The sequence below is a fragment of the Streptomyces sp. NPDC046909 genome, assembly GCF_040644695.1.
GTDB lineage: Bacteria > Actinomycetota > Actinomycetes > Streptomycetales > Streptomycetaceae > Streptomyces.
Map to the genome: position 1 here is coordinate 821,652 of NZ_JBEYXC010000004.1, position 57,671 is coordinate 879,322.

At 70.9% G+C, this 57,671-nt stretch carries 42 protein-coding genes (2 of these 42 cut by a window edge); 34 read left to right on the forward strand and 8 right to left on the reverse strand.

Going from position 1 to position 57,671, the window contains the following annotated elements; all coding sequences use genetic code 11:
• A protein-coding gene (locus tag ABZ928_RS16765) for an aldehyde dehydrogenase family protein (protein WP_361518821.1) crosses the window boundary here: on the forward strand, positions 1 to 852 show its 3' portion. 594 nt of this gene lie to the left of the window's left edge; the window shows 852 of its 1,446 coding nt (coding positions 595-1,446); its start codon lies off the left edge, out of view; it ends in the stop codon at positions 850 to 852.
• Positions 853 to 1,010: 158 nt separating this feature from the next.
• Here the strand turns inward: ABZ928_RS16765 and ABZ928_RS16770 are convergent, their stop codons facing one another.
• Positions 1,011 to 3,845 carry a glycoside hydrolase family 3 C-terminal domain-containing protein gene (locus ABZ928_RS16770; RefSeq protein WP_361518823.1) on the reverse strand — a complete coding sequence of 945 codons (2,835 nt, stop codon included), beginning with the start codon at positions 3,843 to 3,845 and terminating at the stop codon, positions 1,011 to 1,013.
• 325 nt (positions 3,846 to 4,170) lie between these two features.
• On the opposite strand from ABZ928_RS16770, the gene ABZ928_RS16775 reads away from it, so the two are divergent.
• The 8 genes from ABZ928_RS16775 (at position 4,171) to ABZ928_RS16810 (ending at position 15,732) form a co-directional block, all read left to right on the forward strand.
• Complete coding sequence (locus tag ABZ928_RS16775) at positions 4,171 to 5,871, forward strand: extracellular solute-binding protein (protein WP_361518824.1); 1,701 nt, start codon at positions 4,171 to 4,173, stop codon at positions 5,869 to 5,871.
• Positions 5,872 to 5,898: 27 nt separating this feature from the next.
• Positions 5,899 to 6,930 (forward strand): ABC transporter permease subunit, encoded by a 1,032-nt coding sequence (locus tag ABZ928_RS16780; RefSeq protein ID WP_361518826.1) that lies wholly within the window; start codon positions 5,899 to 5,901, stop codon positions 6,928 to 6,930.
• Entirely contained in the window at positions 6,927 to 7,871 is a 945-nt protein-coding gene (locus ABZ928_RS16785; RefSeq protein ID WP_361518827.1) for a carbohydrate ABC transporter permease, read from the forward strand. Before ABZ928_RS16780 ends, ABZ928_RS16785 begins: the two co-directional genes overlap by 4 nt.
• 127 nt (positions 7,872 to 7,998) lie before the next feature.
• On the forward strand, positions 7,999 to 10,200 hold the full coding sequence (locus tag ABZ928_RS16790; protein ID WP_361518829.1) for a 1,4-beta-glucanase: 2,202 nt from the start codon (positions 7,999 to 8,001) through the stop codon (positions 10,198 to 10,200).
• On the forward strand, positions 10,197 to 12,167 hold the full coding sequence (locus ABZ928_RS16795; protein WP_361518830.1) for a beta-galactosidase: 1,971 nt from the start codon (positions 10,197 to 10,199) through the stop codon (positions 12,165 to 12,167). Before ABZ928_RS16790 ends, ABZ928_RS16795 begins: the two co-directional genes overlap by 4 nt.
• Positions 12,164 to 14,341 carry a glycoside hydrolase N-terminal domain-containing protein gene (locus ABZ928_RS16800; protein WP_361518832.1) on the forward strand — a complete coding sequence of 726 codons (2,178 nt, stop codon included), beginning with the start codon at positions 12,164 to 12,166 and terminating at the stop codon, positions 14,339 to 14,341. Before ABZ928_RS16795 ends, ABZ928_RS16800 begins: the two co-directional genes overlap by 4 nt.
• A gap of 51 nt (positions 14,342 to 14,392) precedes the next feature.
• Positions 14,393 to 15,118 (forward strand): hypothetical protein, encoded by a 726-nt coding sequence (locus tag ABZ928_RS16805; RefSeq protein WP_361518834.1) that lies wholly within the window; start codon positions 14,393 to 14,395, stop codon positions 15,116 to 15,118.
• Between the two features lie 35 nt (positions 15,119 to 15,153).
• Entirely contained in the window at positions 15,154 to 15,732 is a 579-nt protein-coding gene (locus ABZ928_RS16810; RefSeq protein WP_361518836.1) for a chorismate mutase, read from the forward strand.
• Between the two features lie 99 nt (positions 15,733 to 15,831).
• Here the strand turns inward: ABZ928_RS16810 and ABZ928_RS16815 are convergent, their stop codons facing one another.
• On the reverse strand, positions 15,832 to 17,871 hold the full coding sequence (locus ABZ928_RS16815; RefSeq protein ID WP_361518837.1) for a TIM-barrel domain-containing protein: 2,040 nt from the start codon (positions 17,869 to 17,871) through the stop codon (positions 15,832 to 15,834).
• A gap of 82 nt (positions 17,872 to 17,953) precedes the next feature.
• On the reverse strand, positions 17,954 to 18,961 hold the full coding sequence (locus ABZ928_RS16820) for a LacI family DNA-binding transcriptional regulator (RefSeq protein WP_361518839.1): 1,008 nt from the start codon (positions 18,959 to 18,961) through the stop codon (positions 17,954 to 17,956).
• 411 nt (positions 18,962 to 19,372) lie between these two features.
• On the opposite strand from ABZ928_RS16820, the gene ABZ928_RS16825 reads away from it, so the two are divergent.
• The 12 genes from ABZ928_RS16825 to ABZ928_RS16880 all read left to right on the forward strand — a co-directional run bounded on the left by ABZ928_RS16825 (position 19,373) and on the right by ABZ928_RS16880 (position 32,405).
• On the forward strand, positions 19,373 to 21,301 hold the full coding sequence (locus tag ABZ928_RS16825; protein ID WP_361518841.1) for an acyl-CoA dehydrogenase family protein: 1,929 nt from the start codon (positions 19,373 to 19,375) through the stop codon (positions 21,299 to 21,301).
• A 243-nt stretch (positions 21,302 to 21,544) separates the two neighbouring features.
• Positions 21,545 to 22,834 carry a 1-deoxy-D-xylulose-5-phosphate reductoisomerase gene (gene dxr, locus ABZ928_RS16830; protein WP_361518941.1) on the forward strand — a complete coding sequence of 430 codons (1,290 nt, stop codon included), beginning with the start codon at positions 21,545 to 21,547 and terminating at the stop codon, positions 22,832 to 22,834.
• An 8-nt stretch (positions 22,835 to 22,842) separates the two neighbouring features.
• On the forward strand, positions 22,843 to 24,135 hold the full coding sequence (locus tag ABZ928_RS16835; protein ID WP_361518943.1) for a site-2 protease family protein: 1,293 nt from the start codon (positions 22,843 to 22,845) through the stop codon (positions 24,133 to 24,135).
• Between the two features lie 170 nt (positions 24,136 to 24,305).
• Positions 24,306 to 25,463: a flavodoxin-dependent (E)-4-hydroxy-3-methylbut-2-enyl-diphosphate synthase gene (ispG, locus tag ABZ928_RS16840; RefSeq protein ID WP_361518843.1), complete on the forward strand. Its 1,158-nt coding sequence runs from the start codon at positions 24,306 to 24,308 to the stop codon at positions 25,461 to 25,463.
• A gap of 214 nt (positions 25,464 to 25,677) precedes the next feature.
• On the forward strand, positions 25,678 to 26,526 hold the full coding sequence (locus ABZ928_RS16845; protein ID WP_361518845.1) for a GNAT family N-acetyltransferase: 849 nt from the start codon (positions 25,678 to 25,680) through the stop codon (positions 26,524 to 26,526).
• Positions 26,527 to 26,593: 67 nt separating this feature from the next.
• Positions 26,594 to 27,157 (forward strand): GNAT family N-acetyltransferase, encoded by a 564-nt coding sequence (locus ABZ928_RS16850; protein ID WP_361518846.1) that lies wholly within the window; start codon positions 26,594 to 26,596, stop codon positions 27,155 to 27,157.
• A gap of 73 nt (positions 27,158 to 27,230) precedes the next feature.
• Positions 27,231 to 28,934, forward strand: a complete 1,704-nt coding sequence (locus ABZ928_RS16855; RefSeq protein ID WP_361518848.1) for a proline--tRNA ligase — start codon at positions 27,231 to 27,233, stop codon at positions 28,932 to 28,934.
• 110 nt (positions 28,935 to 29,044) lie between these two features.
• Complete coding sequence (locus ABZ928_RS16860; RefSeq protein WP_361518849.1) at positions 29,045 to 29,389, forward strand: hypothetical protein; 345 nt, start codon at positions 29,045 to 29,047, stop codon at positions 29,387 to 29,389.
• Complete coding sequence (locus tag ABZ928_RS16865; RefSeq protein ID WP_361518851.1) at positions 29,386 to 30,411, forward strand: FAD:protein FMN transferase; 1,026 nt, start codon at positions 29,386 to 29,388, stop codon at positions 30,409 to 30,411. Before ABZ928_RS16860 ends, ABZ928_RS16865 begins: the two co-directional genes overlap by 4 nt.
• Positions 30,408 to 30,992 (forward strand): ferric reductase-like transmembrane domain-containing protein, encoded by a 585-nt coding sequence (locus ABZ928_RS16870; protein ID WP_361518853.1) that lies wholly within the window; start codon positions 30,408 to 30,410, stop codon positions 30,990 to 30,992. Before ABZ928_RS16865 ends, ABZ928_RS16870 begins: the two co-directional genes overlap by 4 nt.
• A complete protein-coding gene (locus ABZ928_RS16875) occupies positions 30,989 to 32,203 on the forward strand; it encodes an NADH-ubiquinone oxidoreductase-F iron-sulfur binding region domain-containing protein (RefSeq protein WP_361518854.1) in 1,215 nt (404 codons plus the stop codon). Before ABZ928_RS16870 ends, ABZ928_RS16875 begins: the two co-directional genes overlap by 4 nt.
• A gap of 1 nt (position 32,204) precedes the next feature.
• Positions 32,205 to 32,405 carry a ferredoxin gene (locus ABZ928_RS16880; protein WP_361518856.1) on the forward strand — a complete coding sequence of 67 codons (201 nt, stop codon included), beginning with the start codon at positions 32,205 to 32,207 and terminating at the stop codon, positions 32,403 to 32,405.
• Positions 32,406 to 32,424: 19 nt separating this feature from the next.
• Here ABZ928_RS16880 and ABZ928_RS16885 read toward each other — a convergent pair whose 3' ends face one another.
• From ABZ928_RS16885 to ABZ928_RS16895, 3 genes are read right to left on the reverse strand one after another with little or no spacing between them, the layout of a single operon-like run.
• Entirely contained in the window at positions 32,425 to 33,318 is an 894-nt protein-coding gene (locus tag ABZ928_RS16885) for an aminoglycoside phosphotransferase family protein (protein WP_361518858.1), read from the reverse strand.
• 27 nt (positions 33,319 to 33,345) lie between these two features.
• Positions 33,346 to 33,864 (reverse strand): ferritin-like domain-containing protein, encoded by a 519-nt coding sequence (locus ABZ928_RS16890; protein ID WP_361518860.1) that lies wholly within the window; start codon positions 33,862 to 33,864, stop codon positions 33,346 to 33,348.
• Positions 33,861 to 34,427: a hypothetical protein gene (locus ABZ928_RS16895; protein ID WP_361518862.1), complete on the reverse strand. Its 567-nt coding sequence runs from the start codon at positions 34,425 to 34,427 to the stop codon at positions 33,861 to 33,863. Before ABZ928_RS16895 ends, ABZ928_RS16890 begins: the two co-directional genes overlap by 4 nt.
• A 214-nt stretch (positions 34,428 to 34,641) precedes the next feature.
• On the opposite strand from ABZ928_RS16895, the gene rimP reads away from it, so the two are divergent.
• The 9 genes from rimP (at position 34,642) to ABZ928_RS16940 (ending at position 46,738) form a co-directional block, all read left to right on the forward strand.
• Complete coding sequence (gene rimP / locus ABZ928_RS16900) at positions 34,642 to 35,139, forward strand: ribosome maturation factor RimP (protein ID WP_361518863.1); 498 nt, start codon at positions 34,642 to 34,644, stop codon at positions 35,137 to 35,139.
• A 2-nt stretch (positions 35,140 to 35,141) separates the two neighbouring features.
• Complete coding sequence (gene nusA / locus ABZ928_RS16905; RefSeq protein ID WP_361518865.1) at positions 35,142 to 36,128, forward strand: transcription termination factor NusA; 987 nt, start codon at positions 35,142 to 35,144, stop codon at positions 36,126 to 36,128.
• A gap of 137 nt (positions 36,129 to 36,265) precedes the next feature.
• Positions 36,266 to 36,547, forward strand: coding sequence for a YlxR family protein (locus ABZ928_RS16910; protein ID WP_079083535.1), 282 nt, complete (start codon positions 36,266 to 36,268; stop codon positions 36,545 to 36,547).
• Between the two features lie 163 nt (positions 36,548 to 36,710).
• The gene (gene infB / locus ABZ928_RS16915) at positions 36,711 to 39,848 is read left to right on the forward strand and encodes a translation initiation factor IF-2 (protein WP_361518867.1); all 3,138 of its coding nucleotides are present in this window, start codon (positions 36,711 to 36,713) and stop codon (positions 39,846 to 39,848) included.
• A 132-nt stretch (positions 39,849 to 39,980) separates the two neighbouring features.
• Entirely contained in the window at positions 39,981 to 40,274 is a 294-nt protein-coding gene (locus ABZ928_RS16920; RefSeq protein ID WP_109495650.1) for a DUF503 domain-containing protein, read from the forward strand.
• 63 nt (positions 40,275 to 40,337) lie between these two features.
• Positions 40,338 to 40,790, forward strand: a complete 453-nt coding sequence (gene rbfA / locus ABZ928_RS16925; RefSeq protein WP_361518869.1) for a 30S ribosome-binding factor RbfA — start codon at positions 40,338 to 40,340, stop codon at positions 40,788 to 40,790.
• Positions 40,787 to 41,689, forward strand: a complete 903-nt coding sequence (gene truB, locus ABZ928_RS16930) for a tRNA pseudouridine(55) synthase TruB (RefSeq protein ID WP_361518871.1) — start codon at positions 40,787 to 40,789, stop codon at positions 41,687 to 41,689. The genes rbfA and truB overlap by 4 nt, the downstream gene beginning before the upstream one ends.
• A gap of 256 nt (positions 41,690 to 41,945) precedes the next feature.
• Positions 41,946 to 45,647, forward strand: coding sequence for a trypsin-like peptidase domain-containing protein (locus ABZ928_RS16935; protein ID WP_361518873.1), 3,702 nt, complete (start codon positions 41,946 to 41,948; stop codon positions 45,645 to 45,647).
• A gap of 143 nt (positions 45,648 to 45,790) precedes the next feature.
• Positions 45,791 to 46,738: a bifunctional riboflavin kinase/FAD synthetase gene (locus tag ABZ928_RS16940; RefSeq protein WP_361518875.1), complete on the forward strand. Its 948-nt coding sequence runs from the start codon at positions 45,791 to 45,793 to the stop codon at positions 46,736 to 46,738.
• A gap of 99 nt (positions 46,739 to 46,837) precedes the next feature.
• Here ABZ928_RS16940 and ABZ928_RS16945 read toward each other — a convergent pair whose 3' ends face one another.
• The gene (locus ABZ928_RS16945; protein WP_361518877.1) at positions 46,838 to 51,052 is read right to left on the reverse strand and encodes an SCO5717 family growth-regulating ATPase; all 4,215 of its coding nucleotides are present in this window, start codon (positions 51,050 to 51,052) and stop codon (positions 46,838 to 46,840) included.
• A gap of 474 nt (positions 51,053 to 51,526) precedes the next feature.
• Between ABZ928_RS16945 and ABZ928_RS16950 the strand changes: the two genes are divergently transcribed.
• Positions 51,527 to 53,026: a PQQ-binding-like beta-propeller repeat protein gene (locus ABZ928_RS16950; protein WP_361518879.1), complete on the forward strand. Its 1,500-nt coding sequence runs from the start codon at positions 51,527 to 51,529 to the stop codon at positions 53,024 to 53,026.
• A gap of 74 nt (positions 53,027 to 53,100) precedes the next feature.
• Here the strand turns inward: ABZ928_RS16950 and ABZ928_RS16955 are convergent, their stop codons facing one another.
• On the reverse strand, positions 53,101 to 53,388 hold the full coding sequence (locus ABZ928_RS16955; protein WP_361518880.1) for a DUF397 domain-containing protein: 288 nt from the start codon (positions 53,386 to 53,388) through the stop codon (positions 53,101 to 53,103).
• 276 nt (positions 53,389 to 53,664) lie between these two features.
• Here ABZ928_RS16955 and rpsO point away from each other — a divergent pair, with 276 nt between their 5' ends.
• The 3 genes from rpsO to ABZ928_RS16970 all read left to right on the forward strand — a co-directional run.
• On the forward strand, positions 53,665 to 53,952 hold the full coding sequence (rpsO, locus tag ABZ928_RS16960) for a 30S ribosomal protein S15 (RefSeq protein WP_059197935.1): 288 nt from the start codon (positions 53,665 to 53,667) through the stop codon (positions 53,950 to 53,952).
• Positions 53,953 to 54,261: 309 nt separating this feature from the next.
• The gene (locus tag ABZ928_RS16965; protein ID WP_361518883.1) at positions 54,262 to 56,478 is read left to right on the forward strand and encodes a polyribonucleotide nucleotidyltransferase; all 2,217 of its coding nucleotides are present in this window, start codon (positions 54,262 to 54,264) and stop codon (positions 56,476 to 56,478) included.
• Positions 56,475 to 57,671: the 5' portion of a pitrilysin family protein gene (locus tag ABZ928_RS16970; protein WP_361518885.1), read on the forward strand. Its footprint extends 183 nt past the window's final position; only the first 1,197 of its 1,380 coding nucleotides appear in the window; its start codon is at positions 56,475 to 56,477; its stop codon lies off the right edge, out of view. The genes ABZ928_RS16965 and ABZ928_RS16970 overlap by 4 nt, the downstream gene beginning before the upstream one ends.

A 57,671-nucleotide genomic window follows, 5' to 3' on the forward strand; every position in this document is an offset into this window, starting at 1 on the left:
CCCGCCGGGTCCTGGAGCATCCTCCCGGTGCCGAACGACCGGATGCCCGCCCTCGTCCAGGACGAGCGCCTGCCGGTCATCTCCTTCACCGGCTCCGAGAAGGTCGGTTACGCGATCATGGACTCGGTGCCGCGCAAGCACTGCACCCTGGAGCTCGGGGGCAATGGGGCTGCCGTCGTCCTCGGTGACTTCGCCTCCGACGCGGACCTCGACTGGGCCGCCACCCGTATCGCCACGTTCTCCAACTACCAGGGCGGCCAGTCCTGCATCTCCGTGCAGCGGGTCATCGCCGACGCCTCCGTCTACGACCGGCTGCTGCCGCGCGTCGTCGCCGCCGTCGAGGCCCAGGTCACCGGTGACCCGAGCGACGACAAGACCGACGTGGGCCCGCTGGTCAGCGAGGACGCCGCCAAGCGCGTCGAGGCGTGGGTGAAGGAGGCCGTCGAGGCCGGCGCCACCCTCCTGACCGGCGGCGACCGCGACGGAGCCTCCTACGCGCCGACCGTCCTCACCGACGTACCGGCCGACACGACGATCTCCTGCGAGGAGGTCTTCGGGCCCGTCCTCACCGTGCAGAAGGTGGACGGGGAGGCGGAGGCCTTCGCCGCCGTCAACTCCTCCAAGTACGGTCTCCAGGCGGGCGTGTTCACCCACGACCTCCAGGCCGCCTTCCGTGCCCACCGCGCCCTTGAGGTCGGCGGCGTCGTCATCGGCGACGTGCCCTCCTACCGCGCCGACCAGATGCCGTACGGCGGTGCCAAGCAGTCCGGAGTGGGCCGCGAGGGCGTGAAGTTCGCGATGGACGACTACACCTACGAGCGCGTCCTCGTCCTCACCGGGCTCGCTCTCTGAGGGGCTCGGGAAGGACTCACTGAGGGACCCCTCTAGCTAATGGGAACCATTTTCAGGTAGAGTCGCCGCAGTGACGCTGGCCAGCGGACCCCGAAAGGGCCCGGCACCGATGCCTTCCGGTGCCGGGCCCCTTCACTGTGCCGGTCTCCTCCGGACCCTCAACCGGAGAAGCCGACGCGCGCGAGCCGCAACGGGCCGCGCAGTCTGAGGCGGACGTCGTGCACGCCGGACGCGGTGAACGCGGCGCGCAGACTCACATAGTCGTACGGGCTCGGCGTGGGCGCCCGCGGTGACAGCACCGCCAGTGCCGGGCCGCCGTCGAGCGAGATCTCCACCGTGCCCTCGCCCGCCACGGTCACCGTCACCTCCGTGACACCCGCCCCGAAGTCGCAGGCGCGGTAGACCAGTTCGCCCGACCGGCCCGCCACCGGTGTCACCGCGTCGCCCGACACCTTCGTACGGTCGACGATCTCGACACCGCCCTGCTCGTCGAAGTCGGCCCCGTTCAGGCCCTGTTCGGCGACAAGGCGCGGTCCGCCCGGATCGCCGTCCAGGACGACCGTCGTGCGCAGCCGGATGTCCTCGCTGGAGGAGCCCGCCATCAGGTCGTACGGCCCCGGCTCCAGACGCCACCGGCTGTGCGCCACGTCCCAGAACTCCAGGGCGGACAGCGGGACTTGGAACGCCAGCTCCGCCTTCTCGCCCGGAGCGAGGGTGATCCGGCGGTGCGCCACCAGCTCGCGGCGCGGGCGGGGGACTGAGGGGTCGACGGCCCGGGTGTAGAGCTGGGCGACCTCGTCGGCCGTTACGTCACCGGTGTTCATGACCGTGAAGGAGACGTGCAACGCCCCTGACTCCGTACGGGACTTGAGGTCGGCGTAGGAGAAGGACGCGTACGACAGGCCGTGGCCGAAGGGGAACAGCGGGGTGCCCTCGTAGTACAGGTACGTCTGGCGGCCGCCGAGGATGTCGTAGTCCAGGAGGTCGGGGAGGTCGGCGTCGTCGGCGTACCAGGTCTGGGGGAGGCGGCCCGCGGGGGAGACGTCGCCGGCCAGGACGCGGGCCAGGGCGGTGCCGGACGCCTGGCCGCCGTGGGACATCCACAGGGCCGCGCGCAGGGGCGCCGGTTCGAAGGCGTACGGGTACGCCGAGACCAGGGCCAGGACCGTGTTGGGGTTGGCGGCGCGGGCGGCGCGCAGCAGGCGGTCCTGGTGGGCTGGGAGGGCGAGGGTCGTACGGTCCTCGGTCTCGCGGCCGGCGATGTGCGGGTCGTTGCCCGCGATCACCAGGACGACATCGGCCCCGGCCGCGGCGCTCGCGACCGCGTCCTTACCGTGTTCCGTGATGATCAGCTCGAAGATTTCCGCGTTCTCGTCGGCAACCTTCACTCCGTCGGCGGCGACGGAGACGTGGCGACCCGTGCCGACATGCCGGAGGAGGTGTCCGTTCTCATGGGGTTCGAGCCGGAACGTCTCCTGGACGACCCAGCCGCCGGGCTGGTCGGCGGCGGCGCGTACGTAACCGTCCTCGGCGACCGAGAGATAGCGGCCGTCGGGGGCGCGCAGGGTCAGGACGCCCTCGCCCCAGTCGACCAGGGCGAGTTCGGTCCCGACCGCGCCCGTGGTGAGCGGGGGCAGGTCGGTGCGGCCGGCAAGGAGCGCCGGGTCGAGGGCGCCCTCGGCGCCGCGCACCTCGTCGTCGGCGTCCGCCTCCGGCACCCGCAGGAAGGTGCCGTCCGACGCCTTCAGCAGGACCCGGTCCACCCCCTCCGCGAACTCGATCCGCTCGGCGCCGAACCGCTCGTACAGGCCCTCCAGCGGGGTGGAGCGGTGGATCAACGTGCCGCTGTACCAGTCGAGTTTGCATTCGTCGGCGAGCAGACCGACCACGGCGAGACGGGTGTCAGGGGCGAGCGGCAGGACGCCGTCGTTGCGGAGCAGGACCACCGACTGCTCGGCCGCCTCCCGCGCGAGGGCGCGATGGGCCGGGGTGTCGAAGTCGTGGGTCACGGTGTGCGGGTCGTACTGCGGGTCGAACTCGCCGAGCCGGAAGCGGACCGAGAGCTGGCGGCGGACCGCGGTGTCGATGTCGGCCTCCGTCAACAGGCCTTGTTCGTATGCCCTCTTGATCCGGCCGACCATCGTCGAACTGTCCGTGCCGTGGTCGGTGAAGCTGTCGACTCCGGCGAGGAGCGAGGCGGCGGTGGCCTCCTCGTGGGTGTCGAAGTAGTGCTCGAAGTCGACCAGGTTGGAGGGCGCGCCCGCGTCCGAGCAGACCAGCAGGTCCTCGTCCGTCCAGGTGCGCAGCTGCTCGCGGAGATACGGACTGACGTGGTTCGGGCGGCCGTTGACCAGGTTGTACGCGGGCATGACGCCCGCCACCGCACCCGCCTCGACCGTCTCCCGGAACGCGCGCAGGTCGTACTCGTGCAGCACGCGCGGACGCACCGAGCTGGACGAAGTCGCCCTGTCCGTCTCGTTGTTGTGGGCCAGCCAGTGCTTGAGGACGGGCGCGGTGCGCCAGTAGGTGGGGTGGTCGCCGCGCAGGCCGTGGGTGTACGCGGTGGCGATCGCCGAGGTGAGCTTCGGGTCCTCTGAGTAGCCCTCCTCGTTGCGGCCCCACAGGGGGTGGCGCAGGAGGTTCACGGTCGGGGACCAGACGTTCAGGCCGACGCGGTCGTCGCGGGCGCGCATCGCGCGGACCTCCTTCGACACCGCCTCGCCGACCCGCCGTACGAGATCCGTGTTCCAGGTCGCGCCCAGGCCCACCGCCTGCGGGAACACCGTCGCCGGGCCCATCCATGCCACGCCGTGCAGGGCCTCCTGGCCGGTGCGGAACGCCTCGATGCCGAGCCGCTCGACGGCCGGGGCGAACTGGTGCAGGAACGCGGTCTTCTCGTCGAGGGTCAGCCGCGCCAGCAGATCGTCGATGCGCTTCGCGAACGGCAGCTGCGGATCGCGGAACGGCGGCGTGGGAGGCGTCTGTGCGGTCACGTGGGGGTCCCCTTGGAGTGGAGCGGCAGAGCGCTTTCGAAGCGCTTCGATGCTCATTCGACACCGGGGTGGGTGTCAAGACGCCGGAGCCGCCACTTCAAGTGGTGCATAAGAAAAGGTCACCTCCCAAGCCTCCGAGGAATCTTGGAAGCGACCCTTGTGCACCCACAGGGCTTCACTTAACCTCACAGCAACATCGAAGCGCTTCGACTACACGGTGACCGTAGAAACCGAAGGATCGCTTCAGCTCAGCCAGTTCCACTCAAGACACCGCAGCCGACGGCCCACCGCCGGGTGTCCTGGTGCGCCATGAAGGGTTGACGCAATGACGCCGAACGCCGCTTCCCCGTCTTCTGGCTCCTCCGGTCCCAGCCGGAGAAGCTTCCTCGCCTCCACGGCGGTCGCCACCGCAGCGGTGGCCGGGGGAATGCCGCTCCTCGCCGCCTGCGGCGATTCGGACAGCGGATCGCGCGACGGCACCACATCGAGCAAGGACGCCAAGAAGATCCTGCCGGCCTATGTGGCCAGCAACGTGGTGACGCCGGACATCCCCGCCCAGAACGGCTCCGCGGTCGGCTTCACCGGCAAGCTGGACCTCTCCACCCTGAAGACGTCGGTGGAGAAGAAGCTCGGCAAGGGCGGCAAGGTCACCATCATGTCGCCGTTCTGGGGCTCCCCGCCGAAGCAGGACAACGCCTACTACACGGCGATGAACGACCTGATCGGCGTCGACGTCGTCTGGCGCAACCAGGACGGCAACACCTACGACCAGAAGCTCGGCGCGGTCCTCGCCTCCAGTGACATCCCGGACGTGGTGGTCGTCCCCGGGTGGAACATGGGCGGCAAGATACCCAGCGCCATCATCAGCAAGTTCGCCGACCTCGGCCCCTACCTGTCCGAGGACAAGGTCAAGGAGTACCCGAACCTCGCGGCGATCCCGACCGACGCCTGGCGGCGCTCCATTTTCGGCGGGAAGCTGCGCGGCCTGCCGATGCCGGCGCCGTCCGCCCCCTCCATGGTGCCCCTGTACCGGCAGGACATCTTCGAGAAGCAGGGCTACGACATCCCGAAGTCCTGCGACGAGTTCATGGCGCTGGCCAAGGAGATCACCAACGCCAAGGCCAAGAGGTGGGCCTGCCTGGACATGAAGTGGACCGCCTTCCAGGCCTTCGGAGTGCTCTCCGGTTCGGAGAAGCCGCTCGGCTGGAACCTCGTCGACGGCAAGCTGGTCTACCGCGTCGAGACCGACGAGTACCTCGAAGCGCTCGAATGGTCCCGCAAGCTGTTCGAGGCGGGCGTCGTCCACCCCGACTCCAAGATGGGCAAGAACGCCCCCGACCCGGGCCCCAAGTTCGCGGCCGGCGAGTTCCTGATCTACCCCAACAACATCTCCCAGTGGTGGGGCCGCACCGCCGAACAGGCCCAGCAGAACCCGGACTTCAAGATCTGGGGCATGGACGTCTGGGGCCACGACGGAGGCAACCCCGCCCTGTGGGCCGAACAGCCCGCCGGCATCTTCGCCTTCGTCAGCAAGAAGGCCTCCGAGTCGGTCATCCGCGACGTGCTCGCCGTCGCCAACGTCACCGCGGCGCCGTACGGCACCAAGGAGTACATGATGACCAACTACGGCGTGGAGGGCACCCACTACACCGTCAAGGACGGCGTCCCCACCAAGACCGACCAGGGCAACATCGACGTGATGAACGCGTACGTCATGGTCGCGAGCCCCGCAGCGACCATCGCGCACCCGGACTTCCCCGAGGTCGCCAAGGGGCAGGTCGAGTGGGAGCAGCGGATGGGCGCCTTCGCCAAGAAGTCCAGCTTCTGGGGCATGCAGATCACCGAGCCGAACCGCTTCACCAACCTCTCCAACGACTTCGAGCAGCTGGAGGACGACATCGTCCGCGGCCGCAAGAAGATCAGCGACATGCAGCAGGCCGTCTCCGACTGGAAGAGCAAGGGCGGCGACAGACTGCGCGACTGGTACAAGCAGATCCTCGACGAGAACGGCACCGCGGCCGGCTGACCGGATACCGAGGCAAGGAGAACGGCCGTGTCCCACAGCACGGTGCCTCGGAGCAGGACCGAGGCCGACCCGACGACGAAGACCCCGGTGGCGTCCGGCGGCGCCACCGGCTCCCGTGACCGGCGCCGCGGCAGAGTGAGCCTGCGGCTGAGGTTCAGACGCGACCGCGTCCTGATCCTGATGACGCTGCCGGCCGTCGTCCTCGTCCTGCTCTTCAACTACGTGCCGATCCTCGGCAACGTGGTGGCCTTCCAGGACTACGACCCCTACATCAGCGACAACGGGGTCGTGTCCATGCTGCACAGCCCCTGGGTGGGGCTGGAGAACTTCCAGCGGATCTTCGAGGACTCGTCCTTCTGGTCGGCGGTCCAGAACACCCTGGTGCTCTTCTTCCTCCAGCTCCTGCTGTTCTTCCCGATCCCGATCCTGCTCGCGCTGCTCATCAACAGCGTGGTCAGGCCCCGGGTACGGGCCATCGCCCAGGCCGTCCTCTACCTCCCGCACTTCTTCTCATGGGTGCTGGTCATCGCGGTCTTCCAGCAGCTGCTCGGCGGCGCCGGACTGCTGTCGACGCTGCTCCGCGACCACGGCTACGACGGCCTCGACATCATGACCGACCCGAACACCTTCAAGTTCCTGGTCACCGCCCAGTCGGTGTGGAAGGACGCCGGCTGGGGGATCATCGTCTTCCTCGCCGCGCTGGCGTCCGTGAGCCCGGACCTGTACGAGGCCGCCGCGATGGACGGCGCCGGACGCTGGCGCCGCATCTGGCACGTCACCCTTCCGGCGCTCCGTCCGGTCATCGCCCTGCTGCTGGTGCTGCGCGTCGGCGACGCGCTGACTGTCGGCTTCGAACAGATCCTGTTGCAGAGAGACGCCGTGGGACCGGGCGCCGCGGAAGTCCTCGACACCTTCGTGTGGTGGAACGGCGTCCGCAACCAGGACTTCGGCTACGCGGCCGCCGCCGGACTCGTCAAGGGCGTCATCAGCATCGGACTCGTCCTCGCCGCGAACAAGGTGGCCCATCTCATGGGCGAGCAGGGGGTGTACAAGAAGTGAGCGCCGTCATCGACAAGGTCGAGCAACCCGTGGACAAGCCCGGCTGGTGGGCCGCGCCGCCCCGGCCGGTCTGGGAGGAGCCCCCTTCGAAGGCGGGGCTGGCGAGCAAGGGGCTGGTGCTCGGCATCGCGTGCCTGGCGATTCTCTTTCCGCTGTGGATCGTGGTCGTCACGAGCCTTTCGCCCCGCAAGACCATCGACGAGGCCGGCGGTCTGGTGATGGTGCCGAAGGGCATCACCTTCGTGGCCTACCAGGAGCTGCTCAGCGGGGGGCAGGTCACCCGGGCGGCGATCATCAGCGTGCTGGTCACGCTGGTCGGTACGGCGTTCTCGATGACCGTGTCCGTGCTGTGCGCGTACGGGTTGTCGCGGTCGGGCTCGCTCGGGCACCGGTGGCTCCTGATGCTCCTGCTGGCGACGATGTTCTTCAGCGCGGGGCTCATCCCGACGTATCTGCTGGTGCAGACCCTCGGGCTGACGGACAGCTATCTCGCGCTGATCCTGCCGAGTGCGATCAGTGTCTTCAACATCCTGGTGCTGCGCGGGTTCTTCATGGGGATCTCGTCGGAGCTGATCGACAGTGCGCGGATCGACGGGGCCGGGGATTTCCGGATCCTCTGGCAGATCGTGATGCCGCTTTCGCGGGCGGTGCTCGCGGTGATCACGCTGTTCTACGCGGTGGGGTACTGGAGCGCCTGGTTCAACGCGTCCCTCTATCTCAACGACCAGGACATGATGCCGCTCCAGAACGTCATGATCCAGCTGGTGCAGAAGCAGGAGGCGCCAGTGGGGCTGGGGCAGGCGATCAAGACCGGGCAGTTGTCGGGGCTTGCCGTGCAGATGGCTGTGATGGTGATGGCGTTGCTGCCGGTGGCGGTGCTTTCGCCGCTCGTGCAGCGGCATTTCAAGAAGGGCATGCTCACCGGCGCGGTCAAGGGTTGACCGGGCGCCCACTCGGCGGGGGACTGCTGTTCGTCGGCGGCTGCGGGTTCGTTGTGGCTGGTCGCGCAGTTCCCCGCGCCCCTTAAGTAAGTCACCTGATCCCTTCTCGTCTAGCGAGGTATGTGTCATGCGCGCGCCACACCTGAGCCGTCGTACCGTACTCGTCGGGACCGCGGCAGCTGCCGCGCTCACGGCCGTTCCCTCTCTTCAGGGGAGCGCTCAGGCCGCCACCCCCACCTACCGCTGGCGCAACGTCGTCCAAGGCGGCACCGGATTCGTCACCGGTGTTCTCTTCCACCCCTCCGTCCGTGGGCTCGCCTACGCCCGTACCGACATCGGGGGCGCCTATCGGTGGGACGACTCCGCCGCGCGCTGGACGCCGCTCACCGATCACCTCGGGTGGGACGACTGGAACCTGCTCGGGGTCGAGGCGATGGCGGTCGACCCCGTTCATCCGAACCGGCTGTACCTCGCCCTCGGCACGTACGCGCAGTCCTGGGCCTCCAACGGGGCCGTGCTGAGGTCCGACGACCGGGGTGCCACCTGGGCCCGTACCGACCTCACCGTGAAACTCGGCGCCAACGAGGACGGGCGGGGATGCGGGGAGCGGCTGCTCGTCGATCCTCGGGACAGCGACACGCTGTGGCTCGGGACCAGACACGACGGGCTGCTCAAGTCGACGGACAGGGGCGCTACTTGGGCCGCCGCCACCGGGTTCCCGGGCACGCCCAGTGCCTCCGGGCAGGGCGTCACCCTCCTCGTCGCCGCCGGGCGCACCCTCTACGCCGGCTGGGGCGACTCCGACGGGACCGCCGCCAACCTGTACCGGACCGCCGACGGGACCACGTGGGAGGCCGTGCCCGGGCAGCCCTCCGGCACCGCCGCCAAGGTGCCGATCCGGGCCGCGTACGACAAGAACACCCGTGAGCTGTATCTGACGTACGCCAACGCACCCGGGCCCAACGGGCAGTCCGACGGCAGTGTGCACGCGCTGTGCACCGCCAACGGGAAGTGGCGCGAGGTCACGCCGGTGAAGCCGGGCGGGACCACCCCCGACGGCGGCACCGACTCCTTCGGGTACGGCGGGGTGGCCGTCGATGCCCGGCGGCCGGGCACCCTCGTCGTCTCCACCAACAACCGGTGGGCCCTCGTCGACACCGTCTTCCGGTCCACCGACGGCGGTCGCTCCTGGACCTCCCTCAAGGACTCCGCCGTCCTCGATGTGTCCGAGACTCCTTATCTCAAGTGGGGCGCCGACGCGCCCAAGTTCGGCTGGTGGATCCAGGCGCTCGCGCTCGACCCGTACGACTCCCGGCATGTCGTCTACGGCACCGGCGCCACCCTCTACGGCACCCGGGACCTGAAGCACTGGGCCCCGCAGATCCGCGGGATCGAGGAGGCCTCCGCGCGGCTGCTGATCTCGCCTCCGGCCGGGGAGGCGCATCTGCTCAGCGGGTGCGGGGACATCGGCGTGATGTACCACGAGAAGCTCACCGCGTCCCCCTCGCGCGGCATGGCGTCGAACCCCGTCTTCGGGACGGCGACGGGACTCGCGCAGGCCGCGGCGAAGCCGGCGTACGTCGTGCGCACCGGGTGGGGCGACCACGGCAACGGGGCGTACTCGAACGACGGCGGGCAGACCTGGACGCCCTTCGCGGCCCAGCCCTCCCTCGCCAAGGACGCACCGGGGCCGATCGCCGTCAACGCGGACGGCAGCGCCCTGCTGTGGGTCTTCGTGCACTGGGACGGCACCAAATACCCGGCCCACCGCTCCACCGACAACGGGGCCACCTGGACCGAGATCCCCTCCTTCCCGAAGGGCGCCACGCCGGTCGCCGACCCGGCCGACCCGACGCTCTTCTACGCATACGACACCGACACAGGAACGCTACTCGCCAGCACTGACAGTGGCCTCACCTTCACCGCGCGTGCGGCCGGACTGCCTTCCGGCGACGTCCAGTTCGAGCTCGTCGCGGCGCCCGGACGCTCCGGTGACCTCTGGCTCAGCCTGAAGGGGAACGGGCTGTACCGGTCCACCGACGCGGGCGTCAGCTTCTCCAAGGTGACCAGTTGCCGGGCCTCGTACGCCCTCGGCTTCGGCAAGGCCGCCGACGGTGCCGACTACCCGGCCCTCTACCTGGTCGGCTCCATCGAGTCGATCACCGCCGTGTACCGCTCCGACGACGAGGCGAAGAGCTGGGTGCGGATCAACGACGACCAGCACCAGTGGGGCTGGACCGGTGAGGCGATCGCCGGTGACCCACGGGTCCACGGGCGCGTGTACCTCGCCACCAACGGGCGTGGCATCCAGTACGGGGAGCCGGTGTGACGCCCTCGCTCGGTGACGCCACCCGCGGCCGCATCCTCTTCGGCGGTGACTACAACCCCGAGCAGTGGCCCGAGGAGACCTGGCTGGACGACCTCCGGCTGATGAAGGACGCCGCGGTCAACTCCGTGACGCTGGGGGTCTTTTCCTGGGCTCGGCTCGAACCCCGGCCGGGGGAGCGGGACTTCGGCTGGCTCGACCGGCTCACGGACCTGATGCACGAGCACGGCATCGGGGTCGTCCTCGTCACCCCGACCGCCTCGCCCCCGCCCTGGCTCGGGCATCTGTACCCCGACACCCTCCCCGTCGACCAGGACGGCCGGACCGAATGGTGGGGCGGACGGCAGCACTTCTCGCACTCCAGCGCCGTCTACCGCCGGTACGCCGCCGCCATCACCGAGGACCTCGCCGCCCGCTACGGCGGCCACCCGGCCCTCACCATGTGGCACATCAACAACGAGTACTGCACCTACGACTGGGGCCCCGAGGCCGCCGCCCGCTTCCGCCGCTGGCTCCAGCACAAGTACGGCACACTCACCGCTCTCAACGAGGCCTGGGGAACCGCCTTCTGGAGCCAGGGCTACGGCGACTGGAGCGAGGTGCACACGCCGAGGCACGCGCACTACCTCAAGAACCCGTCCCAGGTACTGGACTTCAAGCGGTTCACCTCCGACATGCTCCTGGAGTGTTACGTCGCCGAGCGGGACATCGTGCGGCGGCACACCCCGCACCTCCCGGTCACCACCAACTTCATGCCGCTGTGGGCCGGGCAGGACGCCTGGCGGTGGGCCGAGGAGGAGGACGTCGTCTCCGTCGACCTCTATCCCGATCCGCGCGACCCACTCGGCGCCCAAGCCGGTGCTCTCGTACAGGACATGACCCGCTCGCAGGCCCGTGGCCCCTGGATGCTCATGGAGCAGGCCGCCGGTCCGGTCAACTGGCGGGGCGTCAACCACCCCAAGCCGCGCGGTCTCAACCGCCTCTGGTCACTCCAGGCCGTCGCCAGGGGCGCCGACGCCGTCTGCTACTTCCAGTGGCGGCAGTCCCGGCAGGGCGCGGAGAAGTTCCATTCCGGGATGGTCAGTCACGCGGGGGAGCGGGGACGGACGTACCAGGAGGTCAAGCGGCTCGGTGCCGAACTGGCCCTGATCGGTGATGAGGTGACGGGAAGTCATACCGGTGGCGATGTCGCCGTCCTGCACGACTGGCACTCCTGGTGGGCCGGTGCCCACGAGGGCCGGCTCTCCAGCGAGGTCGACTATCCGCAGGTCCTGACCGCCTGGCACCGGGCTCTCTGGGAAGCCCACCTCGCCACCGACTTCGCCCACCCCGAGCACGACCTCACGCCCTACCGGCTGGTCGTCGTCCCGCAGCTCTACGCCCTCACCGACGCGGCGATCGAGAACCTCCTCGCGTACGTCCGCCAAGGGGGCACCCTCGTCTCCGGCTTCCTCACCGGCGTCGCCGACCAGGACGACCGGGTCAGGCCCGGCGGCATGGACGTACGCCTGCGCGAGCTGTTCGGCATCCGCACGCTGCACGAGTGGTGGCCGCTGGACGCGGGGGAGACCGTCGAGTGCGACGGGTTCCGCGGCACCCTGTGGTCGGAGGAGATCGAGGCCGATTCGGCCGCGGTCGTGGCCGCCGCCTTCAAGGGCGGTGAGCTCGACGGGCTGCCCGCCGTGCTGCGCAAGGGCCGGGCCCGCTATCTCGCCACCCTGCCCGAGCCGGACCAACTGCGCGCGCTGCTCGCCGAGTTCGCGGCCGAGGCGGGCGTGCGGCCCGTGCTGGAGGGGCTTCCGGCGGGCGTCGAGGCCGTACGGCGGGGTGAGCTGCTCTTCGTGCTCAACCATGGCCGCGAGTCGGTGACCGTTCGAGTTCCGGGCGCCTTCCGTGATCTCCTGACCGGCATGAACGTCACGGACGACCTCACGCTCGACCGCTATGGAGTGGCGGTGCTGAAGCCATGAGCCTTGTGCACGGCACCTGGGAACCCCGACCGGCCGCCCGCTGGGAGGACGGCTTCCTGAGCGGCAACGGCCGTCACGGCACCCTTGTGTTCGGTGACCCGAACGACGAGCGGGTCGTCGTGACCCATCACACCCTGGTCCGCCCCAACGGATCCGAGGACGCCCGCCCGCCGGAGCTGGCCGCCGGCCTCTCCGACCTCCAGAACCGGCTGCTCGCCGGGGAGCTCGACGCCGCCGAGCGCTTCACGGACGGCCGGGACCTGCTGTGGGTGCAGCCCTTCCACCCGGCCTTCCAGATCCGGCTGCGCGGGGCGACGGCCGGGGAAGCGCCCGGCTACCAGCGGTCCGTGGACTTCGCTACGGGCGTCACCCGCACCTCGTACGAGGGCTGGGACAGCGAGGTCTTCGTCTCCCGCACCGACGACGTCATTGTCCAGCGGGTCACCGCGACCGACCTCGACATCTCCCTGGACCACCGGCTGCCGGGCGCCCCCGAGGACCTCGGCGTCGGCCAGGGCGCCGTCCTCACCCCCGGGGGCGCCCTGCTCACCCTGCGCGCCCGCTACCCCGGCGGCGACCGCGCGTACACCGGCGTCACCCTCGTCCAGGTCACCGGCGGCACCGCCACCCTCACGCCGCCCGGCCTGCGGATCAGCGGCGCGGAGTCGGTGCTGCTGCTGACCCGCGTGGTCCGGCACACCGGCGAGCTGGACGTGATGGAGGAGGCCCGTGCCCTGGGCGACCTCCCCCCGGACTACGCCGCTCTCCTCGACCGCCACACGCCGCTCCACCGCACCGCCTACGAACGCGTCACCCTCGACCTGGACGCCGACCCCGCCGAACGCGCCCTCCCCGGCTCGGAGCTGCTCGAACACCCCGACAGCCCCGCCCTCATGGAGCGCCTCTTCGCCGCCGGCCGCTACCACCTGCTCTCCGCCAGCGGCCTCTTCCCGCCCCGCCTCACCGGCCTGTGGACCGGCGACTGGGACACCGCCTGGTCGGGCGCGTTCACCAACGACGCCAACGTCAACCTCCAGACCGCGTCCGCCGCGTCCGCCGCCCTCCCCGAGGTGACCGAGGCGCTCGCCTCCCTGATCCAGGGGCAGCTGGCCGACTGGCGGGAGAACGCCCGCGCGATCTTCGGCGCCCGCGGGATCTGCGCCCCGCCGCACAGCGACGGCGAGTCCGGGCTGACGTACCACTTCGAGCGCGAATACCCGCTCCACCTGTGGACCGCGGGCGCCGACTGGCTGCTCAAGCCGCTCGTCGACCACGACGAGACCACCGGCACCCGCGACCCGCGCACCGCCGCCGCGCTGGCCGAACTCGCCCTGTTCTACGAGGACTTCCTCACCCGGACGGATGCCGAGGGCCGTCTCGTCGTCGTCCCCTCCTACTCGCCCGAGAACCGTCCCGCCAACGCCAGCTGGGGCGCGATCAACGCGGCGATGGACCTCTCGGCCGCCCGGCACGCCCTGCACACGGCCGCCGACTACCACCCGCAGGACGCGGACCGTCTGCGTGCCCTCGCCGACCGCCTCCCGCCGCACCGGATCAACGACGACGGTGCCCTCGCCGAATGGGCCTGGCCGGGCCTGGAGGACACCTACGACCACCGCCACCTCAGCCACCTCTACGGCGTCTGGCCGCTCGACGAGATCAACCCGTACGACACCCCCGAGCTCGCCACCGCCGCCCACCGCGCCCTCGAACTGCGCGGCGCCGAGAACGACTCGGCCCACGGACACCTGCACCACGCCCTGATCGCGGCCCGCCTCCGGGACGGCGAACGGGTCGCGCACGCCCTCGGCCAGGTCCTCAAGGGCGACTTCTTCCACGCCTCGCTGATGAGCGCCCACTACCCGCACCGCCGCACCTACAACGCGGACGCCGCCCACACCCTCCCGGCCGTCCTCGTCGAGATGCTCGTGCAGTCGACCCCGGACCGGCTGGTCCTCCTGCCCGCGCTGCCCGACCGGTACCCGAAGGGTCAACTCCTCGGCGTCCGCACCCGGTTCGGCGCCGAACTCGACCTCACCTGGACCCCGCGGCAAGCGACCGCGGTACTGCGCCCCACCCGCAGCCACCGCGTCGAACTCAGGACTTCCTCCGGCACGGAGCCGCTCGACCTCGTCGCCGGGGAAGACCACGTCCTGCGTCTGGAGGCGTGGTAGCCACCCCGCAATTCACCCCCGCAATTTCCCCCCACCCATGGAAGGGACACCATGGCAAAGAGCACGAACAGCAAGCTGCGCAAGGCCACCATGGCCGTACTGGCCCCCGCGATGGCCCTCGGCGCCACCGTCGGCCTCGCCTCCGCACCCGCTTCCGCCGCCGTCTGGAACTCCTGCGACCAGTGGGGCAACACGACCCTGAACGGCTACACGCTCTACAACAACATCTGGGGCTCCGGCGCCGGCAGCCAGTGCATCTGGGCCAACTCCGGCACCAACTGGGGGGTTTGGGCCAACCACCCCAACACCGGCGGCATCAAGTCCTATCCGAACGCCAAGAAGGTGGTCAACAAGACCATCGCCTCGCTCGGTTCGCTCTCCAGCAGCTACAACGTCACCGTCCCGTCGTCCGGCGCGTACAACACGTCGTACGACATCTGGGACACCGACTACGACTACGAGATCATGCTCTGGGTCAACTACAACGGAGCCGTCGGCCCGCTCGGCACCTCGCAGGGCAACGTCACCCTCGGCGGCCACACCTGGACCGTCTACAAGGGCACCAACGGCGCCAACGAGGTCTTCTCGTTCCTGCGCACCTCGGACTCCAGCTCCGGGACCGTGAACATCAAGTCGATCCTCACCTGGATCTCGGGCACCAAGGGCTGGATGTCCAGCAGCGAGACCATCGGGGACGTCCAGTTCGGCTACGAGATCACGTCCTCGTCCGGCGGGCTTGATTTCCAAACCAACAACCTGACCGTCAGCAGCAGTTGACCCAACGGGGTGGGATCGCGGGGTTATATGAACCCATGCGTATCACCACCCCCCTCATCACCACCGCGTTCGCCGCCGCCGCGCTGCTCGCCTCCCCGGGCAGCGCGACGGCGGCTCCCGCGTCCTCTGCCTCCGCCTCCGCCCTGCTGCCCGTCGCGTCCCTGGCGGCCGACCGCCTCGCCACCGCCGACCTCGTGGCCGCAGCCAAGTGGGGCACCGACAGCCCCATCGACGACCCCGCCCGTGAACAGCAGGTCCTCGACTCCGTCGCCGCCCAGGCCGAGCAGATCGGCGCCGACCCCGACGAGATCCGGACCGTCTTCCGCGACCAGATCGAGGCCAACAAGACCGTCCAGCGCGCCCTGTTCCGCCGCTGGACCGCCCACCCCGACGAGGCGCCGACGACCAAGCCGGACCTGAGCGTCGTACGGCAGACCATCAACCGCATCAACACGGGCCTGGTCACCGCCCTCGCCGACACCACCCCGGACCGGTCCTCGGTCGGCTGCCGCCCCGAACTCGCCCTCGCCGTGGTCGAGGTCCACCACGAGAAGCACCCGGACCCGCTGCACACCGCCGCGCTCGTCCGCTCGCTCGCCTCCGTCTGCCGCTGACACAGAGCCCCCGGCACAAAGCAGCCGGCAGGCAGTCGCTGACACGCGCGTGCGGCCGGTCCCTCCCCTATCGGGACCGGCCGCACGCTGGTCCCGCGGCTACTCCGCTACGGGAAGCCGCGCCCCGTCCCGCAGGAACAGCGGGATGCGGTCCAGAGGGGCGTCGACGGTCACCGTCGTGCCGCCCTCGTACGTCTCACCGGTCCACGCGTCCGTCCAGGTCGCGCCCGCCGGGAGATAGGCCGTGCGGGCCGTCGCGCCCGCCGTCAGCACGGGGGCTACCAGCAGATCGCCGCCGAAGAGATAGGCGTCGTCGACCGACCAAGTGGCCTGATCCTCGGGGAACTCCAGGAACAGCGGCCGCATCGGCGGCAGGCCTTCCTCGTGGGCCTCCCGCATGACCTTCAGGACGTACGGCTTCAGGCGCTCGCGCAGTCGCAGATAGCGTTCCAGGATCGCCCCGGCCTGCTCGCCGTACGACCACACCTCGTTGGGGCCGCCGGTCATCTCCGGACCCAGCGGCATGCCCGGGTCGCGGAAGCCGTGCAGGCGCATCAGCGGGGACAGGGCACCGAACTGGAACCAGCGGACCATGACTTCGCGGTACGCCTCGTCGTCCGGGTCGCCGCCGTGGAAGCCGCCGATGTCCGTGTTCCACCAAGGGATGCCGGAGAGCGCGGTGTTGAGACCGGCCGCGATCTGGCGGCGCAGGGTCGGGAAGTCGGTGCCGATGTCGCCGGACCACAGGGCGGCGCCGTAGCGCTGACTGCCCGCCCACGCCGAGCGGTTGAGGGTGATGACCTCCTCGCCCTCGGCGCTGAGTCCCTCGTAGAAGGTGCGGGAGTTCTCGGCCGGGTAGCTGTTGCCGACCTCCAGGCCCGGGCCCGCCCAGTACCGCAGATTCTCCTGGAAGCCCGGCTTCAGCTCGGGCTCGCAGGCGTCCAGCCAGAAGGCCGTGATGCCGTACGGGGTGAGGTAGTTGTCGCGGACGCGCGACCACAGGAAGTCACGGGCCTCGGGGTTGGTGGCGTCGTAGAAGGCGACCTGGACGGTGGAGGCGACCTCCTTGTCCGGCCAGTCGGCGTGCGCCATCGGGCCGTACTGGGTGCCGATGAAGTAGCCGCGCTGCTCCATGAGTTGATGGTTCTCGCTGAGCGGCGACACCGACGGCCAGACGGAGACGACGAGTTTGATGCCGAGCTCCTCCAACTCCCGCACCATCGCCGCCGGGTCGGGCCACTCCGTCAGGTCGAACTTCCAGTCGCCCAGGTGTGTCCAGTGGAAGAAGTCGCAGACGATCGCGGAGATCGGCAGCCCCCGGCGCTTGTACTCCCGTGCCACGGCGAGGAGTTCGTCCTGGGTGCGATAGCGCAGCTTGCACTGCCAGAAGCCCGCCGCCCACTCCGGCAGCATCGGGGTGCGGCCGGTGACGGCGGAGTACCGGCGCTGGCCGTCGGCCGGGGTGCCCGCGGTGATCCAGTAGTCGATCTGCCGGGCCGAATCGGCCACCCAGCGCGTCCCGTTGCGGGCGAGCTCCACACGGCCGATCGCCGGGTTGTTCCACAGCAGGGTGTAGCCGCGGCTGGACGTCAGCACCGGGATACCGACCTCGGCGTTGCGCTGCACCAGGTCCAGGACCAGCCCCTTCTGGTCGAACCGGCCGTGCTGGTGCTGGCCGAGCCCGTACAGCTTCTCGTCCTCGTAGGCGGCGAACCGCTGCTCCAGACGGTGGTGGCCGTTGCCGACGGCGGTGTAGAGGCGCGACCCCGGCCACCAGAAGTGGGCGCGCTCCTCGGCGAGGAGTTCCGAGAGATCGTCCGTCCTCAGGAAGCGGATCAGACCCTCGGCGTTGACCACGACCGTGAGGGCCCCGACCGTCAACTGCCCCTGTCCGCCCTCGATCTTGACCGTGTACGACGTCGAGGGCGCCCCTTCGAGCAGCGCACCCGGCAGTCCGTCGAGGACCGGTCCGCCGAGCCGGGCCCGCACCCGGACGGCGTCCGGGCCCCAGGGCTCGATCCGGAGGGTCTCCTGACGGCCGCTCCACTCCAGCCCGCCGTCCCGCTCCCGGAACGTACCGACGGTGGGAGACGACTGCGCGAGGCTTACCTGGGTCTGGTTTTCGGCAGGCTGATTCACGTGGTGTGCTCCTGGGAGGAGTGCAGACATGGGGGTGCCCTGGTGAGTCAGGGCGGACGCGCCCGGCACGAGGGCGGGTGGGCTACTCCGGTGCCGGACCCGTGCTCGCCCGGACCGTCAACTCGGGTGCGATCAGGACGACTTCGTCACTGCCGTGCCCGTCGAGCTTGGCCACCAGGCGCTCCACGGCATGCCGTCCCATCTCCTGCGCGGGGATGGCGACCGACGTCAGCCGCACCGAGGCCTGGGTGGCGACCTGGTCGGGACAGACCGCGACGACCGAGACGTCCTCGGGCACGGCACGGCCCTGCTGGCGCAGCAGGGCGAGCAGCGGCTCGACGGCCGACTCGTTCTGCACGACGAACCCCGTGGTGGCCGGGCGCTCGTCGAGGATCCGGGCGAGGGTCACGGCCATCGCGTCGTAGCCGCCCTCGCAGGGCCGGTGCAGCAGTCGTACGCCCAACTCCTGGGCCCGCGACCGCAGTCCTTCGAGCGTGCGCTCGGCGAAACCGGTGTGCCGTTCGTAGACCGCCGGGGCCTCGCCGATGACAGCGATGTCGCGGTGACCGAGCATCGCGAGATGCTCCACGCAGAGCGCGCCCGTCGCCCTGAAGTCGAGGTCCACGCAGGTGAGTCCGGAGGTGTCGGCGGGGAGGCCGATGAGGACGGACGGCTGATCGGTGCCGCGCAGCAACGGCAGTCGCTCGTCGTCGAGTTCGACGTCCATCAGGATCATCGCGTCGGCGAGCCCGCTGCCGGTGACGCGGCGTACGGCGTCGGGGCCCTCCTCGCCGGTGAGCAGCAGGACGTCGTACCCGTGGGTCCGGGCCGTGGTGGCGACGGCGATGGCGATCTCCATCATCACCGGTACGTACATGTCGGTGCGCAGCGGGACCATCAGCGCGATGATGTTCGACCTGCTGCTGGCGAGGGCGCGGGCGCCCGCGTTCGGGTGGTAGCCCAGCTCGCGGATGCTCTGCTCGACCCGCTGCCGGGTGGCTCCGGAGATGGACCGCTTGCCGCTGAGGACATAGCTCACCGTGCTCGCCGAGACTCCGGCGTGCTGGGCGACCTCGGCGAGGGTGACCATCCAGCTCTCCCAGCGTTGTGAAGCGCTTCGACAGTGCGCGGTACGAATAAGGCGGGGTGGGGGTGGTTCGACAGTAGCTGTACCGGGGGTGGGTGTCCATAGGTTGTCGAAGCGCTTCGACATTCGACTTCCGGCAGCTGTTCGGTGGATCGGCCCGCAACGGCAACGTATCCCGCCCGGGCGGCCACTGAAGGACGTAACCGACTACCCCCATCGTGAGGACCGCCCCATGCGGCACCGCCGCCTGACGGGCACCGGCCGCCTTGACACCGAGGCGTACTCCGTCAACGTCGGCTGAACGGCCGCGTCCCAGGGGTGGTGGGCGCGCCCGGGATCGGGTACATACGATCGAGTAGCACCGGTCGGTAACCATTCGGTCCCATGATCCCGATTAGCGGCGAGGTGAGCCTCATGTCCGCACAACCGAAGCCCGTCGTCACCGAACGCGAGGCCCGCCAGGTGGCGGAGGCGGCCCGGGAACAGGACTGGCGCAAGCCCAGCTTCGCCAAGGAACTGTTCCTCGGCCGCTTCCGGCTCGACCTCATCCACCCCCACCCCATGCCGCCCGCCGACGACGCCCAGCGCGGCGAGGAGTTCCTCGCCAAGCTCCGCGACTTCTGCGAGACCAAGGTCGACGGCGCCCTCATCGAACGAGAGGCCCGCATCCCCGACGAGGTCATCAACGGCCTCAAGGAGATCGGCGCCCTCGGCATGAAGATCGACACCAAGTACGGCGGCCTCGGCCTCACCCAGGTGTACTACAACAAGGCCCTCGCCCTCGCCGGCTCCGCCAGCCCCGCGATCGGCGTGCTCCTCTCCGCCCATCAGTCGATCGGCGTACCCCAGCCGCTGAAGCTCTTCGGCACCCAGGAGCAGAAGGAGACGTTCCTGCCCCGGTGCGCCCGCACCGACATCAGCGCCTTCCTCCTCACCGAACCGGACGTCGGCTCCGACCCGGCCCGCCTCGCCACCTCCGCCGTACCGGACGGCGACGACTACGTCCTCGACGGGGTGAAGCTCTGGACCACCAACGGAGTCGTCGCCGACCTCCTGGTCGTGATGGCCCGGGTCCCCAAGAGCGAGGGCCACAAGGGCGGCATCACCGCCTTCGTCGTCGAGACCAACTCGCCCGGCATCACCGTCGAGAACCGCAACGCCTTCATGGGCCTGCGCGGCATCGAGAACGGCGTCACCCGCTTCCACCAGGTCCGCGTCCCGGCGGCGAACCGCATCGGCCCGGAGGGCGCCGGCCTGAAGATCGCCCTGACGACCCTCAACACGGGCCGCCTCTCGCTGCCCGCCTCCTGCGTCGCGGCCGGCAAGTGGTGTCTGAAGATCGCCCGCGAATGGTCGGCGGCCCGCGAGCAGTGGGGCAAGCCCATCGCCCACCACGAGGCCGTCGGCGCGAAGATCAGCTTCATCGCGGCCACCACCTTCGCCCTGGAAGCGGTCCTGGACCTCTCCTCCCAGATGGCCGACGAGGACCGCAACGACATCCGCATCGAGGGCGCCCTCGCCAAGCTCTTCGCCTCCGAGATGGGCTGGCTCATCGCCGACGAACTCGTCCAGATCCGAGGCGGCCGAGGCTTCGAGACGGCGGCCTCCCTGGCGGCCCGGGGCGAACGAGCGGTCCCGGCGGAACAGGTCCTGCGAGACCTCCGTATCAACCGCATCTTCGAGGGCTCGACCGAGATCATGCACCTCCTGATCGCCCGAGAAGCGGTGGACGCCCATCTGTCGGTCGCAGGCGACCTGATCGACCCGGACAAGTCCCTTTCGGACAAGGCGAAAGCGGGCGCCCAGGCAGGCGCCTTCTACGCCAGGTGGCTCCCGAAACTGGTCGCGGGTCAGGGTCAACTCCCTTACTCCTACGGCGAGTTCAAGCAAGAGGTAGACCTCTCGCCGCACCTCCGCTACGTAGAACGCACCTCCCGCAAACTCGCCCGCTCCACCTTCTACGCCATGTCCCGCTGGCAGGGCCGCATGGAGACCAAGCAGAACTTCCTCGGCCGGATCGTCGACATCGGCGCCGAACTCTTCGCGATGAGCGCCGCCTGCGTCCGCGCCGAACTCCTCCGCACCTCCGAGGACCACGGCCGCCAGGCCTACCAACTCGCCGACACTTTCTGCCGCCAGTCCCGCATCCGCGTCGAGGAACTCTTCGGCCGCCTGTGGACCAACACCGACGACGTCGACCGCAGGGTCGTCAAGGGCGTCCTGTCCGGCACCTACGAATGGCTGGAGGACGGCATCGTCGACCCGTCGGGCGAGGGCCCGTGGATCGCCGACGCCACCCCGGGCCCCAGCGAACGGGACAACGTCCACCGCCCGATCCGCTGACCGGCCCATGACAGCAAGCGTCCCCCGGAGAACCTCCTTCGAGTCTCCTTCGGGGGACGCGCTGTCCTCACACACCGTCCTTACGGCAACAATGGGGGGATGAGCGACAGTCCAACCCCTCGAGGGCACGGGCCGGAAGCCCCGTCTGCCCCGCGACGCCATGCACGCACTCTCGGCGCACCGGGCGCTGACCCAAGTACATCCAGTACGAGGGTCAGCGCCCGGCACGCCGAGAGCACGCACCTGACGCCGCAGGGCCCGCCCTCCGGGCGGACGACGGGGCTTCCGGCCCGCGCCCTCGCCGACCCACATCTCGTCTACGACCCTGTCGCGGGCGACGGCCCCAAGGACGTGGTGATCCTCGGCTCCACCGGGTCGATCGGCACCCAGGCCATCGACCTCGTCCTGCGCAACCCGGACCGCTTCCGGGTCACCGCGCTCTCCGCCAACGGCGGCCGGGTCGCCCTCCTCGCCGAGCAGGCCCACCGGCTCGGGGTACGGACCGTCGCGGTCGCCCGCGAGGACGTCGTACCGCAGCTGCGCGAGGCCCTGACGAGCCTGTACGGCGTCGGCGAACCGCTCCCCGAGATCCTCGCCGGACCGGACGCGGCCACCGAGGCCGCCGCCTCCGACGCCCATACCGTCCTCAACGGCATCACCGGCTCCATCGGCCTCGCCCCGACCCTCGCCGCCCTGGAGGCGGGCCGCACCCTCGCGCTCGCCAACAAGGAGTCGCTCATCGTCGGCGGCCCGCTGGTCAAGGCCCTCGCCAAGCCCGGACAGATCATCCCGGTCGACTCCGAGCACGCGGCCCTCTTCCAGGCGCTGGCCTCCGGGACCAGGGCGGACGTACGGAAGCTGGTCGTGACAGCGTCCGGCGGCCCCTTCCGCGGCCGTACCAAGAAAGACCTCGCACAGGTCACCGTCGAGGACGCCCTCGCCCACCCCACCTGGGCCATGGGCCCGGTGATCACGATCAACTCCGCGACCCTCGTCAACAAGGGACTGGAGGTCATCGAGGCACACCTCCTCTACGACATTCCCTTCGACCGCATTGAGGTGGTCGTGCATCCCCAGTCGTATGTCCACTCGATGGTTGAGTTCACGGACGGATCGACGATCGCCCAGGCGACACCCCCCGACATGCGCGGGCCCATCGCCATCGGCCTCGGCTGGCCGGAGCGCGTCCCCGACGCGGCCCCCGCCTTCGACTGGAGCAAGGCGTCGACGTGGGAGTTCTTCCCGCTCGACAACGACGCCTTCCCCTCGGTCGGCCTCGCGCGCCACGTGGGGGAGCTCGCGGGCACGGCCCCGGCGGTGTTCAATGCCGCCAACGAGGAGTGCGTGGAGGCCTTCAGGTCCGGCGCGCTGCCGTTCAACGGGATCATGGAGACCGTGACCCGCGTCGTGGAGGAGCACGGCACGCCGGTCACGGGAACCTCACTCACCGTGTCGGACGTCCTCGAAGCGGAGACCTGGGCGCGGACCCGGGCCCGGGAACTGACGGCACAGACGGCGGAGGCCCGTGCATGACGACCCTGATGTTCATCCTCGGCATAGTGCTCTTCGCCTTCGGACTCCTGGTCTCGATCGCGTGGCACGAGCTGGGCCACCTCTCCACGGCCAAGCTGTTCGGCATCCGCGTGCCGCAGTACATGGTCGGCTTCGGCCCGACCATCTGGTCGCGTGACAAGGGTGAGACCGAGTACGGCGTCAAGGCCATCCCGTTCGGCGGCTACATCCGCATGATCGGCATGTTCCCGCCCGGCCCCGACGGCAAGCTGGAGGCCCGCTCCACCTCGCCGTGGCGCGGCATGATCGAGGACGCCCGCTCGGCCGCGTACGAGGAGCTCCAGCCGGGCGACGAGAACCGCATGTTCTACACCCGCAAGCCCTGGAAACGGGTCATCGTGATGTTCGCGGGCCCGTTCATGAACCTGATCCTCGCGGTCGCCCTGTTCCTGACGGTGCTGATGGGCTTCGGCATCCAGCAGCAGACCACCGACGTCGCCTCGGTCTCCCCGTGCGTGATCTCCCAGAGCGAGAACCGCGACACCTGCAAGAGCACCGACAAGGCGTCCCCGGCGGCGGCCGCCGGCATGAAGAAGGGCGACAAGATCGTCTCCTTCGCCGGGGTGCGGACCGACGACTGGAACACCCTCTCCGACCTCATCCGCGACAGCGCCGGCAAGACGGTCCCGATCGTCGTCGACCGCGACGGCAAGCAGGTCGACCTCAAGGCGACCATCGCCACCAACCTCGTTGCGAAGAAGGACTCCAGCGGCGCCTACGTCCAGGGCGAGTACGTCAAGGCCGGCTTCCTCGGCTTCAGCGCCGCCACCGGCGTCGTCAAGCAGGACTTCGGCGACTCGGTGGTCTGGATGACGGACCGCGTCGGCGACGCCGTCGACTCGCTGGCCGCCCTCCCCTCGAAGATCCCGGCCCTCTGGGACGCCGCCTTCGGCGACGGCCAGCGCGAACCGGACTCCCCGATGGGCGTGGTCGGCGCGGCACGGGTGGGCGGCGAGATCGCGACCCTGGACATCCCCGCATCCCAGCAACTGGCGATGTTCGTGATGCTCCTCGCGGGCTTCAACCTCTCCCTGTTCCTCTTCAACATGCTCCCGCTGCTGCCCCTGGACGGCGGCCACATCGCGGGCGCCCTGTGGGAGTCCCTGCGCCGCAACGTGGCCAAGGTCATGCGCCGCCCGGACCCGGGCCCGTTCGACGTGGCGAAGCTGATGCCGGTGGCCTACGTGGTGGCGGGCATCTTCATCTGCTTCACCGTCCTGGTCCTGATCGCCGACGTGGTTAACCCGGTGAGAATCTCCTAGTCATACGGCGTTCGCGGCGGCCCGGCACTCTGTGTGCCGGGCCGTCCCCGTTCGTGTGGGTTGACCAGTGGGATGTGCCCGGGCCTGCGCACGTGCCGTAATCTCGAAGCCTGGAGCCCACTGTTCCGTTGGCGCCGGACCTTGATCCACGACTTGGGGTTGCACAGCAGATGACTGCGATTTCTCTCGGCATGCCGTCCGTTCCGACCAGGGTTGCCGAGCGCCGCAAGAGCCGGCAGATCCAGGTCGGCACCGTAGCGGTCGGCGGCGACGCCCCGGTCTCCGTCCAGTCGATGACCACGACCCGTACGTCCGACATCGGCGCGACCCTCCAGCAGATCGCCGAGCTCACGGCCTCCGGCTGCCAGATCGTGCGCGTGGCCTGCCCCACGCAGGACGACGCGGACGCGCTGTCGACCATCGCCCGCAAGTCCCAGATCCCGGTCATCGCCGACATCCACTTCCAGCCGAAGTACGTCTTCGCGGCCATCGAGGCCGGCTGCGCCGCGGTCCGGGTGAACCCCGGCAACATCAAGCAGTTCGACGACAAGGTCAAGGAGATCGCGAAGGCCGCCAAGGACCACGGCACCCCGATCCGCATCGGCGTCAACGCCGGCTCCCTGGACCGCCGTCTGCTCCAGAAGTACGGCAAGGCGACCCCCGAGGCCCTCGTCGAATCGGCCCTCTGGGAGGCGTCCCTCTTCGAGGAGCACGACTTCCGGGACATCAAGATCTCGGTCAAGCACAACGACCCGGTCGTCATGATCGAGGCCTACAAGCAGCTCGCCGCCCAGTGCGACTACCCCCTCCACCTCGGCGTGACGGAGGCGGGCCCGGCCTTCCAGGGCACGATCAAGTCCGCCGTGGCCTTCGGCGCCCTCCTCTCCCAGGGCATCGGCGACACGATCCGGGTGTCTCTGTCCGCGCCCCCCGCGGAGGAGGTCAAGGTCGGCATCCAGATCCTGGAGTCCCTCAACCTCAAGCAGCGCGGCCTGGAGATCGTCTCCTGCCCCTCCTGCGGCCGCGCCCAGGTCGACGTCTACAAGCTCGCCGAAGAAGTCACCGCGGGCCTGACCGGCATGGAGGTCCCCCTCCGCGTCGCCGTCATGGGCTGCGTCGTCAACGGCCCCGGCGAGGCCCGCGAGGCCGACCTCGGCGTCGCCTCCGGCAACGGCAAGGGCCAGATCTTCGTCAAGGGCGAGGTCATCAAGACCGTCCCCGAGTCCAAGATCGTGGAGACCTTGATCGAGGAGGCCATGAAGCTGGCTGAACAGATGGAGGCGGACGGAGTGGAGTCGGGCGAGCCGTCGGTGGCGGTAGCGGGTTAAGGGGGCCGAAGGCCCCTCAGGGGCGCGGGGAACTGCGCGATCAGCCCCCACGACCCGCAGCCGCCCACGCCGCACAGCTCCCGAGCTCATGGGCGACCGGCAACCCCCACGCCCCGCACCTCAAGAACAACGGCCACCTCCACTGGGCGGCACGGCTCAGCTTCCGCAGGTACAGTGCGGAGATCAGAGCTGTCCCCAGTGTGAGGCCCCGCCCGTGTTGACCCAGACGACCTCCCGGGTCCTCGAACCGAGCGACCTGGACGCCGCGCTCGCCGTCCTCGACCGCGAGCCGGTCGCGAACGCCTTCGTGACATCGAGGGTCCAGGTCGCCGGCCTCGACCCGTGGCGGCTCGGCGGCGAGATGTGGGGCTGGTACGAGGACGGCATGCTGACGTCCCTCTGCTACGCCGGCGCCAACCTGGTCCCGATCTGCGCCACCCCGAGAGCCGTCCGCGCCTTCGCCGACCGCGCCCGCAGGGCAGGCCGCCGCTGTTCCTCGATCGTCGGCCCGGCCGACTCGACCGCCGACCTCTGGCGCCTCCTCGAACCCAGCTGGGGCCCCGCCAGAGAGGTCCGCGCCCACCAGCCCCTCATGGTCACCGACCGCATGCCGTCCGACATCGCCCCGGATCCGTACGTCCGCCGCATCCGCAAGGACGAGATGGAGACGATCATGCCGGCGTGCGTGGCGATGTTCACCGAGGAGGTGGGCGTCTCCCCGCTGGCCGGCGACGGCGGCCTCCTCTACCAGGCGAGGGTCGCCGAACTCGTCGGCGCCGGCCGCTCGTTCGCCCGCCTCGACCACGACGGCAAGGTCGTCTTCAAGGCCGAGATCGGCGCGGCCACGACCCAGGCCTGCCAGATCCAGGGCGTCTGGGTGGCCCCCGAGTACCGGGGGAGGGGCCTGGCGGCCCCGGGCATGGCAGCGGTCCTGCGCTACGCCCTCGCGGACGTGGCCCCCGTGGTGAGTCTGTACGTCAACGACTTCAACACGGCGGCGAGAAGGACGTACAGGCGAGTCGGCTTCCAAGAGGTCGGTGCGTTCATGAGCGTTCTCTTCTGAGACATGGGCGTTCTCTTCTGAGATACGCACCCGCCCCACACCACGCACCCCCCTATACGATCCCCACATGCGATTTCCCGGTCACGGCCACCGCCACCCCCAAGACGTCGTGATCGGCCCCCTGGACCTCCCCACCCACGTCGACGAGGCCCTCGCCGTCCAGGCGATCGCCTTCGGACTCGGCCCCGACGAGGTCGCCGTGCGCCGCCAGATCGTCCTCCGCCACATGACCTACCCCGGCGCGCGAGCCCTCGGCGCCACGGCAGGCGGCAACCTGGTGGGGTTCGTGTACGGCATGCCCAACGACCGCACCCACTGGTGGTCCACGGTCGTGGAGCCGTACCTCAGAGCCCAGGGCCACGACATCTGGCTGGACGACTCCTTCGTCATCACGGAACTCCACGTCCACCCCCGCTACCAGAACCGCGGAGTGGGCCGCTCCCTGATCACGACGATCACCGACGGCGCCACCGAACCCCGCTCGATCCTCTCCGCGATCGACACCGACAGCCCGGCCCGCGGCCTGTACCACTCCCTCGGCTACACGGACCTCGCCCGCCAGGTCCTCTTCCCCAGCGCCCCGAAGCCGTACGCCGTGATGGGCGCCCCCCTCCCGCTGCGCCACCGCTAACCGATTTCCGCCGCAACCGGCCCCCCGGCTAACCTCCTAGCCATCACCCTTTTCCGGCAGGAGTACGAGAACCATGGCCAACGCACCGGTCCAGCGCATGTCCCAGTTGATGGCGAAGACGCTGCGCGACGACCCGGCGGACGCCGAGGTCCTCAGTCACAAGCTCCTCGTCCGCGCCGGCTATGTCCGCCGCACCGCCGCCGGCATCTGGAGCTGGCTGCCGCTCGGCAAGAAGGTGCTGGCCAACGTCGAGCGGATCGTCCGTGAGGAGATGGACGCGATCGGCGCCCAGGAGGTGCTGCTCCCCGCGATCCTGCCGCGCGAGCCGTACGAGGCGACCGGCCGCTGGGACGAGTACGGCGCCGAGCTGTTCCGCCTCCAGGACCGCAAGGGCGGCGACTATCTCCTCGGCCCGACCCACGAGGAGATCTTCACCCTGCTGGTGAAGGACCAGGCGTCCTCCTACAAGGACCTGCCGGTCATCCTCTACCAGATCCAGCACAAGTACCGTGACGAGGCCCGTCCGCGGGCCGGCATCCTGCGCGGCCGTGAGTTCCTCATGAAGGACTCGTACTCCTTCGACACCGAGGACGAGGGACTGGCCCAGTCCTACGCCCTGCACCGCCAGGCCTACCAGCGCGTCTTCGAGCGCCTCGGCCTCGACTACCGCATCTGCGCGGCGACCGCGGGCGCGATGGGCGGCTCGAAGTCGGAGGAGTTCCTCGCCCCGGCCGGCGCCGGCGAGGACACCTTCGCCGACTGCCCGAACTGCGACTTCGCGGCGAACACCGAGGCGATCTCGTACGAGCTGAAGGCCGTGGACGGCTCCGCCGTGCCCGCCGCCGAGGACATCCCGACCCCGGACACCCCCACCATCGAGACCCTCGCCGCCTCCCTCGGCGTCCCGGCCTCCGCCACCCTCAAGAACCTCCTCGTGAAGGTCGACGGCGAGATCGTGGCCGTCGGTGTCCCCGGCGACCGCGAGGTCGACATGGGCAAGGTCGAGGCGCACTTCGCCCCGGCGACCGTCGAGATGGTCACCGAGACGGACTTCGCGGGCCGCCCGGACCTGGTCCGCGGTTACGTCGGTCCGCAGGGCCTGGGCGAGAAGGTCAAGTACATCGCCGACCCGCGCGTGGCCCCCGGCACCGCGTGGATCACGGGCGCCAACAAGCCGAACACCCACACCAAGAACGTCGTCGCGGGCCGCGACTTCGAGGTCGGCGAGTACGTCGACGTCGTGGTCGTCCAGGACGGCGACCCCTGCCCGAACTGCGGCACCGGCCTCAAGCTGGACCGCGCCATCGAGATCGGCCACATCTTCCAGCTCGGCCGCAAGTACGCCGACGCCCTCAAGCTCGACGTCCTCGGCCAGAACGGCAAGCCCGTCCGCGTCACCATGGGCTCCTACGGCATCGGCGTCTCCCGCGCCGTCGCCGCCCTCGCCGAGCAGACCGCCGACGAGCAGGGCCTGTGCTGGCCCGCCGAGGTCGCCCCGGCCGACGTCCACGTCGTCGCCGCCGGCAAGGCCCTCCAGATCGAACTCGCCCTGGAGGTCTCCGAGAAGCTCCGCGCCGCGGGCCTCCGCGTCCTGGTCGACGACCGCGCCGGTGTCTCCCCGGGCGTGAAGTTCACGGACGCCGAGCTGATCGGCGTACCGAAGATCCTCGTCGCCGGCCGCCGCTCCGCCGAGGGCGTCCTGGAGCTGAAGGACCGCAAGACCGGTGAGCGCGAGGAGCTGACGGTGGACGAGGCGATCGCCCGCCTCAGCGCGTAAAGGAACTCCTCAGAAACGTCTCTGGGACCCTAAAGGGGACTCACAGACTTCTCTCAGGCCGTTCCCCGACCGTAGGACGTGACAGAACGTCACTACGGAGGGGAACGGTCATGAGAACCACGGAACGAGGTGCCGCCGCCGCGGTCCGCAGCGGCGCCCGGCGCACGGCCTCCCTCGCGGCGGCCGTCACACTCGCCGCGGCGGCCGGTGTCTTCGCCCTGGTCGGCACGATGCAGGACGAGGCGACGACGGCGAGCACGAGCACGTCGTCGTCGACATCGGCAAGCACCGACAGCACCGACACCAGCGGCTCGGACTCGACGTCGACCGGCGGGACGGACACGTCCTCGTCCTCCTCCTCGTCCACGACGGACGACAGCTCCTCGTCCTCGTCCTCCGGCGGCCTCACCTCCTCCAGCGGCTCCACCACCGACTCCACCTCGGGGGCGTCGTGACCACCGCCACCGAGATCCCCCGTGTCACGGCCGCCGCCGACTGGCGCGCCCTGGGCACCACCGTCCGCCTGGTCGTCACCGACCCGGCACTGCTGGACTCCTGCAACCTGCTCCTCGCCCGCCACCTGGCCGAGGTCGACGCGGCATGCAGCCGTTTCCGCGAGGACTCGGAACTCTCCGCCCTGGACGCGTCGGCGGGCCGCCCGATCCGCGTAAGCCCCCTGCTGGCGGAGGCCCTGGCGGTCTCCCTGCGCGCCGCGGAGACAACGGACGGCGCCGTCGATCCGACCGTCGGCTCGGCGATGGCGGCGATCGGCTACGACCGCGACTTCACCCTGGTCCGAGAGGACGACCGCCCGCTCCGCCTGACGGTCCGCCGCGCCCCCGGCTGGCGCCTGATCGACCTGGACACCACGACCGGCACGGTCACCGTCCCACCCGGCGTCCGCCTCGACCTCGGCGCCACCGCCAAGGCCTGGGCCGCCGACAAGGCCGCCACGATGCTCGCGGAAGCGGCCGGCTGCGGAGTCCTGGTGAGCCTCGGCGGCGACACCGCCGTAGCGGGCCGGCCCCCGAGGGGCGGCTGGCAGATCCGGGTCCAGGACGTCACCGGCACGGTCGAGGAGACCCCCGCAGAGGGGCCGTACGCCACGGTCGGCCTGCACAGCGGCGGCCTAGCCACCTCGGGCACGGCCGCCCGCAACTGGCGCCGAGGCGACCAGAACCTCCACCACATAGTCGACCCCCGCACAGGCCTGCCGGTCCGCAGCCCGTGGCGCACGGTCTCGGTGGCAGCGCCGACGTGCGCCGAAGCGAACGCGGCGAGTACAGCGGCCTTGGTAAAGGGAGAGGGAGCGGAAACCTGGCTGACGAGGCGAGGCTTGCCGGCACGCCTGGTAAGCCAAGAGGGCCTGGTAGTGACAACCCCGGGCTGGCCAACGGACCTTAGGGGCGCGGGGCTGTGTCAATCAGCCGCTCCGCCGCGGGGCGCGCCAAGCCCCCACCGGGGGACAGCCGCATGACCTCCGAAACCCTCTGGTACGCCAACAGAGCCACCGGCGCAGTCTGCCTGATCCTCTTCACCCTCGTAGTCGTACTGGGCATAGCAGTCCGACTCCGCAGCAGAATCCCCGGCCTCCCCCGCTTCGGCACCATCCGCCTCCACCGCACCCTCTCCCTCTCAGCCACCGCCTTCCTGGCACTGCACATCGCGTTCGCCATAGCCGACAGCTACGTCAACATCACGCTCATGGACGCGGTCATCCCCTTCGCCTCCGACTACCAGCCCCTATGGCTGGGCATGGGCACAGTGGCCGTCGACCTGATGCTCGCCGTCCTGATCACCAGCCTCCTCAGAAACCGCATCGGCCACCGCACCTGGCGAGCAACGCACTGGCTGGCCTACGCCTCCTGGCCGATCGCCCTGATCCACGGCATAGGCATCGGCACGGACACCGGCACCGACTGGATGACATGGCTCACCGTCGCCTGCGTCGCCACGGCCCTGGCCGCCGCAGGCACCCGCGTTGCCGTCGGCGTCCGAGCCTCCCGCCGCACCCCCGCCGCCCTGCTCCGCACCGCCGAAGGAGGCGCCCGCCCGTGACCGCGACCTTCCCCGACCTGCACATGTCCCCCCGCCTGCTGGCCCCCGGCGGCACCCCGGCGGACTTCCCGACGCACGAACAGCGCTACGGCCCCCTGCGGTACGACGCCCCCGAGCCCCTCCTCCGCCTGATCGCGGAGTCGGGACTGACCGGACGCGGGGGAGCGGCGTTCCCGGTGTACCGCAAGCTCGTCTCGGTGGCCGACGCGGGCCGCCGCACGGGCCGTACGCCCGTGGTCATCGCCAATGGCGCGGAGGGCGAGCCGGCGAGCCGCAAGGACAAGACCCTGCTGCACCTCTCCCCGCACCTCGTCCTGGACGGCATCCAGGTGGCCGCCGCGGCGACGGGCGCGCAGGAGGCGTACCTGGCCGTGGAGGAGGGCGCGTCCCACCTGGAGTCGGCTCTCACGCACCGCCGCGACCCCGTCCCCGTGAAGGTCGTACGCCTCCCGAAGCGTTTCCTGTCAGGTCAGTCGTCGGCCCTCGCCCGGTACGTGGACGGAGACACGGCGCTCCCGGCGTACAAGAACCCCCCGATCCGCGAGCGCGGAGTGAACCGGGCCCCGACCCTCGTCCAGAACGTGGAGACCCTCGCCCACCTGGCCCTGATCGCCCGCTACGGTCCGGACTGGTTCCGCTCGGCAGGAACTCCGGCGCAACCCGGCAGCACCCTGTGCACGATCCACACCCAGGGCAGCGAAGTCCGGGTCGTGGAAGCCCCGTTCGGCACCCCGCTGCACCGCCTGCTACCGCTGCACGGCACCTCCGCGGTCCTGCTGGGCGGCTACCACGGCACATGGCTCCCCACACCGCAGGCCGCGGAACTCACCCTCGACGCCACGACGATGGGCGCCGGCGTCCTGGCCACCCTCCCCACCACCCACTGCGGCCTGGCGGAGACGGCCCGAGTCCTGCGCTACCTGGCCCTCCAGTCGGCAGGCCAGTGCGGCCCCTGTCTGAACGGCCTCCCGCGCATCGCCGCCGCGTTCGCGACCCTGGCGACACCAGGCCCCCAGGGCACGAACCGTACCGACATTGCCCGCTGGTCGGGCCTGGTGGAGGGCAGAGGCGCCTGCCACCACCCTGACGGCACGGTCCGCCTGGTCAGAAGCGCGTTGACGACGTTCGCGAGTGAACTGGACGCACACGCGCAGGGATTCTGCACAGCCACGGACAAGTCCCCACTGCTGCCCGTCCCGGAGGAGAACTGACATGGACCAGCGGATAGACATCGACTGGACCACGTGCCAGGCCCACGGCTTGTGCGCGGAGTTGCTCCCAGAACACATCACCCTGGACGAGTGGGGCTACCCGCTGGTGGAGGAGACCCCGTTGCAGGCCCGCACGGTGAAACGAGCGCGCAGAGCAGCGGCCGACTGCCCGGTCCTGGCTCTAAAACTGGCAGCTCGGTGACTTGCCCTCAGGGGCGCCCCTAAAGCCACCCGGCAAACTCCAGCAACAACTCAGAATCCTTCCCCCGCCCAACCCGCCGCGCCCGCACCCCGGACTCCACAGCCCGGAACAACGTCCACCCCCGCAACCGCTCCTGATCCACATCCAACGACTCGGCCAGCCGCTTGATCCGCCGCCGAGTGATCGCCGCCCCCGACGGCTGTGCGATCAAGTCCTCCACCCGATCCCGCACCAGCCGAGCCAGATCGAACGCACACTCACCCACCACCGGATCCGGTCCCACCGCAAGCCACGGCATCCGCTCCCCGGCCAGCACCTTGCTCTGCCGAAACGTCCCATGCAGCAACCGGGACTCCGGCGGCGAGACCAGCAGTTCCTCCCGCGCGGCGAGAGCCGCACCGACGAGATCGGCGACATCCGCGTCCGAACTCGCCTTCATCGCCCCGGCCTGCCGCCCCGTCCGCTCGGCGACGCTCTCGAAGCCATGATCACCAGGTGGCTCCACCCACAACCGTCGCAACGTCCCGGCGGCTTCCAGCAACGCCTTCGCCTCCGGCAACGACCGCACCGACACATCAGGATGCAACCGCTCCAGCAGCAGAACCCCTTCGCCGACAGGGGCCGGCTCCAGCAACTGCACCGCCCCCGCCCCACCCCAGTGCGCGAGCGCCGCCCGCTCGGCCTCCGGCCGGAACCGAGGAGGCGCCAGCTTGAGCACGGCGGGCGAGCCGTCGGGTCGCCGGACGAGTACGACAAGGCTGCTGCGGCCCCCCGGCACCTGCACCCGTTCCACGGTCAACTCGCGTAGCGCGACGGCCTGCCGAGCCGCCTCGGGCAGCTCGGCCAGCCAGTCGTCACCGGGTGCTGTCTCACCGAGCGCCCTCACCAGACGCGGCGGCGGTTCGAAAGCCATACGCGAGCAGTTCCCTTCAGATCCCGGTTACGCCGTGGGCGACGTGGAAGCGGCCGGACCAGTAGCCCCCGGAGCAGAAGCCCCCGACGAAGCCGACGCAGTCCCCGTCGCCGCCCGTTCGGCGAGACCAGGGAAGGCTACGCTCTCCCCGCGCCAGCGCACCGCCCGCACGGCGGCCTCCCGCAGCGCCTCGGCGGCCAGCGAGCGCCGCGCGTCCACGGTTGCCCGCACGAGGTCGGAGTACACCCCGGCGACCCGGTCCTCCAGCTCGGCGGCGAGCCGTACGGCCGCGTCCGAATCCTGCACCGGGAACGGCAGCGCGTACCCGGCGGCCGCGGCCACGGGCTTGCCGCCGAGGTCGCGCACCTCCCGCGCCAGCGCGTCGCGCCGGGCGCGATGAGCGTCGTACGCCGACTGGGCCTCCGTACGCCGGCCCTCGCGGATCCGTCCGCCGACGACCCCGTACCCGTACACGGCGGCATGTTCGGCCGCCAGCGCGGCCTGGAGCGCGGTCAGCTCCCGCTCGCTCTTCTCGTCGTCGCTCACTTCGCGGCCTCCGTCAGCAGATACGCGTGCGCGGCACCCGCCGCGGCCACCGATGCCAGCAGCCGGGCCAGCTCGCCCGGCACCTCCAGCAGCGCCTTCGCCCGCGCGTCCGCGAGGGCCCGCTCGGCGGTGGCGAGCTCGACGAGGGCCTCCTTCTCGGTGCCGGGCACGACGGAAGGAGCGGCCGAGGCGGAGCTGGAAGCACCGGGCGACGCCGAACCGGTCGCCGTAGCCGTCGCTGAACCACTCCCGGTGCCCGAACCACTCCCCGTGCCCCCGAACGCCTCGACATGCCGCGCGACCTCCCCCCGCAGCACCCCCAGCCGCTCCGCGAGCCCCGGATACGCGGCGATCACCGCGTCGTACCGTTCGACGATCCCCCCGCTGTCCCGCGCCGCACGCGTGCGTGCCCGTTCGGTGACCGACGGGCTGCCGGCGGTGGTCTCCTCGGTCTCGTGGGACCCGGAGGAGCAGCCCACCAGCAGCGCGGCGCCGGCGGCGGAGGCGAGGAGGGTTCTTCGGCGCGGCCCCGAGGGGGTGCGCGACGGCGGAGAGTACGGCACGGCAGTCGTCCTCGGGAGGCTCGTACGAACACACGGGCGGGAAGGCGGCCCGCCGGTGATCACGGTACCCGCGCCTCGGTCCGCGGCCACTCATCGGCACCGCCCACCGCCCCGGTGGGCGCACGGTGGACGGCAACACCCCCCGCGACCGGATATTCTTTGACCAGACACGCGACCTACCCACAACAGCACACGCGGCCGAGGAGTCACCCGGATGAGCACGACCCAGAGCGAGAGGCTGCGAGAACTCCTGGAACCGCTCGTCAGCTCCCAGGGACTGGATCTCGAAGAGATCGCGGTGGACTCCGTGGGACGGAAGCGGGTGCTGAGCGTCGTCGTCGACTCCGACACCGGAGCGGACCTGGACCAGATCGCCGATGTGAGCCGCGCGCTCTCGGCGAAGCTCGACGAGACGAATGTGATGGGCGAGGGCGAGTACACCCTCGAGGTCGGAACCCCGGGCGCGGAGCGCCTCCTCAAGGAGCACCGGCACTACGTCCGCGCGATCGACCGGCTGGTGAAGTTCCAGCTGGCCGAGGGCGGCGAGCTGGTCGCCCGGATCCTGGAGGTCGACGACGACGGCCTGGACGTCGAGGTGCCCGGAGTGAAGGGCCGCAAGGCCACCAGCCGCAGGCTCGCGTTCTCCGAGATCGACAAGGCGCGCGTCCAGGTCGAGTTCAACCGCAAGGACAAGAAGGAAGAGGAGGCGTAGCCGTGGACATCGACATGAGTGCCCTGCGGGGCTTGGTACGGGAGAAGGAGATCTCCTTCGACCTGTTGGTCGAGGCGATCGAGTCGGCCCTCCTCATCGCCTACCACCGCACCGAGGGAAGCCACCGCCACGCGCGCGTGGTCCTCGACCGGCAGTCCGGCCATGTGGTCGTGTGGGCGAAGGAAGACCCGGAGGACCTCGAAGAGGGCCAGGAGCCCCGCGAGTTCGACGACACCCCGTCCGACTTCGGCCGTATCGCCGCCACCACCGCCAAGCAGGTCATCCTGCAGCGGCTGCGCGACGCCGAGGACGACGCGACGCTCGGCGAGTACGCAGGGCGTGAGGGCGACATCGTCATGGGCGTGGTCCAGCAGGGCCGCGACCCGAAGAACGTGCTCGTGGACATCGGCAAGCTGGAGGCCATCCTGCCGGTGCAGGAGCAGGTCCCCGGTGAGACGTATCCGCACGGCATGCGACTGCGGTCGTACGTCGTACGGGTGGCGCGGGGTGTGCGCGGTCCGTCCGTCACCCTGTCCCGTACGCATCCCAATCTGGTGAAGAAGCTGTTCGCGCTCGAGGTGCCGGAGATCGCCGACGGGTCCGTCGAGATCGCCGCCATCGCGCGTGAGGCCGGTCACCGCACCAAGATCGCCGTACGGTCCACCCGTTCCGGTCTGAACGCCAAGGGCGCCTGCATCGGCCCCATGGGCGGCCGGGTGCGCAATGTCATGGGCGAGCTGAACGGCGAGAAGATCGACATCGTCGACTGGTCGGACGACCCGGCCGAGATGGTGGCGAACGCGCTGTCGCCCGCGCGGGTGTCCAAGGTCGAGGTCGTGGACCTGGCCGCCCGGTCCGCCCGGGTGACCGTGCCGGACTACCAGCTGTCCCTGGCGATCGGCAAGGAAGGGCAGAACGCCCGGCTCGCCGCCCGTCTGACCGGCTGGCGGATCGACATCCGGCCCGACACGGAGCAGCCCGCGGAGTAGTCCGCGGAGTGGTCCCGGAGTGGTCCCGGGTCACGATCAGGGAATAGATCTCGGCCTGCTCTGGCTTAGATCACGACAACAACCGTTCGATTCCTGCCCCAAAGGGGTGAGGTCGGTACGGGGAGGTAGACTTAGCAGTGTCTGGCCGGACGCGCGCCCGCGCATGCCCTGAACGCACCTGTGTGGGGTGCAGGCAGCGAGCGGCCAAGACCGATCTGCTGCGCACCGTGGTGATCAAGGACGCATGCGTCCCCGATCCACGCGGTACGCTGCCCGGCCGGGGCGCCTATGTGCACCCCGCCCTGGTCTGTCTCGACCAGGCGGTACGCCGCCGGGCGTTCACGCGGGCGCTTCGCGCCCCGGGAGCGCTCGACGTAAAGGCGTTGCGCCAATACGTCGAGCAGACAGACAGTTGCTGAGCAGGCAACACCGTAAGGAGCGTCGCGCGGAACCCCCGTGCGGCCCTGGTACCCCGCGAGTTGGAAGTAGGTCGAGATTGCGATGAGCACTCGATGAGCACGCGATGAGTACGCCCATGAAGTAGCGACGGTCCGGACGCAACCCGGACCTAAAAGGAGCGAAGTGGCTAAGGTCCGGGTATACGAACTCGCCAAGGAGTTCGGGGTTGAGAGCAAGGTCGTCATGGCCAAGCTCCAAGAACTCGGTGAATTCGTCCGTTCGGCGTCTTCGACCATCGAAGCGCCCGTCGTCCGTAAGCTGACGGACGCCCTCCAGCAGGGCAACGGTGGCGGCAAGCCCGCCCCGCGCAAGGCTGCCCCGGCGAAGCCGGGCGCCCCCTCTCCGGCGCAGGCTGCCCGTCCGGCCGCCCCGCGCCCGCCGGCCCCCAAGCCGGCCGTCGCCGAGACGCCCGCGGCTCCCGCCGCGCCGGCCGCTCCCGGCCCCCGTCCCACCCCGGGCCCGAAGCCCGCGCCGCGCCCCGCGCCGGCGTCCCCGGCTCCGACCACGCCCGAGTTCACGGCACCTCCGGCGGCTCCCGCCGCGCCCGCCCAGGGCTCCGGCCCGCGTCCGGGCGCCCCGCGTCCGGCCGGCCAGCAGGCTCCGCGCCCGGGTGCCCCCCGACCTGCCGGTGGTCCCGGTCAGGGCGGCCAGGGCCGTGGTGACCGCCCCGAGCGCGGTGACCGTCCCGGCGCCCAGCGTCCGGGTGGCCAGGCGCCGCGTCCCGGTGCCCGTCCGGCCGGTCCCCGTCCGGGCAACAACCCCTTCACCTCTGGTGGCTCCACCGGCATGGCGCGCCCGCAGGCGCCCCGTCCCGGCGGTGCCCCGCGCCCCGGCGGCCCGGGTGGCCCCGGTGAGCGTCCCGGCGGCGCCCCGCGTCCGCAGGGTCAGGGCCAGGGCGGTCCGCGTCCCCAGGGTGCGGCGGGCGGTCCCCGTCCGCAGGCTCCGGGCGGCGCGCGTCCGACCCCGGGCGGCATGCCCCGTCCGCAGGGCGGTCCCCGTCCCGGCGGCGGCCCCGGCGGCCCGCGTCCGAACCCCGGCATGATGCCGCAGCGTCCTGCTGCCGGCCCGCGTCCCGGCGGCGGTGGCCCCGGTGGCCGTGGTCCCGGTGGCGGCGGTCGTCCCGGCGGTGGCGGCGGCGGTCGTCCGGGCGGTGGCGGCGGCTTCGCCGGTCGTCCGGGTGGCGGCGGCGGTGGCGGTTTCGCCGGTCGTCCCGGTGGTCCCGGTGGCGGTGGCGGCGGCTTCGCCGGTCGTCCCGGTGGTCCGGGTGCCGGTGCCGGCGGCGGTGGCCGTCCCGGCTTCGGTGGTCGTCCCGGCGGTCCCGGTGGCCGTGGTGGCACGCAGGGCGCCTTCGGCCGTCCCGGCGGTCCCGCGCGTCGCGGTCGCAAGTCGAAGCGGCAGAGGCGCCAGGAGTACGAGGCCATGCAGGCCCCGTCGGTCGGCGGCGTGATGCTGCCTCGCGGCAACGGCGAGTCCATTCGCCTGTCGCGCGGTGCCTCCCTCACCGACTTCGCGGAGAAGATCAACGCCAACCCGGCGTCCCTCGTCGCGGTCATGATGAACCTCGGCGAGATGGTCACGGCCACGCAGTCCGTCTCCGACGAGACGCTGCAGCTCCTCGCCGGCGAGATGAACTACACGGTTCAGATCGTCAGCCCCGAGGAGGAGGACCGCGAGCTGCTCGAGTCCTTCGACCTGGAGTTCGGCGAGGACGAGGGCGACGAGGACGACCTGGTCGTCCGCCCGCCGGTCGTCACCGTCATGGGCCACGTCGACCACGGCAAGACCCGACTGCTCGACGCCATCCGCAAGACGAACGTCATCGCGGGCGAGGCCGGCGGCATCACCCAGCACATCGGTGCCTACCAGGTCGCGACCGAGGTCAACGACGAAGAGCGCAAGATCACGTTCATCGACACCCCGGGTCACGAGGCGTTCACCGCCATGCGTGCCCGTGGTGCCCGGTCGACGGACATCGCGATCCTCGTCGTCGCGGCCAACGACGGCGTCATGCCGCAGACGGTCGAGGCGCTCAACCACGCCAAGGCGGCCGACGTCCCGATCGTCGTCGCGGTCAACAAGATCGACGTCGAGGGCGCGGACCCGACCAAGGTGCGCGGTCAGCTGACCGAGTACGGCCTGGTGGCCGAGGAGTACGGCGGCGACACCATGTTCGTCGACATCTCCGCCAAGCAGGGTCTGCACATCGACTCGCTGCTGGAAGCGGTCATCCTGACCGCGGACGCCTCGCTCGACCTGCGGGCCAACCCGAACCAGGACGCGCAGGGTATTTCCATCGAGTCCCGTCTCGACCGCGGCCGTGGTGCCGTGGCGACGGTCCTCGTCCAGCGAGGCACCCTGCGGGTCGGCGACACGATGGTCGTGGGCGACGCCTACGGCCGTGTGCGCGCCATGCTCGACGACAACGGCAACAACGTCGCCGAGGCGGGTCCGTCCACGCCGGTCCAGGTGCTGGGTCTGACCAACGTCCCGGGTGCGGGCGACAACTTCATCGTGGTGGACGAGGACCGTACGGCCCGTCAGATCGCGGAGAAGCGCGCCGCCCGTGAGCGCAACGCGGCCTTCGCCAAGCGCACGCGCCGCGTCTCCCTCGAGGACCTGGACAAGGTGCTCAAGGCCGGCGAGGTCCAGCAGCTCAACCTCATCATCAAGGGTGACGCTTCTGGTTCCGTCGAGGCGCTCGAGTCCTCCCTGCTCCAGCTGGACGTCGGCGAAGAGGTCGACATCCGCGTCCTGCACCGCGGCGTCGGTGCGGTCACGGAGTCGGACATCGACCTGGCGATGGGCTCGGACGCCATCGTGATCGGCTTCAACGTCCGTGCGGCCGGCCGTGCCGCGCAGATGGCCGAGCGCGAGGGCGTGGACGTCCGGTACTACTCGGTCATCTACCAGGCGATCGAGGAGATCGAGGCGGCCCTCAAGGGCATGCTCAAGCCGGAGTACGAAGAGGTCGAGCTCGGTACGGCGGAGATCCGCGAGGTCTTCAAGTCGTCCAAGCTGGGCAACATCGCGGGTGTTCTCATCCGCTCCGGCGAGGTCAAGCGCAACACCAAGGCGCGCCTCGTCCGCGATGGCAAGGTCATCGCGGAGAACCTCAACATCGAGGGTCTGCGTCGCTTCAAGGACGACGTCACCGAGATCCGCGAAGGCTACGAGGGTGGTATCAACCTCGGAAACTTCAACGACATCAAGGTCGACGACGTCATCGCGACGTACGAGATGCGCGAGAAGCCGCGCGCGTGATCTGACACGCGACTGGGGCCGGTCGGCGGAAGTTATTTCCGTCGATCGGCCCCGGCCGTTGCGTGTACGGTTCCTGTATCGGCGTCGAAGCGGCGCCCGTACCCCGAACCGGCGGGACATCCGGACACACACATGTATGTGGGGACTCTGTCCTTCGATCTGCTCCTCGGCGACGTTCACTCGCTGAAGGAGAAACGCTCTCTCGTCCGGCCGATCGTGGCCGAGCTCCAGCGCAAGTACGCGGTGAGCGCGGCGGAGACGGGAAACCAGGACCTCCATCGCAGGGCCGAGATCGGGCTGGCGATGGTCTCCGGGGACACGGGACACCTCTCCGACGTACTGGACCGCTGTGAGCGGCTGGTCGCCGGACGGCCCGAGGTGGAACTGCTCTCGGTTCGACGCAGACTCCACAGCGACGAAGACTGAAGCGACGAAGTCCTGGCAGGACGACGTATCGGCAAGAGGCAAGACACTTAAGGAGACGGACCAGTGGCCGACAACGCGCGGGCGAAGAGGCTGGCGGACCTCATCCGAGAGGTGGTGGCCCAGAAGCTGCAGCGCGGGATCAAGGACCCGCGGCTCGGCTCGCACGTCACCATCACGGACACCCGGGTCACGGGTGACCTCCGGGAGGCGACCGTCTTCTACACGGTGTACGGGGACGACGAGGAGCGCGCGGCCGCGGCCGCCGGTCTGGAGAGCGCCAAGGGCGTGCTCCGCTCCGCGGTCGGTGCGGCGGCGGGCGTGAAGTTCACCCCGACCCTCACCTTCGTGGCCGACGCCCTCCCGGACACCGCCAAGACCATCGAGGACCTCCTCGACAAGGCGCGCCAGTCCGACGAGAAGGTGCGCGAGGTCTCGGCCGGCGCCACCTACGCCGGTGAGGCGGACCCGTACAAGAAGCCGGGCGACGAGGACGAGACGGGCGACTCCGCCGAATGACCCAGAAGAACCAGACGCCCGACGGACTTGTCATCGTCGACAAGCCGTCGGGCTTCACTTCGCACGACGTGGTCGCCAAGATGCGTGGGATCGCCAAGACCCGCCGCGTCGGCCACGCAGGCACCCTCGACCCCATGGCGACGGGCGTGCTCGTCCTCGGCGTCGAGAAGGCCACCAAGCTGCTCGGACACCTCGCGCTGACCGAGAAGGAGTACCTGGGCACGATCCGCCTGGGCCAGACGACCCTGACCGACGACGCGGAGGGCGAGATCACGGGGTCGGCAGACGCCTCGAAGGTCACCCGCGAGGCCGTCGACGCCGGGATCGCCAAGCTGAGCGGCGACATCATGCAGGTGCCGTCCAAGGTCAGCGCCATCAAGATCGACGGCGTGCGCTCCTACAAGCGGGCGCGTGAGGGCGAGGAGTTCGAGATCCCGGCCCGCCCGGTCAAGATCTCGTCCTTCGCGGTGTACGACGTCCGTGACGCCGTCGCCGAGGACGGCACCCCCGTCCTGGACCTGGTCGTCTCGGTGGTCTGCTCCTCGGGCACATACATCCGGGCTCTGGCCCGCGACCTGGGCGCGGACCTGGGAGTGGGCGGCCATCTGACCGCCCTCCGCCGCACCCGCGTGGGCCCGTACAAGCTGGACTCGGCCAAGACCCTGGACGAGCTCCAGAAGGACCTGACGGTGATGCCGATCGCCGAGGCCGCAGGGGCCGCGTTCCCGCGCTGGGACGTGGACGCCAAGCGCGCCCGGCTGCTCACCAACGGCGTACGTCTGGAGATGCCCGAGGAGTACGCGGGCCGGGGCGCGGTGGCGGTGTTCGCCGAAGGCCGTCTGCTGGCCCTGGTGGAGGAGCAGAAGGGCAAGGCGAAGAGCCTCGCCGTCTTCGGCTGAGGCCCCTGAAGCCGCTCCAGGGACGCTCCGCCCGTGGAGCGGCGGTCACGGAGTAGTCCGCCGCTCCACGGTCCCCCCTCGGTTCCCCCACCCCTAGGGTGTATCCAGCGGCCACCACCCATTCACCCGACCGGGCAGGCGCTCGGAGTGAACCGGGGGAGCGGAAGGGGGCGCGTTCACCGCGCGATCTGTCCCGCCGATCACCGGGTCCCTACCGTCGAGAGCAGGGCACGGTGCACGGCGGGGAGGTTCGACCATGGCGGGACGGGGCCCGCGGGCCGCGGGCGGCCGCGGGCGCACGGGTGAGAGCACGACGGCCTCCGATGAGAACACGACGGTCTCCGATGCGGGGGAGCGTCCCGGGGCCACGGGTGCCGGGCACGCGCGCGGTCGGCGTCCGGCCGGCCATGATGCCGGTCATGGTGCCGGTCATGGTGCCGGTCATGGTGCCGGTCGTGGTGAGGAAGACCCTGCCGCCTCCGTCCTCGGACAGGCCCCCGACGGTGCCCTCGTCCGTATCCACGATCTCGCCGGCCGCCCCCGTGGCACCGGCTTCGTCGCCGACCACCACGGCACGGTGATCACCAGCCACGAGGCCGTCGACGGTCTGCCGAGGCTCGTGCTGCACGCCGACGAGGACCGCCACTGCGTGGTGACCGCCGACGCGGTGACCCCCTTGCCCGAGCTGAACCTGGCGCTGGTCCGCAGCGAGGGCCTGGGCGTCGACCCGCTCCCCGTGACCGTGCGGGAGCGGATCGAGACGGGCACGTACGTCCGTATCGCCGCGGGCTGCTGGCGCGAGGCCCGGGTACTGGACACGGCCTCGGTGACCTACACGGCGACGGACCGCTTCCATCTCCTCGACGGCGTACTGGAGTTGGCGATCGGCACGGCCGGACAGGACGCCCTGCGCCTGGGCGGCGGGGCCGCCGGGGGACCGGTCCTCGACGCCGCGACCGGCGCCGTCCTCGGCGTCCTCGGCACCGCGCTGCAGAGCGGCCGCCGTGACGCCGGCTTCGCCGTACCGCTGCTCCCGCCTCCGGACGGCCCGCTCGCCCGCCTCCTCGCCGAGAACGCGGCGACCGTCCCGGCCTACGGCGCCGACCTCAACCTCGCGGGCGTACTGGAGCTGACGGCCACGTCGGTGGGGCAGGACGGCCCGCCGGGGGCGCTGGCGGGGTACGTGGGCCGGACGACCGCCGGTGCGTCGGGCTCGGTGGAACCGGTCGAACGGCCCGCCACGGCAGTGGAGTTGGAGTCCTTCACCGAGGGCCCGGCGCCCGTCCTCGCCCTCGTGGGCCCACCCGGCAGCGGCCGCACCACCGAACTCGCGTCCCTGGCCGCCCGCCGCAACCGCGGTCCCCGCCCCGCCCCGACCCTGTGGCTGCGCGGAGCCGACCTCAAGGACGACGACACCTCGGTCGCCGACGCGGCACGCAGGGCGCTGACCCGAGCGGCCCGAATCGTCGCGGCCTCGCGCTCGGTGTACGCCGACGACTTGGGAGACGTGACTCCGGAGCGCCTCTCCCGACTGGCCCGCGCCGAGGAACGCCCCTTGCTGCTCCTCCTGGACGGCCCCGAGGAGATGCCTCCGGTCCTGGCCCACCGCTTGGAGGAGTGGACGGAGGGGACGGCGGGGTGGCTGGGGGAGACGGGGGCGCGGATGGTGGTGGCGTGCCGGGAGGAGTACTGGGAGGGGGCGGACCTGTCCTCCGGGGGGTGTTTTTCAGCCCGTCCGGCGTTTGAGGACGAGGCCCCTTCAGGGCCGAAGCGGGGGCCTGGGGGTGCGGCCCCCGGTGAGGGGACGGGTAGGGGCGGCGGGGGCGAGAAACCGCCCCGCGTCCACCTCGGCGACCTGCACGAGGACGAAGCCCGCGAGGCCCGAGCGCGCTATGGCATCCCCGAGGGCACCCTCCAAGACCCCGACGACCGCCACCCCCTCACCCTCCGCCTCCTCTCCGAGGTCCGCGCCGCCCTCCCGGACACGGAGCACGCACGCGTGGACCGCCACGACGTCTTCGCCGCCCACCTGGACCTCATGTGCCTGCGCACCGCCGTCCGCCTGGCCGCGGAGAACGGCCTCCGCGGCACCGCCGTGCGCCGTCTCGCGGCCAAGGTCTCCGGCCAGCTCCACGAGGCCGCCCGTCGCAGCCTCGGCCCCGGCCAGGGTGAGCTGGACAGGGAGTCGTTCGAGGCGGTGTTCCCCTGGGGCCCGGCGCCGAAGAGGCTCGGCGGCGGCACCGGCTGGGCGTCCGCCGTCCTCACGGAGGGCCTCCTCGTCCCCGCCGGCACCGGCTACCGCTTCGCCCACGAGGAACTCGCCGACTGGATCCAGGGCATGCACCTCGACCTCGACGAGGCCCTCCGCGCCCTGGTCCACCGCCGCAGCCCGCACCCCTTCCCGGTCCCGCACCACCGCATCGGCCCGGTCGTCCAGGCCCTGCTCCTCCTCGCCCGCCAGCACGGCACCCCCCGACTCGCCGCCCGCCTGGAGGAGTTGATCCAGGCCCTGGACACCACCCCGGACTCGTGGTGGGCGGCGCGGCTGCTCACCGAGTCCCTGCGCCGGGTGCCGGACGCGACCCCGTACACGGGCGTACTGCGGCTGCTCGCGGACCGCGTGGTGGACTGGCGACGCCACGGCCGGGCGCCGGGGCGCGAGTTCTCCCCGGACTTCTGGCTGGCCCTTCCGCTGCCCCCGGTCACCCTCTTCGACCTCCTCCGCCGTCTCGTCCTCGCCGACGGCGCCCCGCAGGACACCGGCCCCCGTTTCCTCGACGCGGCCTCGCGGCTCCTCACCGCCGACCCCACCGCCGTACAACCGCACCTCACCCGCTGGTTCGACGACGAGCGACCGCTGCCCGCCACCCCGCACGCGACGGTCGCGAAGGCCGCGCAGGCGCTGCTGCACACGCACCGGCAACTCGCCCTAGACGACCTGACCGAGGTGCTGGTCGACTGTGCGCACCGGCGGGCCGACGAACTGCTCGCCGTGCTCGCGGAGGACGAGCCGTCGGCGATCTGCCGGGCGGTGGACCGCTGGGCGCACGACGAGCGCCCGGACCGACGGGTCGCGGCGGTGGCGTACGGACTGCGCGCCGCCCCGCACGTGACCACGGAGGCCGACCGCGAAATCCTCCGCTACGCCGCCCTCAGCCTCCTCGCCCGCCCCGCCGACTGCACCCTGCACGGCGGCGCGCTCGCGCTCCTCGTCCGCGATCCACGCACGCGTGCACGTCATCTCCCGCAGGCGCTCGGCCACTTCACGGCGGGCGACCCGCAGTTCCCGCCGAGCGCGCTGGTCGCCGCCCTGGCCACCCACCCGGAGCCGGTCCTCGACGCGTTCCGGGCGAGGCTGCGCCGCCCGGGCGCCGGCGAGGCGCTGCGCACGCTCGCCGACGTCACCACGCCCACGCCGGCCCGCCGGATCGCCGTACTCGTGAGGGAGGCGGTGGAGCAGCGCCCGGAGACCGCGACGGACGTGGCCGCTTACGTCGACCGGCGCCTGGACCAGGGGCCGGGGGCGCGGTCCGTACTGTTCCCCCTGGTCACGGGCCTGCTGGACGGCGGTCCCGAGGAGGTGCGGGCCGCCCTGGCCGCCGTACTGACGACGCCCGGCACCGAGGACTCCCGCCCCCTGCGTCGAGAACTCCTCGAATTCCTGCTGAGCCACGAACACGCGCCGACGGTCCTCGACACCCTCCTGCGCAGCGCCGCCCGCCACCCCGACGACGAGCTGCGCGACCTGGTCCACCGCACGGGCCTGCTCCTCGTCCGCACCCCGGACGGCGCGGCCCGCTTCGACCGTTCCCTCGTCGATCTGGGCCGTCAGGTGCCGGGCTTCGCCGCGCGCGTGGCGGGCTGGCTGACGGACACCCCGCAGCAGTGGGCGGCGGTGGTGGGCCCCAGCACCCGCCGGATGATCGAGAACCTCGCGGGCGTACGCGTCCCCGCGTGACCGTCATGACCGTGCCCGCCCCACGTGCGTCGGGTCACAGCGCCCATGCCGATGCGGGCCGGACGGACCCGGCATGGCACCCTTAGACCTGCGTAAGAGGTAAGCCGTACATACGGACACAGGTTCGACGAGGAGCGGTCACAGTGCAGCGCTGGCGTGGCTTGGAGGACATCCCCGAGGACTGGGGACGCAGCGTCGTCACCATCGGCTCCTACGACGGAGTCCACCGCGGACACCAGCTGATCATCCGGCATGCCGTGGAACGCGCCCGTGAGCTGGGCGTTCCCTCGGTCGTCGTCACCTTCGACCCGCACCCCAGCGAGGTCGTCCGCCCCGGCAGCCACCCCCCGCTGCTGGCTCCGCACCACCGTCGCGCCGAACTCATGGCCGAACTGGGCGTGGACGCGGTCCTGATCCTCCCCTTCACGACGGAGTTCTCGAAACTCTCGCCGGCCGAGTTCGTCGTCAAGGTCCTGGTCGACAAGCTGCACGCCAAGGCGGTCGTCGAGGGCCCCAACTTCCGCTTCGGCCACAAGGCCGCGGGCAACGTCGAGTTCCTCGCCGAGCAGGGCAAGACGTACGACTTCGAGGTCGAGGTCGTCGACCTGTTCGTGTGCGGGGAGGCAGGCGGCGGCCAGCCGTTCTCCTCCACGCTGACCCGCCGCCTGGTCGCCGAGGGCGACCTGGAGGGCGCCGGCGAGATCCTCGGCCGGCCGCACCGGGTCGAGGGCGTGGTCGTCCGCGGCGCCCAGCGCGGCCGCGAGATGGGCTTCCCCACGGCCAACGTCGAGACCCTCCCGCACACCGCCATCCCCGCCGACGGCGTCTACGCCGGCTGGCTGCACGTCCAGGGCGAGGCGATGCCGGCCGCGATCTCCGTCGGCACGAACCCGCAGTTCGACGGGACCGAGCGCACGGTCGAGGCGTACGCCATCGACCGGGTGGGGTTGGACCTCTACGGCCTGCACGTGGCCGTCGACTTCCTCGCCTTCGTCCGCGGCCAGGCGAAGTTCGAGTCCCTTGAGGCGCTCCTTGAGCAGATCGCCGAGGACGTCAAGCGGTGCCGGGAGCTGGTGGCGGCGGCCGAGTAGCCAGTAGTTAGTAGTCAGTAGTTCTTCTTCGTACGACGCCGAAGGGCGGCCGGTGCCGGTGAGCACGGGCCGCCCTTCGGTTTTCGGGTGAGTGGTGGGTTACTGCTGCGGGGGCGCGGGCGGGTAGGGCTGCCCGGGCTGACCCGGCTGCGGGTAGGGCTGGGGGTAACCGGGCTGCTGTCCGGGCTGGGGGGCGTACGGCTGCTGGGGCGCCTGAGGGGCCTGGGGCTGCTGGGGGTAGCCCTGCGGCGGGTACGGCTGCTGGCCCGGCATCGGCTGCTGCTGGCCGGGGACGTACTGCTGGCCCGGCATCGGCGGCGCCGCCACCGGGGGCGGGTTGCCGTCGCTGGTCCACAGGCCGTGCATCTGCTGGTGGCGTACGAAGTCCTCGGCGACCATCGCCGCGAGGTTGAAGTACGCCTCGCGCACCTTGGGCCGCATCATGTCGAGGTCGACCTCGGCACCGGCGGAGAGATGCTCGTCGAAGGGCACGACCACGACACCGCGGCAGCGGGTCTCGAAGTGGCTGACGATGTCCTCGACCTTGATCATCTTGCCGGTCTCGCGGACGCCGGAGATGACGGTGAGCGACCGCGAGACGAGATCCGCGTACCCGTGGGCGGAGAGCCAGTCCAGCGTCGTACTGGCGCTGGAGGCACCGTCGACGGACGGCGTGGAGATGATGATGAGCTGGTCGGCGAGGTCGAGCACGCCGCGCATGGCGGAGTAGAGCAGACCGGTACCGGAGTCGGTCAGGATGACGGGGTACTGCTTGCCCAGCACGTCGATCGCGCGCCGGTAGTCCTCGTCGTTGAACGTCGTGGACACGGCCGGGTCGACGTCGTTGGCGATGATCTCAAGGCCGGACGGGGCCTGCGACGTGAACCGGCGGATGTCCATGTACGAGTTGAGGTACGGGATCGCCTGCACGAGGTCGCGGATGGTGGCCCCGGTCTCCCGCCGCACGCGCCGCCCGAGCGTACCGGCGTCCGGGTTCGCGTCGATGGCGAGGATCTTGTCCTGCCGCTCGGTCGCGAGGGTCGATCCGAGAGCGGTCGTCGTGGTCGTCTTCCCGACACCGCCCTTCAGGCTGATGACCGCGATCCGGTAGCAGGACAGCACGGGCGTCCGGATCAGCTCCAACTTCCGCTGCCGCTCGGCCTCTTCCTTCTTCCCCCCGATCTTGAACCGCGACGGCTGCGCCGCCGGGCGCCCGCTCTTCGCCTTCTGCTTCTTGTTGTTCAGCAGCCGATCCGACGACAGCTCGACGGCGGCGGTGTAACCGAGCGGCGCGGCCCCGGGGTTGGTCATCTGCCGCTGATCGTGCTGGATGGGCTGCGGCCAGGCTGCGCCGGTGCGGGGGTCGACGGGGGGTTGGGGGGAGTGGGGGGCCTGGGCTGCCGGGGAGGCATGGGGTGCCTGAGGAGCTTGGGGGGCTTGGGGGTTGTGGGGGGCCTGCGGAGCCTGCGGGTGCTGCTGGGCGTGCGGAGCCTGCGGCGGGGTGGGTCCCTGCGGGGCGCCGTGCGGCGCGGCTGCCGGGGGCTGGGCCGTGGGGCTTGCGGGCTGCTGGGTGGCGTTCGGGGCGGCGGGGTGGGGGAAGCCGTAGGCGCCTTGGGCGTTTGGGGCCGGGGGCTGGGAGGCTCCGGGGGCGCCGCCCGGCTGCGGGAAGCCGTAGCCACCTTGCGGGGCGGGGGCTCCGCCGGGCTGTGGGAAGGCGGTGCTGCCTTCTGCGGTGGGTGCCGGGGTGTTCGGGGCGGCGGGGGTGCCGGGCTGGCCCTGCGGGGCGGGCGGCTGGGGGAAGCCGTAGCCGCCCTGGGGGTTGGGCGCGGGGGCCGGAGTGCCGGGCTGCGGGAAGCCGTACGCGCCCTGTGCCGGGGTGGGTGTGGGGGTGGCGCCCGGGTTCGGGAAGCCGTAGCCGCCCTGGGCGTTCGGGGGTTGCGGAGCCTCGGGGGAGGGGGTCGGCTGAGGGGCGTTCGGGGCACCCGGGTGTGGGAAGCCGTAGGCGCCCTGCGGGTTGGGTGTCGGGGGCTGGGGAGGCGTCGGCTGGGCTGCGCCGGGGTGGGGGAAGCCGTATGCGCCCTGTGCCGGGGCGGGTGCGGGGGTGGCGCCTGGGTTCGGGAAGCCGTAGCCGCCCTGGGCGTTCGGGGGCTGCGGGAAGCCGTACCCGCCCTGCGGGTTGGGTGCGGCGGGCGGCTGCTGGGGTGCCGGGGCGCCGGGCTGCGGTGCTGCCGGGGGCGTGGCCGGCGGGTTCCAGGCGGCGGGCGCGGGCTGGGGTGCCTGCGGCTGGAAGGGCGGCTGCTGCTGCGGCACGGGCGGCTGCGCCTGCGCGACCGCCGGCTGCGGCGCGGGCGCGTCCGGCTGCTGCGGCTGCGCCGGCCACTGTGCCGCGGGCGCGGGTGCGGCGGGCTGGTACGACGGCGGCAGCGGCGGCATCCCGGCCTGCGGCGTCGGCGGGGGAGTCCAGGCGGGCGGGGCGTCCTGGGGGGCGCTGCTGTCGGGCGTGGCGTCGGCCGGCTCCGTGTCGGAGGGCGTGGCGTCGGCGGGCTCGGGAGCGATCGGGGCTGCGTCGGCGGGTACGGAGTCCTCGGGCTCTGTGGCAGCCGGTACGGCGTCGACGGGCTCGGTGTCGGCCACCGCGGCTACCGGCTCGGCGTCTTCCGGCTCCGCGTTGGTGGCGTCGTCCTGCCCGGCATCGTCCTGCCCGGCATCGTCCTGCCCGGCATCGACCTGCCCGGCATCGACCTGCACGGCGTCCAGCGACTCCGCGTCCGTTGCCTCGGCATCACCCGGTACGTCGTCCAACAGCTCCGCGTCGGCCGGCTCGGTGTCCTCGGTGGTCGTGCTCGTCGGCGCCGCGTCCGTGGGCTCTGCGCCCGGCAGCTCTGCGACGGAAGGCTCCGTATCCGCGGAATCGACGTCCGCCTCCCCGGAGGTCTCGAAGTCGGTGCCCTCCGGCGCCGACCCCTCCGGCTCGGTCTCCTCCTCGGCGTCCTGGGCGAGCGGGGTGTCGTCCGCCGCGACCTCGGTGTCCTCATCGGCGGAGTCCTCGGGCGTACCGGCCTGGGCTACGTCGTCCGTCTCGTCGGAGTTGACGGCCGTGTCGGTGGCGTCGTCCGAGTTGGCCGTCGCCGTGATGGCGTCGTCCACCGAGTCCGTCACGGCCCCGGTGACCTCGTCGTCCTGCGCAGCAGCCTCGGGCTCGCTGTCGGCACCCTCGGTCTCGTCGTCGACCGGCGTCAGCTGCGCCTCGGCCACCGCCGCGCGCTCGGCGATCTCGCGCTTCAGCGAAGCTGCGGAGAACCGCATGGTGGCGGCGCTCTCCAGGTCACCGTTACCGGACTCCGGCTCCTCGGCGGCCGAGGAGGCGGGAGCGTCGGGGGCGGGCTCGGAGTCGGCCGTGGCGGGCGTGGGCAGCGTGAAGCTCGTCGGGGACGGAGCGGGAGCCGTGTCGTCGGCGTCGGCCGTCACGGGCGCAGGCAGCGTGAAGCTGGTCGGAGACGCGGCCGGGGACGCGGGAGGCGTCGCCGGAGTCCCCCACGGCGACTGGAACCCCGGAACGTTCGGCACCGCCGTAGGGGACCCGGCATCCGAGGCCGGCGTCTCGGGCGGTGCGGCCTGCGGCTCGAATCCGCTCCCCACAGGAAGCTTGGGCACCGCACCCGGACCGTCGTCCGACGCCCCGCCCGGAGCCTGCGGCGGCGTGAAGGGCACCGCCGGACCGGAGGCAGGGGGCGCCGGAGGCGTGAAAGGCGCCCCAGGAGCGGAGGAGGCGGGCGTCGGGGGAGTGAAGGGCACTCCCTGCCCCGGCACCGGAGGGGTGAAAGGAATCCCGGGCCCCGGCGCGGGCGGCGTGAAGGGCACCCCGGGACCGGAGGCAGGAGGCGCTGGAGGCGTGAAAGGCGCCCCGGGACCCGAAGGAGCCCCCTGAGCATCCTGTGCGCCCTGAGGGCGCGAATGAGCCGGAGGCGTCAGGCCCGGCAGCGAGGAAGCGGACCAGTCCACAGGCGAGGGCGCGGCGGCACCGGGCGCACCCGAAGCCGGCGAACCGACCCCGGCCGACCCCGTCGTACCGGAGGCACCGGAAGAGCCAGACGGGCCGGGCGAGCCGGACGGGCCACCCGCAGCCGCCGCGTTCCCCCCGTCCCCGGAACCCCCCGGACCCCCCGAGCCTCCCGACGCGTTCTGCGTGTACCAGGCAGGCGGCGCGTAGTCGATGGTGAACTCGCCCGTGATCTCGCTGGCGGACTCCGCGTCGGGCTGGTCATCGCCGGGTGTGGCCCAGCCCCCGCGGATCCCGTCCCGATCGCTGCTCACAATTCCTCCTGGTGTGGCCGAGCACCCCCATACCGTGCGAGGGGCGACCTTTTCTTGTCGTCTTCCAGGCGTCCGAAGTCGTCCGAGGTCATCCGAATCCCCCGGCTCTCCCCCTGGGGCGCCGACGCCCGGTCCACGGGTTCTGGCGTCGCGCCAGGTACCAGCCTAATCACCACAAGCCCCACCCCGGCAGGCCCGTCCACCCACGAGCGCACGTCCGCTGCGTCACAACCTGCCCAGAAGTGGCGTACACAGCTTTCGCATTCGTGACGAAAAAGGGCGATGTTCGTGAACACCCCGAACACAAACGGAAGGTGAGGGGAGGCGGGGCGCGTGTCCGCCTAAGCGCCTTGCCCCGCAGGGGTGTTGGGGAGGGGGCGGCTCACCCCGGCCCCCGCCCGGCCCCGGCCGGCGGGCATAGTGGGGCCGATCCGATCATCGAACCGACAGAAACAGCAGAAGGGGCTCCTTCGCGTGAGCTTCGGCCCGCCTCCCTCGATCTACACCCAATCCGCACTCGCGGCCGACACCGCCCGCAGGCGCCGACGCCGTACGAGACTCCTGGGCGCCGTCGCGGTCGTCGCGGCGATCGCGCTCGCCGGAGGCGGCTGGCTCCTCGCGTCCGACGGCGACGGCGCCCCCGCCGAGGCCAAGGAGGCGGTCGCGCAGAGTCCCGACGCCATCAGGGAGACGACCGAGCGGGTGCCCGTCTCGCCCGAGGGGCGGCTGATGATCGAGCACGACGAGGAGAACCTCGCCAAGACCAACGACGCCAACCCCCGCTACGCGCCCGGCACCTGGGTCACCGACAAGGTGATGGTCAAGGGCGTCGCCGACCGTCTGGAGGGCTACAACATCGCCCTCGACGCCGACGAGAAGGCCTGGAGCCTCAAGCTGGACGGCCACATCTGCGCCACCAGCCGGCATGTCACCGCGGACGGCCGTACCGCCGTGGTCATCCAGCCGCCGCGGCCGAAGGGCTCGGAGAAGGACGGCGTCTGCGACCAGGTCGTCTTCTTCGACCTCGACACCGGCAAGAAGCTGTGGCAGAAGAAGATGCCCGCCGCGAACTCCGCCTTCGTCACCAACACCAACCTCACCCTGACGCAGGGCGTCGTCGCCGTGGCCTGGGGGCAGGGCTCGGTGGCGTACGACATGAAGTCCGGCGAGCAGCTCTGGAACAGCACTCTCGGCTCCGAGTGCGAGGACAAGGCCTTCGCCGGCGGCCGCGCCCTGCTCTCCCTGCTCAGCTGCGGATCCCTGCCCGATGTCACCTTCCGCGTGGCGAAGCTGGACCCGCGCACGGGCAAGGCGCGGTGGACGTACAAGGTCGCCGACGGTGTCCAGACCGTCTATCTGCCGTCGTCGGATCCACCGGTGCTCGCGGTCGCGGCGGGCGACAGCGAGGTGACCGACCTGATCACGCTCGACGACGCGGGCAAGTACCGCACGACCATCTCCCTCGACGGCTACGACGCGAAGTGCGGCGAGCGGTACTTCGGACTGTCCTTCTTCGGCGAGTACGAGAACTGCGACGGTGTCGTCGTGGGCCGCAGCCAGGCCTTCGTGACCAGCAAGGAGAACATCGCCACCGGGCAGCCCTCGGACTGGATCGTGGCCTTCGACCTGGCGACCGGCAAGACGGGTGGGAAGTTCGACGGGCGTGAACTGCAGAAGGTCCATCCGCTGCGGATGAGCGGTGACGATCTCCTGATCTACCGGCGCGGTGCGGGCGCCGTCGCCCCGGCCGCCGTCGTGCGCTGGAACCCGAGAACCGACCAGGAGACCCCGCTCCTCCTCTTCACCCTCCCCGAGGACGACGACGGCGAGCTCAGCGACCCGGAGCAGTCCGACATCCTCTTCCACAAGGGCCGGGCCTTCTTCGGGAAGCGGGAACTGGTCGCCGACGACAAGTACCCGACCGACCCGGTGCTGATGGCGCTCGCGGTGGGGAGCGCCGGGCTGAAGCACTGAGGCAGCGCAAAGGGCGGTACGCGTGCGTACCGCCCTTTTTCACGGCACGCACGCGTGCGTGCCGCCCCTCACCGTCACTCCGCGTCTTCGGACTCCGGCGCCGGCTCGATGTCGAACTCCCCGTCCCGCGCCCCCAGCACGAAGGCCGTCCACTCCGCCTCCGTGTACCGCAGCACGGTGTCCGGGTCCAGCGAGGACCGCATGGCCACGGCACCCTCGGGCAGGTACGCGATCTCGACCCGCTCCTCGTGCTCCTCGGTACCCGGCGCGCTGTGCCACTCGACGCCCGAGATGTCCAGGGCGTAGAGCTCGTCCCGCTCCCGCTCCTTGCGCGCCTTGATCTCCTCTGCCGTCTCCGCCATGTCCCGGCGACCCCTTCCGACGTCATACGCTCATGATCCGAGCGCTCACCCTAGTGGCCCCCTCCGCCCCGACGGGGTGGTTCGGGAACCGGGGCGAAGGCCCCCACCTTTGGCTGGTACCCTGAGTGACGGCCGTTTGTGTACGCACCCCCGGAGTCCCTCGAAGGACCCTGGAGGCCGCGCCCAGCGGATCCCCGCCTCCCGAGTAACGGAAGCTCCCCCGAGACACAGACCGGGGGCACTCGGTGGCCATTTTCAGACTACGAGGAGTTTCGAGTGCCGCTCGACGCCGCAGTGAAGAAGCAGATCATCGCCGAGTTCGGTCAGAAGGAGGGCGACACCGGCTCCCCCGAGGTCCAGGTCGCCATGCTTTCGCGCCGGATCTCGGACCTGACCGAGCACCTCAAGACCCACAAGCACGACCACCACTCCCGTCGTGGTCTGCTGATCCTGGTCGGTCAGCGCCGCCGCCTTCTCCAGTACCTGGCGAAGAAGGACATCCAGCGCTTCCGTGCGCTGGTGGACCGCCTCGGCATCCGCCGTGGTGCGGCGGGCGCCAAGTAAGACGCCATGAAGGGAGCGGTTCCCCAAACGATCGGGGGCCGCTCCCTTCGGCTTTGCCGTGCGTACGGAAACGTGCGCAGTGTCACACCTACTTTGTAGTGTGGTAGCACAACGCAGTACGAACGAGGAGAAGTGCACCTCGCCGCCGCCGGTCCTCGGTAGTGGCTCCCGGGCAAATGCGAACCCGGGTGCTTCGATCGAAGACCGGCCCGCACCAGATGGAGCGCCTTCTCCGCGTGCGTCCCCCCGCCACACGGGCGGATCGGGACAAAAGACGAAACGTAGACGAAAGTAACGGAGAAAACGCTAGTGGAGAACGAGACCCACTACGCCGAGGCCGTCATCGACAACGGCTCCTTCGGCACCCGCACCATCCGCTTCGAGACGGGCCGCCTGGCCAAGCAGGCCGCCGGCTCCGCCGTGGCGTACCTGGACGACGACACCATGGTGCTGTCGGCCACCACCGCCTCCAAGAACCCCAAGGACCAGCTCGACTTCTTCCCCCTGACGGTGGACGTCGAGGAGCGGATGTACGCCGCCGGCAAGATCCCCGGCAGCTTCTTCCGCCGTGAGGGCCGTCCCTCCGAGGACGCCATCCTCACCTGTCGTCTGATCGACCGCCCGCTGCGCCCGTCCTTCAAGAAGGGCCTGCGCAACGAGATCCAGGTCGTCGCCACGATCATGGCCCTCAACCCCGACCACCTGTACGACGTCGTGGCGATCAACGCCGCCTCCGCGTCCACGCAGCTGGCCGGTCTGCCCTTCTCCGGCCCGATCGGCGGCGTCCGCGTCGCGCTGATCAACGGCCAGTGGGTGGCCTTCCCGACGCACTCCGAGCTCGAGGACGCCGTCTTCGACATGGTCGTCGCGGGCCGCACCCTGGAGGACGGCGACGTCGCGATCATGATGGTCGAGGCCGAGGCCACCGAGAAGACCATCCAGCTGGTCAAGGGCGGCGCCGAGGCCCCGACCGAGGAGGTCGTCGCCGCCGGTCTCGAGGCCGCGAAGCCCTTCATCAAGGTCCTCTGCAAGGCCCAGGCCGACCTCGCCTCCAAGGCCGCCAAGCCGACCGGCGAGTTCCCGATCTTCCTCGACTACCAGGACGACATCCTGGAGGCGCTCTACGCCGCCGTCCGCCCGGAGCTCGCCTCCGCGCTGACCATCGCGGGCAAGCAGGAGCGCGAGTCCGAGCTGGACCGCGTCAAGGCGCTCGCCGCCGAGAAGCTCCTGCCGGAGTTCGAGGGCCGCGAGAAGGAGATCTCCGCCGCGTACCGCTCCCTGACCAAGCAGCTCGTCCGCGAGCGCGTGATCAAGGAGAAGAAGCGCATCGACGGCCGTGGCGTCACGGACATCCGTACGCTCGCCGCCGAGGTCGAGGCCATCCCGCGCGTGCACGGCTCCGCGGTGTTCGAGCGTGGCGAGACCCAGATCCTGGGCGTCACCACCCTCAACATGCTCCGCATGGAGCAGCAGCTGGACACCCTCTCCCCGGTGACCCGCAAGCGCTACATGCACAACTACAACTTCCCGCCGTACTCCACCGGCGAGACCGGCCGCGTCGGCTCCCCCAAGCGCCGCGAGATCGGCCACGGCGCCCTCGCCGAGCGCGCCCTGGTCCCGGTCCTGCCGACCCGCGAGGAGTTCCCCTACGCGATCCGCCAGGTCTCCGAGGCGCTGAGCTCCAACGGCTCGACGTCCATGGGCTCGGTCTGCGCCTCCACCATGTCGCTGCTGAACGCCGGTGTGCCGCTGAAGGCCCCCGTCGCCGGTATCGCCATGGGTCTGATCTCCCAGGAGATCGACGGCGAGACGCACTACGTCACCCTCACCGACATCCTCGGTGCGGAGGACGCCTTCGGCGACATGGACTTCAAGGTCGCCGGCACCAAGGAGTTCGTGACCGCCCTCCAGCTCGACACCAAGCTGGACGGCATCCCGGCCTCCGTCCTGGCCGCGGCCCTCAAGCAGGCCCGTGACGCCCGCCTCCACATCCTCGACGTGATGATGGAAGCGATCGACACGCCGGACGAGATGTCCCCGAACGCCCCGCGGATCATCACCGTCAAGATCCCCGTGGACAAGATCGGTGAGGTCATCGGCCCCAAGGGCAAGATGATCAACCAGATCCAGGAGGACACCGGCGCCGACATCACGATCGAGGACGACGGCACCATCTACATCGGTGCGGTCGACGGTCCCTCCGCCGAGGCGGCCCGCACCACGATCAACTCGATCGCCAACCCGACCATGCCGGAGGTCGGCGAGCGCTACCTGGGCACGGTTGTCAAGACGACCACCTTCGGTGCGTTCGTCTCGCTGCTCCCGGGCAAGGACGGTCTGCTGCACATCTCGCAGATCCGCAAGCTCGCCGGCGGCAAGCGCGTGGAGAACGTCGAGGACGTGCTCGGCGTGGGCGCCAAGGTCCAGGTCGAGATCGCCGAGATCGACTCCCGCGGCAAGCTCTCCCTGATCCCGGTCATCGAGGGCGAAGAGAACGATGAGAAGAAGGACGACACCGACAAGTGACGTCGAGTAGCTCCACGGCGACGGCCCGCACCTCCTCGGAGGCGCGGGCCGTCGCCCGTACCCAAACCCTCGTCAAGGGCACCAACGGCATCGGCACGGTCCGCAAGACCACCCTCCCGGGCGGCCTGCGCATCGTCACCGAGACGCTGCCCTCGGTCCGCTCCGCGACCTTCGGCATCTGGGCCCACGTCGGCTCCCGCGACGAGACGCCGTCCTTGAACGGCGCCACGCACTACTTGGAGCACCTGCTCTTCAAGGGCACCACGCGCAGGTCGGCGCTGGACATCTCGTCCGCCATCGACGCGGTCGGCGGCGAGATGAACGCCTTCACGGCGAAGGAGTACACGTGCTACTACGCGCGCGTGCTCGACACCGACCTGCCGCTCGCCATCGACGTCGTCTGCGACATGCTGACGGGCTCCCTGATCCTCGAAGAGGACGTCAACGTCGAGCGCGGCGCCATCCTTGAAGAGATCGCCATGACCGAGGACGACCCGGGCGACTGTGTGCACGACCTGTTCGCGCACACCATGTTCGGCGACAACCCCCTCGGCCGCCCGGTCCTCGGCACGGTGGACACGGTCAACGCCCTGACGGCCGACCGCATCCGCCGCTTCTACAAGAAGCACTACGACCCGACCCACCTGGTTGTGGCCGCCGCGGGCAACATCGACCACAACAAGGTCGTACGACAGGTCCGCGCGGCCTTCGAGAAGGCGGGCGCCTTCAAGAACGCCGAGGCGGCCCCCATCGCCCCGCGCGACGGCCGCCGTACGATCCGCACCTCGGGCCGCGTGGAACTGCTGGGCCGCAAGACCGAGCAGGCCCATGTCGTCCTCGGCATGCCCGGCCTGGCCCGCACGGACGACCGCCGCTGGGCGCTGGGCGTGCTCAACACGGCGCTGGGCGGCGGCATGTCCTCCCGTCTGTTCCAGGAGGTCCGCGAGAAGCGCGGCCTGGCCTACAGCGTGTACTCGTACACGTCGGGCTTCGCCGACTGCGGTCTCTTCGGCGTGTACGCCGGCTGCCGGCCCTCCCAAGTCCATGACGTGCTGAAGATCTGCCGCGACGAGCTCGACCACGTCGCCGAGCACGGACTGACCGACGACGAGATCGCCCGTGCCATCGGCCAGCTCCGCGGCTCCACGGTCCTCGGCCTGGAGGACACCGGCGCGCTCATGAACCGCATCGGC

What these genes read in the sequence shown, in the direction of transcription:
- ABZ928_RS16775 (WP_361518824.1), top strand. Translation starts at nt 4,171, where the DNA reads ATGACGCCGAACGCCGCTTCCCCGTCTTCTGGCTCCTCCGGTCCCAGC.
- ABZ928_RS16800 (WP_361518832.1), top strand. Translation starts at nt 12,164, where the DNA reads ATGAGCCTTGTGCACGGCACCTGGGAACCCCGACCGGCCGCCCGCTGG.
- ABZ928_RS16955 (WP_361518880.1), bottom strand. Translation starts at nt 53,388, where the DNA reads ATGGCGGAGACGGCAGAGGAGATCAAGGCGCGCAAGGAGCGGGAGCGG.
- ABZ928_RS16935 (WP_361518873.1), top strand. Translation starts at nt 41,946, where the DNA reads ATGGCGGGACGGGGCCCGCGGGCCGCGGGCGGCCGCGGGCGCACGGGT.
- ABZ928_RS16835 (WP_361518943.1), top strand. Translation starts at nt 22,843, where the DNA reads ATGTTCATCCTCGGCATAGTGCTCTTCGCCTTCGGACTCCTGGTCTCG.
- rimP (WP_361518863.1), top strand. Translation starts at nt 34,642, where the DNA reads ATGAGCACGACCCAGAGCGAGAGGCTGCGAGAACTCCTGGAACCGCTC.
- ABZ928_RS16860 (WP_361518849.1), top strand. Translation starts at nt 29,045, where the DNA reads ATGAGAACCACGGAACGAGGTGCCGCCGCCGCGGTCCGCAGCGGCGCC.
- ABZ928_RS16885 (WP_361518858.1), bottom strand. Translation starts at nt 33,318, where the DNA reads ATGGCTTTCGAACCGCCGCCGCGTCTGGTGAGGGCGCTCGGTGAGACA.
- ABZ928_RS16790 (WP_361518829.1), top strand. Translation starts at nt 7,999, where the DNA reads ATGCGCGCGCCACACCTGAGCCGTCGTACCGTACTCGTCGGGACCGCG.
- ABZ928_RS16820 (WP_361518839.1), bottom strand. Translation starts at nt 18,961, where the DNA reads ATGGTCACCCTCGCCGAGGTCGCCCAGCACGCCGGAGTCTCGGCGAGC.
- ABZ928_RS16855 (WP_361518848.1), top strand. Translation starts at nt 27,231, where the DNA reads ATGGCCAACGCACCGGTCCAGCGCATGTCCCAGTTGATGGCGAAGACG.
- ABZ928_RS16850 (WP_361518846.1), top strand. Translation starts at nt 26,594, where the DNA reads ATGCGATTTCCCGGTCACGGCCACCGCCACCCCCAAGACGTCGTGATC.
- ABZ928_RS16810 (WP_361518836.1), top strand. Translation starts at nt 15,154, where the DNA reads ATGCGTATCACCACCCCCCTCATCACCACCGCGTTCGCCGCCGCCGCG.
- ABZ928_RS16920 (WP_109495650.1), top strand. Translation starts at nt 39,981, where the DNA reads ATGTATGTGGGGACTCTGTCCTTCGATCTGCTCCTCGGCGACGTTCAC.
- ispG (WP_361518843.1), top strand. Translation starts at nt 24,306, where the DNA reads ATGACTGCGATTTCTCTCGGCATGCCGTCCGTTCCGACCAGGGTTGCC.
- truB (WP_361518871.1), top strand. Translation starts at nt 40,787, where the DNA reads ATGACCCAGAAGAACCAGACGCCCGACGGACTTGTCATCGTCGACAAG.
- ABZ928_RS16805 (WP_361518834.1), top strand. Translation starts at nt 14,393, where the DNA reads ATGGCAAAGAGCACGAACAGCAAGCTGCGCAAGGCCACCATGGCCGTA.
- ABZ928_RS16825 (WP_361518841.1), top strand. Translation starts at nt 19,373, where the DNA reads ATGTCCGCACAACCGAAGCCCGTCGTCACCGAACGCGAGGCCCGCCAG.
- ABZ928_RS16880 (WP_361518856.1), top strand. Translation starts at nt 32,205, where the DNA reads ATGGACCAGCGGATAGACATCGACTGGACCACGTGCCAGGCCCACGGC.
- ABZ928_RS16870 (WP_361518853.1), top strand. Translation starts at nt 30,408, where the DNA reads ATGACCTCCGAAACCCTCTGGTACGCCAACAGAGCCACCGGCGCAGTC.